At 37.2% G+C, this 57,671-nt stretch carries 52 protein-coding genes and 2 pseudogenes (2 of these 54 cut by a window edge); 45 read left to right on the forward strand and 9 right to left on the reverse strand.

What is annotated here, in order from left to right:
* The 11 genes in view from pflB to EDX97_RS01860 are tightly spaced (at most 59 nt apart) and all read left to right on the forward strand, a layout consistent with a single transcriptional unit that may run on beyond the window.
* On the forward strand, positions 1 to 797 hold the 3' end of the coding sequence (pflB, locus tag EDX97_RS01810) for a formate C-acetyltransferase (protein ID WP_128519481.1). Its footprint begins 1,441 nt before the window's first position; the window shows 797 of its 2,238 coding nt (coding positions 1,442-2,238); the start codon falls outside the window, past its left edge; its stop codon occupies positions 795 to 797.
* Positions 784 to 1,521 carry a pyruvate formate-lyase-activating protein gene (gene pflA / locus EDX97_RS01815; protein ID WP_128520011.1) on the forward strand — a complete coding sequence of 246 codons (738 nt, stop codon included), beginning with the start codon at positions 784 to 786 and terminating at the stop codon, positions 1,519 to 1,521. The genes pflB and pflA overlap by 14 nt, the downstream gene beginning before the upstream one ends.
* A 55-nt stretch (positions 1,522 to 1,576) precedes the next feature.
* Positions 1,577 to 2,431: a patatin-like phospholipase family protein gene (locus EDX97_RS01820; protein WP_128519482.1), complete on the forward strand. Its 855-nt coding sequence runs from the start codon at positions 1,577 to 1,579 to the stop codon at positions 2,429 to 2,431.
* Positions 2,428 to 3,171 (forward strand): HAD family hydrolase, encoded by a 744-nt coding sequence (locus EDX97_RS01825; RefSeq protein WP_128519483.1) that lies wholly within the window; start codon positions 2,428 to 2,430, stop codon positions 3,169 to 3,171. The genes EDX97_RS01820 and EDX97_RS01825 overlap by 4 nt, the downstream gene beginning before the upstream one ends.
* Positions 3,168 to 4,007, forward strand: a complete 840-nt coding sequence (locus EDX97_RS01830) for an aldose epimerase family protein (protein ID WP_128519484.1) — start codon at positions 3,168 to 3,170, stop codon at positions 4,005 to 4,007. Before EDX97_RS01825 ends, EDX97_RS01830 begins: the two co-directional genes overlap by 4 nt.
* A 25-nt stretch (positions 4,008 to 4,032) precedes the next feature.
* A complete protein-coding gene (gene srtB / locus EDX97_RS01835) occupies positions 4,033 to 4,773 on the forward strand; it encodes a class B sortase (RefSeq protein WP_128519485.1) in 741 nt (246 codons plus the stop codon).
* Positions 4,774 to 4,802: 29 nt separating this feature from the next.
* Positions 4,803 to 5,879 (forward strand): undecaprenyldiphospho-muramoylpentapeptide beta-N-acetylglucosaminyltransferase, encoded by a 1,077-nt coding sequence (gene murG, locus EDX97_RS01840; RefSeq protein WP_128519486.1) that lies wholly within the window; start codon positions 4,803 to 4,805, stop codon positions 5,877 to 5,879.
* Positions 5,880 to 5,894: 15 nt separating this feature from the next.
* Positions 5,895 to 6,794 (forward strand): UDP-N-acetylmuramate dehydrogenase, encoded by a 900-nt coding sequence (murB, locus tag EDX97_RS01845; RefSeq protein ID WP_128519487.1) that lies wholly within the window; start codon positions 5,895 to 5,897, stop codon positions 6,792 to 6,794.
* A 26-nt stretch (positions 6,795 to 6,820) separates the two neighbouring features.
* Positions 6,821 to 7,807 carry an OCRE domain-containing protein gene (locus EDX97_RS01850; RefSeq protein ID WP_128519488.1) on the forward strand — a complete coding sequence of 329 codons (987 nt, stop codon included), beginning with the start codon at positions 6,821 to 6,823 and terminating at the stop codon, positions 7,805 to 7,807.
* 59 nt (positions 7,808 to 7,866) lie between these two features.
* On the forward strand, positions 7,867 to 8,226 hold the full coding sequence (locus EDX97_RS01855) for an Asp23/Gls24 family envelope stress response protein (RefSeq protein WP_128519489.1): 360 nt from the start codon (positions 7,867 to 7,869) through the stop codon (positions 8,224 to 8,226).
* 12 nt (positions 8,227 to 8,238) lie between these two features.
* The gene (locus tag EDX97_RS01860; RefSeq protein WP_128519490.1) at positions 8,239 to 9,897 is read left to right on the forward strand and encodes a DAK2 domain-containing protein; all 1,659 of its coding nucleotides are present in this window, start codon (positions 8,239 to 8,241) and stop codon (positions 9,895 to 9,897) included.
* A 237-nt stretch (positions 9,898 to 10,134) separates the two neighbouring features.
* Here EDX97_RS01860 and EDX97_RS01865 read toward each other — a convergent pair whose 3' ends face one another.
* Entirely contained in the window at positions 10,135 to 11,520 is a 1,386-nt protein-coding gene (locus EDX97_RS01865) for an IS3 family transposase (RefSeq protein WP_128519491.1), read from the reverse strand.
* A 169-nt stretch (positions 11,521 to 11,689) separates the two neighbouring features.
* Between EDX97_RS01865 and EDX97_RS01870 the strand changes: the two genes are divergently transcribed.
* Both EDX97_RS01870 and EDX97_RS01875 read left to right on the forward strand, forming a co-directional pair.
* Positions 11,690 to 14,014, forward strand: a complete 2,325-nt coding sequence (locus EDX97_RS01870; protein WP_183164228.1) for a MucBP domain-containing protein — start codon at positions 11,690 to 11,692, stop codon at positions 14,012 to 14,014.
* A 128-nt stretch (positions 14,015 to 14,142) separates the two neighbouring features.
* Positions 14,143 to 15,396 carry a DUF438 domain-containing protein gene (locus EDX97_RS01875; protein WP_128519493.1) on the forward strand — a complete coding sequence of 418 codons (1,254 nt, stop codon included), beginning with the start codon at positions 14,143 to 14,145 and terminating at the stop codon, positions 15,394 to 15,396.
* A gap of 10 nt (positions 15,397 to 15,406) precedes the next feature.
* On the opposite strand, the gene EDX97_RS01880 is transcribed toward EDX97_RS01875, so the two are convergent.
* Complete coding sequence (locus EDX97_RS01880; protein ID WP_128519494.1) at positions 15,407 to 16,231, reverse strand: LysR family transcriptional regulator; 825 nt, start codon at positions 16,229 to 16,231, stop codon at positions 15,407 to 15,409.
* Between the two features lie 92 nt (positions 16,232 to 16,323).
* Here EDX97_RS01880 and EDX97_RS01885 point away from each other — a divergent pair, with 92 nt between their 5' ends.
* The 4 genes from EDX97_RS01885 to EDX97_RS01900 all read left to right on the forward strand — a co-directional run bounded on the left by EDX97_RS01885 (position 16,324) and on the right by EDX97_RS01900 (position 21,602).
* Positions 16,324 to 18,042: an ABC transporter ATP-binding protein gene (locus EDX97_RS01885; RefSeq protein WP_128519495.1), complete on the forward strand. Its 1,719-nt coding sequence runs from the start codon at positions 16,324 to 16,326 to the stop codon at positions 18,040 to 18,042.
* Positions 18,039 to 19,766, forward strand: coding sequence for an ABC transporter ATP-binding protein (locus EDX97_RS01890; RefSeq protein WP_128519496.1), 1,728 nt, complete (start codon positions 18,039 to 18,041; stop codon positions 19,764 to 19,766). The genes EDX97_RS01885 and EDX97_RS01890 overlap by 4 nt, the downstream gene beginning before the upstream one ends.
* A 206-nt stretch (positions 19,767 to 19,972) precedes the next feature.
* Entirely contained in the window at positions 19,973 to 20,191 is a 219-nt protein-coding gene (locus EDX97_RS01895; protein WP_128519420.1) for a hypothetical protein, read from the forward strand.
* A 16-nt stretch (positions 20,192 to 20,207) separates the two neighbouring features.
* A complete protein-coding gene (locus tag EDX97_RS01900; protein WP_183164219.1) occupies positions 20,208 to 21,602 on the forward strand; it encodes an IS4 family transposase in 1,395 nt (464 codons plus the stop codon).
* Positions 21,603 to 21,955: 353 nt separating this feature from the next.
* Here the strand turns inward: EDX97_RS01900 and EDX97_RS01905 are convergent, their stop codons facing one another.
* The 4 genes and pseudogenes from EDX97_RS01905 to EDX97_RS11650 form a co-directional block, all read right to left on the reverse strand.
* Positions 21,956 to 22,972 carry a CapA family protein gene (locus EDX97_RS01905; RefSeq protein ID WP_128519498.1) on the reverse strand — a complete coding sequence of 339 codons (1,017 nt, stop codon included), beginning with the start codon at positions 22,970 to 22,972 and terminating at the stop codon, positions 21,956 to 21,958.
* A gap of 4 nt (positions 22,973 to 22,976) precedes the next feature.
* Positions 22,977 to 23,369, reverse strand: a pseudogene (locus EDX97_RS11990) (M15 family metallopeptidase); the annotation flags it as partial.
* A gap of 15 nt (positions 23,370 to 23,384) precedes the next feature.
* Entirely contained in the window at positions 23,385 to 23,594 is a 210-nt protein-coding gene (locus EDX97_RS01920) for a hypothetical protein (RefSeq protein ID WP_128519500.1), read from the reverse strand.
* 123 nt (positions 23,595 to 23,717) lie between these two features.
* Positions 23,718 to 23,855 (reverse strand): hypothetical protein, encoded by a 138-nt coding sequence (locus tag EDX97_RS11650; protein WP_183164229.1) that lies wholly within the window; start codon positions 23,853 to 23,855, stop codon positions 23,718 to 23,720.
* 125 nt (positions 23,856 to 23,980) lie between these two features.
* Between EDX97_RS11650 and EDX97_RS01925 the strand changes: the two genes are divergently transcribed.
* Genes EDX97_RS01925 through EDX97_RS01935 form a run of 3 tightly spaced genes read left to right on the forward strand, consistent with a single transcriptional unit; the run spans position 23,981 to position 26,639 of the window.
* Positions 23,981 to 24,727 carry a metallophosphoesterase gene (locus EDX97_RS01925; protein WP_128519501.1) on the forward strand — a complete coding sequence of 249 codons (747 nt, stop codon included), beginning with the start codon at positions 23,981 to 23,983 and terminating at the stop codon, positions 24,725 to 24,727.
* A 33-nt stretch (positions 24,728 to 24,760) separates the two neighbouring features.
* Positions 24,761 to 25,453 (forward strand): response regulator transcription factor, encoded by a 693-nt coding sequence (locus tag EDX97_RS01930; protein WP_128519502.1) that lies wholly within the window; start codon positions 24,761 to 24,763, stop codon positions 25,451 to 25,453.
* Positions 25,434 to 26,639 (forward strand): sensor histidine kinase, encoded by a 1,206-nt coding sequence (locus EDX97_RS01935; RefSeq protein WP_128519503.1) that lies wholly within the window; start codon positions 25,434 to 25,436, stop codon positions 26,637 to 26,639. Before EDX97_RS01930 ends, EDX97_RS01935 begins: the two co-directional genes overlap by 20 nt.
* A 40-nt stretch (positions 26,640 to 26,679) precedes the next feature.
* Here the strand turns inward: EDX97_RS01935 and EDX97_RS01940 are convergent, their stop codons facing one another.
* Together EDX97_RS01940 and EDX97_RS01945 are read right to left on the reverse strand one after the other, a co-directional pair.
* Entirely contained in the window at positions 26,680 to 27,657 is a 978-nt protein-coding gene (locus EDX97_RS01940) for an L-lactate dehydrogenase (protein WP_128519504.1), read from the reverse strand.
* A gap of 109 nt (positions 27,658 to 27,766) precedes the next feature.
* Positions 27,767 to 28,912 (reverse strand): S1C family serine protease, encoded by a 1,146-nt coding sequence (locus EDX97_RS01945; protein WP_128519505.1) that lies wholly within the window; start codon positions 28,910 to 28,912, stop codon positions 27,767 to 27,769.
* Between the two features lie 155 nt (positions 28,913 to 29,067).
* Between EDX97_RS01945 and EDX97_RS01950 the strand changes: the two genes are divergently transcribed.
* The 4 genes from EDX97_RS01950 to EDX97_RS01965 all read left to right on the forward strand — a co-directional run bounded on the left by EDX97_RS01950 (position 29,068) and on the right by EDX97_RS01965 (position 33,628).
* A complete protein-coding gene (locus tag EDX97_RS01950) occupies positions 29,068 to 30,435 on the forward strand; it encodes an MBOAT family O-acyltransferase (RefSeq protein WP_221175864.1) in 1,368 nt (455 codons plus the stop codon).
* Positions 30,436 to 30,449: 14 nt separating this feature from the next.
* Positions 30,450 to 31,763, forward strand: coding sequence for a DHHW family protein (locus EDX97_RS01955; RefSeq protein ID WP_128519507.1), 1,314 nt, complete (start codon positions 30,450 to 30,452; stop codon positions 31,761 to 31,763).
* A gap of 47 nt (positions 31,764 to 31,810) precedes the next feature.
* Positions 31,811 to 33,295: a neurofilament protein gene (locus tag EDX97_RS01960; RefSeq protein ID WP_128519508.1), complete on the forward strand. Its 1,485-nt coding sequence runs from the start codon at positions 31,811 to 31,813 to the stop codon at positions 33,293 to 33,295.
* A 69-nt stretch (positions 33,296 to 33,364) separates the two neighbouring features.
* A complete protein-coding gene (locus EDX97_RS01965; protein WP_128519509.1) occupies positions 33,365 to 33,628 on the forward strand; it encodes a hypothetical protein in 264 nt (87 codons plus the stop codon).
* On the opposite strand, the gene EDX97_RS01970 is transcribed toward EDX97_RS01965, so the two are convergent.
* Positions 33,622 to 34,011, reverse strand: coding sequence for a hypothetical protein (locus EDX97_RS01970; RefSeq protein WP_128519510.1), 390 nt, complete (start codon positions 34,009 to 34,011; stop codon positions 33,622 to 33,624). The two genes, EDX97_RS01965 and EDX97_RS01970, sit on opposite strands and share 7 nt — an antisense overlap.
* A 58-nt stretch (positions 34,012 to 34,069) precedes the next feature.
* On the opposite strand from EDX97_RS01970, the gene EDX97_RS01975 reads away from it, so the two are divergent.
* The 21 genes and pseudogenes from EDX97_RS01975 to EDX97_RS02075 all read left to right on the forward strand — a co-directional run.
* Positions 34,070 to 35,986: an aconitate hydratase gene (locus EDX97_RS01975; RefSeq protein ID WP_128519511.1), complete on the forward strand. Its 1,917-nt coding sequence runs from the start codon at positions 34,070 to 34,072 to the stop codon at positions 35,984 to 35,986.
* 81 nt (positions 35,987 to 36,067) lie between these two features.
* On the forward strand, positions 36,068 to 37,339 hold the full coding sequence (locus tag EDX97_RS01980; protein ID WP_183164230.1) for a peptidoglycan bridge formation glycyltransferase FemA/FemB family protein: 1,272 nt from the start codon (positions 36,068 to 36,070) through the stop codon (positions 37,337 to 37,339).
* A 148-nt stretch (positions 37,340 to 37,487) separates the two neighbouring features.
* Entirely contained in the window at positions 37,488 to 37,913 is a 426-nt protein-coding gene (mraZ, locus tag EDX97_RS01985) for a division/cell wall cluster transcriptional repressor MraZ (RefSeq protein WP_423776195.1), read from the forward strand.
* A gap of 2 nt (positions 37,914 to 37,915) precedes the next feature.
* On the forward strand, positions 37,916 to 38,863 hold the full coding sequence (rsmH, locus tag EDX97_RS01990) for a 16S rRNA (cytosine(1402)-N(4))-methyltransferase RsmH (protein WP_128519514.1): 948 nt from the start codon (positions 37,916 to 37,918) through the stop codon (positions 38,861 to 38,863).
* Entirely contained in the window at positions 38,850 to 39,170 is a 321-nt protein-coding gene (locus EDX97_RS01995; RefSeq protein ID WP_128519515.1) for a hypothetical protein, read from the forward strand. The genes rsmH and EDX97_RS01995 overlap by 14 nt, the downstream gene beginning before the upstream one ends.
* A 65-nt stretch (positions 39,171 to 39,235) precedes the next feature.
* Positions 39,236 to 41,371, forward strand: a complete 2,136-nt coding sequence (locus tag EDX97_RS02000; protein WP_245977976.1) for a penicillin-binding protein — start codon at positions 39,236 to 39,238, stop codon at positions 41,369 to 41,371.
* A 77-nt stretch (positions 41,372 to 41,448) separates the two neighbouring features.
* Positions 41,449 to 42,720 carry a cell division protein FtsA gene (locus EDX97_RS02005; protein WP_128519517.1) on the forward strand — a complete coding sequence of 424 codons (1,272 nt, stop codon included), beginning with the start codon at positions 41,449 to 41,451 and terminating at the stop codon, positions 42,718 to 42,720.
* Positions 42,721 to 42,737: 17 nt separating this feature from the next.
* The gene (gene ftsZ / locus EDX97_RS02010) at positions 42,738 to 43,859 is read left to right on the forward strand and encodes a cell division protein FtsZ (protein WP_128519518.1); all 1,122 of its coding nucleotides are present in this window, start codon (positions 42,738 to 42,740) and stop codon (positions 43,857 to 43,859) included.
* Positions 43,860 to 43,903: 44 nt separating this feature from the next.
* Positions 43,904 to 44,692, forward strand: coding sequence for a hypothetical protein (locus tag EDX97_RS02015; RefSeq protein ID WP_128519519.1), 789 nt, complete (start codon positions 43,904 to 43,906; stop codon positions 44,690 to 44,692).
* Positions 44,693 to 44,733: 41 nt separating this feature from the next.
* On the forward strand, positions 44,734 to 45,516 hold the full coding sequence (locus EDX97_RS02020) for a GDSL-type esterase/lipase family protein (protein ID WP_183164231.1): 783 nt from the start codon (positions 44,734 to 44,736) through the stop codon (positions 45,514 to 45,516).
* A 7-nt stretch (positions 45,517 to 45,523) separates the two neighbouring features.
* On the forward strand, positions 45,524 to 46,006 hold the full coding sequence (locus tag EDX97_RS02025; RefSeq protein WP_173445751.1) for a DUF4358 domain-containing protein: 483 nt from the start codon (positions 45,524 to 45,526) through the stop codon (positions 46,004 to 46,006).
* Between the two features lie 2 nt (positions 46,007 to 46,008).
* Complete coding sequence (locus tag EDX97_RS02030) at positions 46,009 to 47,382, forward strand: MBOAT family O-acyltransferase (RefSeq protein ID WP_128519522.1); 1,374 nt, start codon at positions 46,009 to 46,011, stop codon at positions 47,380 to 47,382.
* 14 nt (positions 47,383 to 47,396) lie between these two features.
* The gene (locus EDX97_RS02035; RefSeq protein ID WP_128519523.1) at positions 47,397 to 48,521 is read left to right on the forward strand and encodes a DHHW family protein; all 1,125 of its coding nucleotides are present in this window, start codon (positions 47,397 to 47,399) and stop codon (positions 48,519 to 48,521) included.
* Between the two features lie 69 nt (positions 48,522 to 48,590).
* Complete coding sequence (locus EDX97_RS02040; protein ID WP_128519524.1) at positions 48,591 to 48,971, forward strand: hypothetical protein; 381 nt, start codon at positions 48,591 to 48,593, stop codon at positions 48,969 to 48,971.
* A gap of 25 nt (positions 48,972 to 48,996) precedes the next feature.
* Positions 48,997 to 49,536 carry a serine hydrolase gene (locus EDX97_RS02045; protein WP_128519525.1) on the forward strand — a complete coding sequence of 180 codons (540 nt, stop codon included), beginning with the start codon at positions 48,997 to 48,999 and terminating at the stop codon, positions 49,534 to 49,536.
* Between the two features lie 214 nt (positions 49,537 to 49,750).
* Positions 49,751 to 50,389: pseudogene (locus EDX97_RS02050) on the forward strand (hypothetical protein); the annotation flags it as partial.
* 2 nt (positions 50,390 to 50,391) lie between these two features.
* Positions 50,392 to 51,714, forward strand: a complete 1,323-nt coding sequence (locus EDX97_RS12185) for a C39 family peptidase (RefSeq protein WP_128519527.1) — start codon at positions 50,392 to 50,394, stop codon at positions 51,712 to 51,714.
* Positions 51,715 to 51,905: 191 nt separating this feature from the next.
* Positions 51,906 to 53,771, forward strand: coding sequence for a GH25 family lysozyme (locus EDX97_RS02060; RefSeq protein ID WP_128519528.1), 1,866 nt, complete (start codon positions 51,906 to 51,908; stop codon positions 53,769 to 53,771).
* 73 nt (positions 53,772 to 53,844) lie between these two features.
* The gene (locus tag EDX97_RS02065; RefSeq protein ID WP_128519529.1) at positions 53,845 to 54,978 is read left to right on the forward strand and encodes an ABC transporter ATP-binding protein; all 1,134 of its coding nucleotides are present in this window, start codon (positions 53,845 to 53,847) and stop codon (positions 54,976 to 54,978) included.
* A gap of 7 nt (positions 54,979 to 54,985) precedes the next feature.
* On the forward strand, positions 54,986 to 55,774 hold the full coding sequence (locus EDX97_RS02070) for an ABC transporter permease (protein ID WP_128519530.1): 789 nt from the start codon (positions 54,986 to 54,988) through the stop codon (positions 55,772 to 55,774).
* On the forward strand, positions 55,774 to 57,671 hold the 5' portion of the coding sequence (locus EDX97_RS02075; RefSeq protein ID WP_221175865.1) for a glycosyltransferase family 2 protein. 574 nt of this gene lie beyond the right edge of the window; the window shows 1,898 of its 2,472 coding nt (coding positions 1-1,898); it begins with the start codon at positions 55,774 to 55,776; its stop codon lies off the right edge, out of view. The genes EDX97_RS02070 and EDX97_RS02075 overlap by 1 nt, the downstream gene beginning before the upstream one ends.

The raw sequence follows: 57,671 nt of genomic DNA on the forward strand, positions 1-57,671 counted from the left end.
ATACCTTGAATTTGATTCATTATATGCATGATAAATATTATTATGAAGCCGCACAAATGGCTTTGATCGATACCGATGTACGACGCACGTTTGCGACCGGTATTGCTGGCTTTAGTCATGTCGTTGATAGTTTAAGTGCTATCAAATATGCCAAAGTCAAAGCCATTCGTGATGACAAGGGAATTGCGAAAGACTTTGTGATCGAAGGGGATTTCCCACGTTATGGTAACGATGATGATCGTGCCGATGATATTGCGGTATGGTTGTTGAAGACATTCATGAATAAAATTCGTCAATACCATACGTATCGAGATAGTGAACCAACTACATCGATCTTGACGATCACTTCCAATGTCGTTTATGGAAAAGCAACGGGTACTTTACCAGATGGACGTAAAGCTGGCCAACCATTATCACCAGGTGCCAATCCTTCCTATGGAGCTGAAAAGAATGGCTTGTTGGCTTCATTGAACTCGGTGGCAAAAGTGCCATATGAATATGCATTGGATGGTATTTCCAATACGCAAACCATCAATCCAGGTGCACTGGGTCATAGCGATGAAGAGCGTGCTGATAATTTAGTCCATGTGTTAGATGGTTATTTTGATCAAGGAGCACATCATTTGAATGTGAATGTATTTGGTGTTGAAAAATTAAAAGATGCGATGGAACATCCAGAAAAAGAAGAATATCAAAACTTCACGATTCGCGTTTCGGGTTATGCCGTCAAGTTTATTGATTTGACACGCGAACAACAATTGGATGTCATTTCTAGGACGTGTCATGAATCACTATAAGGGAAGCATTCATTCGATTGAAACTTTTGGTTCGGTCGATGGACCAGGTGTTCGCTATGTGATCTTTATGCAAGGTTGCCATATGCGTTGTCAGTTTTGTCACAATGCGGATACATGGAAAGAAATGCCACCAACTCAATTGGCTTCGGATGTCTTAAAAAAAGCATTACGATATCGTCCTTATTGGAAAGAAGGGGGCGGTATTACCGTAAGTGGTGGTGAACCCCTCCTCCAAATTGATTTTCTGATTGAACTTTTCACTCTTGCTAAACAAGCAGGTGTTCACACAGCACTGGATACTTGTGGACAACCATTCACAAAAGAAGCACCATTCTTTTCAAAGCTTGAACAATTGATGAAAGTGACCGATTTGGTTTTATTGGACATCAAACAAATCGATGAATCAAAACACAAAACGCTGACCGGATGGACCAACACCAACATCTTGGAATTTGCACGATATTTAGATGCCATCCATAAACCCGTTTGGATCCGCCATGTTACGGTTCCTGGTATCAATGATAGCGATGATGAATTGAAACGATTGGATGCGTTCTTGTCCTCCTTACACAATATAGAACGCATAGAAGTATTGCCCTACCATACATTGGGTGCCTATAAATGGAAACAACTAGGTATGGATTATCCTTTGGAAGGCATAGAGCCACCGAGTCAAAAACAAATTCAACATGTGAATGAAATGTTACACACACAAAAGCGATGAATCTTCATCGCTTTTTACTTATTTATGTTAGAATGATAAACAATGAGGTGAGAGTATGTATCAAAAAATGGGACTTGTTGTAGAAGGTGGTGGCACCAAAGCAGCCTATACAGCAGGTGTTTTAAAAGCATTTTTACAAGAAAAAATATATATACCATATACAGTTGGAATTTCTGCCGGTTGTGAGATGCTCGCAAACTATGTATCTAGACAACCCTATCGTTTAGAAGTTTCCGGTGTGGAAGCAACCAGTCAGCCCATGGTCTTTGGTTTAAAAGCCTATCGAAAAGAAGGCTCATTATATGGTTTGGAAACCACCAATGCCTTCATTGAGTCCAAAGAAAAATTAGATCTTGAAAAATTTTGGTCTTCTTCTTCCAAGATGGATTTTGGTCTATATAATTTAGATACTCATCAAGTCGAATACTTTGATAAAAGCCATTTGGATGAGTCACAAACTTTGATGATTGCTAGTTGTGCTTTATTGCTTTTGGCACATCCTTATGAATTTGAAGGCCAACGTTATATGGATGCGGGTCTTCGTGACATGATCAGTATCGAACAAAGTCTGCGCCAAGGCAACGATCGGCATATCGTGATTTCCACCAAAGAAATTGGGTATGTTCGTAAACCAGCACCAAAATGGCAATTACGACTGGCTAAACATGTCTATCATGACGATGTGATCGTGGAAGATCTAAAAAATCGTCATCTTCGTTATAAGGAACAATGGGATAAAGTCGATCAATTGGAAAGAGAAGGAAAAGCCATGGTCTTGCGTCCGCATAAAGATCTCGGTGTGACACGGTATACCACATCTGAAAAAAAATTACGTCCTTGGTTCCAATTGGGATTTGATGAAACGATGGAACGCATGGACAAGATCAAAGCGTTCTGTGAAGTCGAATGAAACCAGCTTGTTTCTTTGATGTAGATGGCACATTGTATGCCCATCCCTTTCATGAAGTTTCACAAGAAACGATTGGTGCTTTGCATGCATTAAAAGATCATGAATATTTTCTGGCTTTGAATACCAGTCGATCAAAAGAGGAATTAGCTCATGTGCCTAGTTCGTTAATGAATATTGGCTTTGATGCGTATATCTTGGATGGTGGCGCATCCATTTATGATCGATCCATGCATCTACGATCAGCTACACCGATTGATGACCAAATTGTTTCATCGATTGCGACATATTGTGAAAAGCAACAAATCTGTTGGCGATACAGCAGTGTTTCTGGTTCGTATTGGGGTAATTCCTATATCACATCGTATATGAAAGAGGCGTATTGGCAATTATATTTTCTGCGCATGGATGTTAAACCATGGAATGGCGAAACCGTCTTCAATATTATGATGGAATCCAATGATCGTTCTTTAGCTTCGGATTGTACAATTACTTTATTTCCTGGCTGTATGGAAATCCGAGCAAAACAAACGGATAAATGGACAGGTATCCAACAACTTTCTTCTTTATCGCCCATTCTATGCTTTGGAGATGGTGATAATGATGTTTGTATGCTGGAAAAAGCCGATATTGGCATTGCGATGGCCAATGCCAGCCTAGCTTGTAAGCAAGTTGCAGATGTGATTTGTGGATCAGTTCATGAATCCGGCATTGCCACATTTGTGAAGGAGTATTTAAAATGAGTTATGTTTTAGAAAATGAATATTTATATTTGGAATGTATCGAAGCTGGTGGTGAAATCCAACATTTGATCAATAAACAAACCCAAGAAGAAATCATGTATCAAGGTGATCAAGGTTGGGGTGGTAAAAATCCAACGTTGTTTCCTATGGTTGGAAATACTTATACAGGATCTTATGTGATTGATGGCAAGACTTATTCAATGAAAAATCATGGATTGATTCGTTATGCGACTTTGCAAGGTAAACAAGAAAAAGATCGATTGATTTTTTCTTTAGATGCGAATGATTCTACGTTGAAACAATATCCATTTTCTTTTCATTATGAAATTCAATATCAATTGATCAAAAACCAAGTAAAGATTCAGTATCGAATTGAAAACACCGGATCGAAGGATATGCCATTTGGTTTTGGTTTACATCCTGGTTTCCAATTACACGATACCTTTTCTTCGTATTTCTTATCTTTTGATGGAAATACCAACTTGGAACAACTACATATGTATGAAACGCCGTCTCATTGGGAAAAAGTAGAAACAAAAGGATGGCAACTGAATCGACAAGATTTAGAAAAATACAAAACTATGATTTATCGTGGTCTACAAAGCCAAACATTAACGTTGATGCATAAGGATGAAAAGGTATTACGTTTGCATGTAAGTGATTATCCTTTTTTAGCTATTTGGTCCAGTCCGACACCATCGGATTTCATTTGTATTGAACCATGGTGGTCTCATGCGGATTATGATCCCAATACCAAGGATTTCTACCATCGCGAAGGAACCAAGATCTTAAAACCAAATGAGGCATTCTGTCCTAGCTATACGATTGAAGTGTAACTAGAAAGTGTTGTACAATTGAAATATGAAAAAATGGATCTATCGAATTATCATGCTTGTTTGTATTTGTGTATTTGGATACAGTGCTTTCCATCTCTACCAAATTTATAGTGACAAGCATCAAGTTGAACAAGAAACTCAAACCTATCAAAAAATGGCGACAAGTAGTAAGGATAGTCAAGTGTTGAATCCAGATTGGGATGCTCTCCAACAATCGGCTCCCGATATCGTAGCTTGGTTATATGTACCGGGTTGTGATATTAATTTCCCAGTTGTCCAAGGAAGTGATAACTCGTATTATTTGGATCACACGACGGGTAAACAATCCAGTCCGTATGGCTCGATTTTCTTGGATTACAAGGCGAATAATCAGTTTATGGATGATAACTCCATTATTTATGGTCATTCGGTCGAAGGTGGCGGTATGTTTACCAATTTAAAGAATTTCACGGATGAAAGTTTCTTTAATAAGCATGATTGCTTCTATTTGTTGACGCCAAATGGCAATTATAAATGTACGATTTATACATTTGCTAAAACAACCGATTCGTCGAGTTTCTATACAACGGCATTTGGTTCATATCGAGATGAAACATTAGCCAAATGGGTAAGTGATGCCATGTATAGTCGTGCGGTTGATACAACATCGACTCATTTTGTATCTTTATCGACTTGTAACTTGGATTATGGTTTCCATTCCAATCAGCGATATGTGCTGACAGGAGCTATGGAAGCTTGGACAGATCCAATTACCGTAAGTGATTGATTTGTGGTATAGTAATGTAGGTTTACGTTATGAAAATTTGTATTGTGACTGGAGGTACAGGCGGACATATTTATCCAGCTGTGGCATTGGCAGATACGTTCCGTCATTTGTATCCTCAATGTGAAATATTATTTATAGGAAATGATGACCGGATGGAAGCCCAAGTGATTCCGTCCTTAGGTTATCAGTTTTTGTCGTTACATACATCCGGATTGGTTGGCAATGCTTTTCAAAAAGGGAGAGCTGTGGGCCAATTGGTAGTGGCACGTCAAAAAGCCAAGGGATATTTGCGCGAATTTGGTCCAGATATCGTGATTGGATTTGGTGGTTATGTGAGTGCACCTGTTATGATGGCAGCTTGCAGTTTACATATTCCAACAATGATTCATGAACAAAACTCCATTGTGGGTCGTTCCAATCAATTGGTGATGAATCGTGTCGATGCGATTGTAACGTGTTATGAAAAGTGTGAAGAAGTATTCCCTAAAAACAAAATTCATTTGTTGGGAAACCCACGAGCAACGATTGCCCAAAAGGCACCGTTAGATCAGGCATACTATGATTCTTTAGGCCTGGATCCTAAGAAAAAGACGATTTTAGTGATGATGGGGTCATTGGGATCGAGCAGTGTCAATGCGCTGATGAAAGACGCATTGGGAAGTGTGGATACAACTTCTTTGCAGTTTTTATATGTGTGTGGAAAAGATAACAGTAAAGATATTCATATGTTTGATGACGTGAAAGATATTCACGTTGTAGATTATGTAGATACATTAAAAATATATAAAAAGATGGATGGATTGATTTGTCGTGCTGGAGCAACAACCATTGCCGAATTAACTGCATTAGGTATACCAGCTATTTTGATTCCATCGCCATATGTGGCAGCCAATCATCAATACTACAATGCACGACAGCTTGTAGATCGACATGCTGCTTATATGATAGAAGAGAAGGATCTGAATGCGGATACCTTATCTCAAACAATCCAAACTTTATTTTTAGATCCGGCGGAAATGGCTGAAGTGTCTAAAAATGCGCGGAAATTGGGTAAACCACAAGCCGCATACGATATGATTTCTTTGTGTGAGTCTTTGATAAAATAGAAAAGAGGCCCCCGAATGTCAATGATCGAACGTTTAGAAACCTATGCGAATATTAAAACAAATGAACCTATGAGTAAACATACAACTTATCATGTAGGTGGTAATGTTGATTATTATATATATCCTGACAATTTTTTATCGTTGATGCGTGTAATCAATATATTGGAAGAAGCCAATATTCCATTTTATACAATTGGTCGTGGATCCAATATCTTATTTAGTGATAAACCATTTCATGGTGCCATTATTAATTTAGATCGCTCATTGAATGACTTCTATTTTGAACCCGACGGAACGTTGGTTTGTCAAGCCGGATGTTCCATTATCAATATTTCTGTGGAAGCTATGAAGAAAAAACTGACTGGCTTAGAATGGTCCAGTGGAATTCCTGGTTCCGTAGGCGGTGCATTATATATGAATGCCGGTGCCTATCGAAGTGATATGAGCCATGTGGTACAGGATGTACTCACCTTGCGAGATGGTCGAATTGAATGGATTGATCAAGATGAATTGGATTTTGGCTATCGCCATTCGGTCTTTCAAAAACATAAGGATTGGGTCATTTTAGGTGCTCGTTTACAGTTGCATCCCGGTGATTCGGAAGAGATTCGTGACTTGATGAATTCACGTCGTCAACGTCGTATGAATACACAGCCTTTGGATAAACCTTGTGCTGGCAGTGTTTTTCGAAATCCAGAATCGATTCCGGCATGGAAGTTGATTGATCAAATGGGGTATCGAGGCTATCAAATTGGTGGTGCGCGTGTATCGGATAAACATAGCAATTTTATTGTGAATGAAAACAATACCGCAACAGCAAGCGATATTCGTGATTTGATTCAGATGATTCGTCAAGAAGCAAAAGAGAAATATGATATTTCCTTAATTACAGAAGTGGAGCAATTAAATTGGTAACTCGTTGGCGCCGATGGCTAAGAGACATGTCGCTCAAAACATGCATTCTTTTAACTGTCTTAGTGATGGCTTTAACTTCTTTTGGTGTATATTATTTTTCCTTTGATGCGTTGGCACATGTTTTAAGTTGTACGGGAAATTATTATTTGACTGATTATCAGATCTATAGTTTAGCAGGGATTAGTTATCAATCTCGTATGTGGCTTGTGCCTTCTATGGTCTATGAAAAACGGATTGAAAAAATGCCGTTAGTTGAAGATGCTTCTGTGCAAAAAGAGCGAAATGGACGATTATTGATGCGTGTGCAAGAGAAAGTTGTGATTGGTTATTATACGAAAAATAATCAATACTATATGTTGACCATTGATAATGAATCCATTCCAATCGAAAAGGCATATATGAAGACAATTGTGCATTTTCCTCTATTGAATGGGTTTAGTGCTGCACAACGAAAAAAGATTTGTGCTGTTTTCAAAAAGAACGAGAAAACGCTGACACGAGCGGTTATTGAAAAGATTGCGGAAATGGTTCCTTATAAAACTTCTTTTGATAAAAATATGATCAAAATGACGATGCAAGATGGAAATGTGGTTTATACATCCATCAGTTCTTTGGTCATGATGGCAAAGTATCAAGCGATGTTAACTCGTCTGGAAGGTAAGAATGTATGTCTATTATTGGATGGAACCAATGATGCGATTGAAAAGATTGATTGTGATGAATTGAATGGCAAGAAAACTTCGAGCTCATCATCTAAATCGTTGAAGAAAACAGATACGAAACAAGAGAGTTCAACGGATACACAAAGCAGTGATCAGACAACTACACAAGATACGACCCAAGATACAACCAGTCAAGATACGACAACCACAACAGATGATTCTGGTCTTGTATTGGATGAATCAACTGGTCTTTACTACGATTCAACAAGTGGCTACTACATGGATCCGTATAGTGGTACCTATTATGTATGGGATGATACAACACAATCTTTACAGCCACTTTCGGAATAATTTGTCTTAGTTTACAGAAATAGGTATAATAAGGATTGATATAAGAGGAGGGTAACTCTATGCCAATTAATAAATCAACCGAATATGGAAATATTTCCATTTCATTAGATGCGATTGCCTCTTTAGCAGGAGGTACAATTACGGAGTGTTATGGCGTTGTCGGTATGGCAAGCCAAAAAGTCGTTCGTGATGGTTGGGCTGAATTATTGAAAAAGGAAAACTATTCTCGTGGTGTCATCGTGCGCCAACAAGAGAATGGATTGGTATTGGATCTATATATTATCGCCCTACAAGGAATCAAGTTGGGTGAAATCGTACAAGAAGCGCAAAAACGAGTGAAGTATGTGATTGAAAAGACCTTGGAAATCAAAGTGGAAGCGGTCAATATCACGGTGCAAGGTGTACGAGTAGCCAAGTAGGGAGTTAGAATGATGGAACAAATTAACGGACAGAGTTTAAAAGAAATGTTACGTTCCGGTATGAACAATTTGAAAAATCATTCCGCACAAATTGATGCGTTGAATGTTTTCCCCGTACCGGATGGTGATACAGGAACAAATATGACATTGACATTTACCAATGGAGTAAAAGCCGCATTGGATGTCAACGAAGATCATGTTGGTCACATTTTAAAAGCTTTATCGCGTGGTTTATTAATGGGTGCCCGTGGTAACTCAGGCGTTATCACTTCACAGATTTTCCGTGGGATTTATCAAGCTTTAGAAGAAAATGAAACAATGGATGCGATGCAGTTGGCACATGCGTTGGTCAATGGATCACGCGTGGCTTATCGTGCTGTCATGCGTCCAGTCGAAGGAACGATTTTGACCGTTGTTCGTGAAGCAGCGGATTATACATATGCTTATACGGTAACAGAAGAAGTCAAAGATTGTACCGCTGTTATGGCAAAGATGATGGAAGAGGCCAATGCATCGTTAGAGCGTACACCGGAATTATTGCCAGTATTGGCAGAAGTTGGTGTTGTTGATAGTGGTGGAAAAGGTCTATGTACTATTTTAGAAGGTTTCCTATTAGCGATGGAAGGCAAGCCAGTTGTTGCTCAGGAAATTCAGGCCAATGAACAAGCTGCCCAAACCAAAGTCGATAATGATGGCGAAGGCGAATACGGTTTCTGTACCGAATTTATCTTGCATTTAAGTGAGACGGGTAAGAAGAATTTCTCCGAAGAAGGTATCCGTGATGAATTGGCTTCCATTGGTAATTCATTGGTATGTGTTCAAGATGATGATTTGGTTAAAGTGCATGTGCATACGCTTGAACCATATACAGCTTTGAAAATGGGTCGTCGACAAGGTAAATTTGTCAAGATCAAAGTAGAGAATATGCAGCAACAACACGATCATATCGTGGAATTGGAAGAAGCCAAAGAATTAGAAAAAGAAATCGAAACACCACAAAAGAAAGCAGAACATAAGACATATGCGATCATTACTGTAGCACCTGGTGCAGGTATTGATGAAATGTTTAAAGAATATCGTGCCGATGTTGTGATTGGTGGCGGTCAAACAATGAATCCAAGTACAGAAGATTTTGTATCAGCTGTCAATCAATTGAATGCGGATCACATCTTTATTTTGCCAAACAATTCCAATATTGTTTTGGCAGCCCAACAAGCCAAAGATGTTTGTGAAGGACAAGACATTCATGTCTTGCCAGCAAAGACGATTCCACAAGGATTATCTGCTTGTATCATGTTCAATCCTGATGCCGATTTGGATACGAACTTAAGTGAAATGCAAGAAGCTATTGACCATGTGAAATCTGGTGAAGTTACCTATGCCATTAAAGATACGACGTATGAAGGTCGGGCCATCAAGAAAGGGGAATACATGGGTATCTATGGTAAAACCATTGCTGCCAGTGTTCCAGATTGCATGGAAGCTAGCAAGAAATTGTTGGATACAATGCTAGATGATGATAGTGAACTGGTTACGTTGATCTATGGTAAGGATACAACGGAAGAACAAGCGAACGAATTAGCAAACTACATTGAAGAAAACAGTGATGCCGAAGTTGAAATTCATGAAGGAAAACAACCGGTATATCCATTTATTATTGGTGTAGAGTAGGGCATGGCAACATGCTCTTTTTTTTGGTTATATGACAAGTCAACTAGGGTATGATCAAGTAAGAAGAAAGAAAGCAATAAAAAGAAGTGAAAAACGGGCAAGTAATAATTTATTACTCGCTCGTTTTTAGTCTAATGGTAAGTCTAAAAAATTTAATATTAAACAAAAGCATATGAATTTTATGTTGATATACTCAACCAATAGGGGGGTGCGGACAAATTCTTGGACCTTGTTATTTCAAATTAGTCCCAGACTTTGCCTGTACTCCATAGGGCTCAAATAGCCCAACGATGCCTTTATTCTTTTGGTATTGTACCATATGATATAATCATTGATAATCTCTACAAACGTTTCAATTGTTACACCAACAAAATTTCGGCCATAAAACATCTCATTCTTCATCCTGCCAAAGAATCCTTCACATGCCGAATTATCCGGTGAGCAACCTTTCTTAGACATGCTTCTGGTATATCCATACTTATTCATTCTATTAATCCATCCAGGCCATCGGTAATGACACCCCCGATCGCTATGAACTATTGGTTTCTCATCTTCTTTTAGCTTAGAATGATAATCATCCAACATGCTATTGACCAAATCTGCATTAGGGTTGCTACTTACTGTCCAACTTGGTATCATTCCATCAAAACAGTCTACTATTGGTGAAAGATATACTTTTCCTGCAGGTATTGAGAATTCTGTGATATCTGTCAGCACCTTTTCATTGGATTTTTCTGAATGAAAATCTCTATTGATAATATTCTCTGCCGCTTCACTTATTTCTCCTTGATAGGAGCTATACTTCTTGTGTTTTCTGACTTTTACTACTAGATTATTATCTTTCATGATTTGTCTTACGATTTTTTCAGATACAATGATATTATCTTTTCTCAGTAGTGAATGGATCCTTCTATAACCGTATCTTTCCTTGTTTTCTTTGAATAATTTAATAATTTTTACCTTTATTGCCTCATATTTATAAGGTGATTGTTGTATCTTGTGCTGATAAAAGTAACTGCTCTTGGATATCTGAAGTTTTGCAAGAAGCAGGGACAATGCATATTTATTCCTTAGGGCATCGATTATCATTGTCTTCTCTGCGTTTTTCAGTCTTAACAGATCGATGCCCTGATCTTTTTTTAATATTTCTATTGTCTGTCTTAATATATCGTTTTCTAGCTCCAGATCTCTTATCTTAGCTGCCAGTTCAATATTATTATCGGAACCCTTATCAGCATCTTCATTAACGATCAAAGCTCCTCTTGGCAAATCTTTCTTTTTATTCATTATCGCCGCTGCACCTCCAGATAAATACAGCTTTCTCCAACTATAAATACTCGTCCTTGAATATCCGTATTCTTCTGATATTGATTTTATGTCTTCTCCTTCTTCAAAGCAACGGTGAAGTATTTCAAGTTTTATTTCTAATGATGGATGACGCCTGTGCCCTGGTGAATCTGTAGCATCATATTTCTTGCGTTTCTTTTCGATATCTCGATTCTTGATCCAAGTATACATATTTTGTCTGCTTGGATATCCGAGTTTATGAATTACCTTAGCTATCGATCCAGTTTCATCATACAATTGAAGTGCTTTCTTTTTCTCTTCCTCCGTAAACGACATTTTTCTTCCTCCCTGTCATCGTCGGTCCAAGAATTTGTCCGCACCTCCTATCCCTCAACCTTTACAAATATATTAAAAGGAGTTAAAATATTGTTAATAAAATCATTAAATATACAAGTAATATAAATATTGTATATTGATGTACATTTATGAGAAAAGGGGTTATTTTATGAAAAAAGTTACTTTATTGAAAGCCTTAGCTTTTCCTGCTACGGCAGCTTTTATGGTTGGCGTAGGAAATGCAGTTGTTTTAGCAGATGAAACCACTCCAGATATAACTCCATCGGATAATAATACAGTAGTCGATGCCAAGTCGGTTGAACAAACGCAAGATGATACGAAACAAGTAGCCATTAATGCAAGCGCAACTGTGGCAGATACAACTGATGAATCAAAGGTTGAAACCCAACCAGTAAGTAATGATTCCAATACAAACGAATCACAAGGAGTAGAAACACAATCAATAGTTGAAGCTACCAATACAAATGAATCAGAAACAAATAATAGTGTACAAACACAAGAAAATCCAGAAGTGGATGTAGTAGCAAAGATTGGTGATACTGCATATGCTTCGTTGGATGATGCGTTAAGTGCTGCACAAGATAACGACACAATCAATCTATATAAAGACGCTACAACCAAAAATGGTTTTGGAATCAATGGCAAAGCCATTACTATTCAAGGTAATGGACATGCGATAACGGCCGATACATTAGGTATTTATTTAAGAAAAGATGGAAATAAGATAGCAGTGCTAAACTTTGTAGATAGTACAGTTAATTTAATTCCAGCTAATGGTACACCAACTCTTGCAGGAGAAGGATATAAATGGGCGAATGCCGTAGTAAACTATGATTGTCAATTGAATTTAAGCAATACTAAATTTTATATTAAAGGCGGTTATGGCCCTGGCACAGGAATCTATTTTCATTCGGGTGGTTCACTAACCTTAGATAACGCCTCAGAAATGAAAATATTTGGACTTTCTGGTAATGCGATTGAGTCCGATGAAAATGATGGAGCAAATCCATATAAAGTGGGTGTTAATGTTCTGAATAAGTCGAATTTAGATATTCAAACATGTAGATCAGGTCTAGTTGGTCAAATTGAAACTGTGGTTTCTAATTCAAATTTGACTGTAGATGGTATGAAAACAAGTGGCTCTAATGGTGCGGATTATACCATCACTAATAATTCAACGGTTAAATTTGATAACAATGTTTATCATGGTATGTCTACAAGACATTTAACTATTAACGATTCTACATTTACTGCAACAAACAATGGTATGGATGGCATCGTTATGTCCGGTAATGGTCATTTTATAAAAGCAAATGTTACAATTACCGGTACACAAGGAAAATCGAATTATAGTGCAGGAATGAGATTATTAGGATCAAAAGCAAACTTATCGATTGATAAAGATTCAATTATTAATATTACAGATAATAAGGTTTCTGGTATTTTCTTAGATAAAAACAGTCATTTAACAGTTGATGAGGGTGCTAATATCTTAGTAACAAGAAATCATGCGGAACAAGAAAATATTCCATCTAAAAATAATATTGCACAATCCGGTGGTGGAATTTTTGTCCGGTCTAATGCAGTTGCAAATTTGTCGAATTCAACACAAGTTTATAATAACCATGCAAATTATGCAGGTGATGATATCTTTGTAGAAGATGGCGGACATATCACATTTGGAAATACTGGCGAAGGCTGGAAATTAGATGGTGATCCAGATTGTACGGATTCTATTAATGGTTGGTACGATGATCAAGCAGATTCTAGATGGGAAGCCCATTCTGAAAACCATGAATCGGATCATACTGAAAAAGTGAATGCTGGTACATATAATGGTGTATTAGCTTTAAAGGCAGCTCACAATAATGGAACCGTAATAGCTCATTATGTGGATGAAGCTGGAAATCAGATTGCGGATAATGAAACATATAAAGATGCTGTTGGAAATGAATATACAACCGAAGCAAAAACGATTAATAAATATACATTAATTAAAGTGCCAGAAAATAATAATGGAACATACACAGAAGATGATATTAATGTATATTATGTTTATACACTAACAAAAGGTAAAGTCGTAGCTCATTATGTAGATGAAAATGGTAATACGATTGCGAAGGATGAAACGTATGAAGATATTTTAGACAATCCTTATCAAACCGTAAAGAAGGATATTGCTGGTTATGTTTTTGTCAGTGTAGATGGACAAGAAACGGGTGTATTTAAAGACGGTACGATTGAAGTTACATATAAATATAAGAAAAAAATAATTGAAGATAATTCTAATAAGAATACACCTTCTAAAAATACGCCTTCAAATACATCAACTACAGAAAATGTAGCTCCAGAAACAGAAACACAAGAAACCAACAGTGTGCAAACCGGTGTTGAAACCAATACAGTTTCTATGATGGGTTCGATGATAACTTCTTTGTTTGGATTGGGATTCTTACGGCGTAAGAAACATTAAGGAATAAAATATTTAAATTTTAGGAACAGGAATCATAATGGTTTCTGTTCTTTTTTATCATTTGTTGTTTTTCCAACAAACTATTATCAATTCAATGTTAGACTGTACTTACAAGGTAGGTAACAGATATGAAACAAATCGATAAAAATAAAAAAGTAGCTGAATTAATTTCTGAAAATCCAGAAATCAAAGATATCATGATCTCTTTGGGATTCAAAGATATTACGAATCCGATGGCTCTACAAACTGTAGGAAAGATCATGACTCTAGAAAAAGGAGCTCAAATCAAAGGGATTCCATGGGAAAAAGTACAAGCTGCTTTTGCGGAACATGGTTTTGAATTGGCTTCTAAAGAAACAAAAACGTTTTCCATCGATCCATCTAATGATCTAGAATCTTATATCCTTCGTCTTCAACAAGGAGAAGATTTAGAAAGTGTGCGAGCTGATTTTGTGAAAGCCTATGAAAATGTATCGGTACAAGAAATTGCGAATGCCGAGCAAGAATTGATCAATAAAGGAATGCCCGTACCAGAAGTGCAACGATTATGTGATGTGCATTCGGCTTTATTTCATGGAAAGACCGAAGCAGAAGTTCTTGCGGATGAACAAATACCTGCTGGCCATCCGGTTTCTATCATGAAGTTAGAGAATCAGATTTTGAAACAATATTTGGATCAAAATAGAGAGATTCCTTATGTAGAATTAAAAAAACATTATAAGAAAAAAGAAGAATTGATTCTGGCACAATTGGATGCACTTGGCTATCCAGGACCTAATCAAGTTATGTGGGGTGTAGATGATGAAATCTTACATGATATTCCCAACAATCGATCACGTATTGAGGAAATGATCTTTAAAGAAAACCAAATTTTATTTCCTTTAGCACTTGAAAAATCCAGTAAAGAAATGTGGTATCAAATCTATCAGGATATGCCAATTTATGGAAATGCGTTTATCAGTGAAGTGGCTTCTTGGCCCGAAGCGGAAACGTATCGGCGTCCTGGCAACGATGGTTTTCTACATTTTGAAAATGGAGATCTTACAGTTGCTCAATTTGAAGCAATTTGTAAAGCATTGCCAGTTGAGTTGACATTTATTGATGCGAATGATATCAATCGTTTCTTTAGTATCACCAATGGTGTATTTGCTCGTCCAAAAACGGCATTAAATCGGAAAGTATATAGTTGTCATCCACCACGTGTTCAACCTATCGTAAAACAAATGCTTTCTGATTTTAAGAGTCATAAACGTAATAAAGTAGAACGATGGTTCAAAAATACGCGCATTCAATATGTAGCCATTTATGATCAAGAAGATCAATATATGGGCTGTTTAGAAATTGTCCAAGATTTTAGTGAAATTTTAAAAAATCACCAGTGAGTCGAATGATTCACTGGTTTTTTATATAATCCAACAAAGCTTTGGCACTGTTTGAAATGTAATTGTTCTTAGAAGTAACAATACAAATATTGGATTGCATCGATAAATCCTGAATGGGATAGGCATTATCTTCTTTTTTCGCAATGGAAGCTGGTGCTAAACCGATACCATACCCTCGTTGTGCCCATTGCATGCAAGTTCGAGCATCATCACTGACACAAAAATAATTGGGTGTCTCCAAGAGTTGATCAAAGAATTCTTTCCATCGACGATAAATGATCAACGGAACATGATTCAGTTCTTCGACGGTTAGTGGTTTTGTGCTGCCAATTGTATAAAAATTTTCCATTGCTGTTTGTATCATTTGTAAGCTGGAGTCTTTGGGAAAAGGACTTCGAACTACAGCTATTTCAATAATATGATGGCGCACCGCATCCAAACAAGTATACGTATTTCCTTCAAAAATTTCATAATGAATCTTTGGGTACATTTTTATAAAAGAATGGAGCCATGTATCTAATACATAATCTTGAAGACTAGATACAATGCCTAAATGAATCGTACCGGTTTTGGCGTGTTGTTGATCAAAAAGTTCTTGTTTCGTATTTTGAACTAAGTCACAAATGGTACATGCACGATGATAAAGGAAATCACCGAGTTCGGTACATTCCACATGGCGAGAGCCACGAATCAACAATGGAGCGCCAATCTCTTCTTCTAACTGTTTGATTTGTAGGGAAAGGGGAGGTTGACTCATATGAAGTGTTTTGGCTGCTTGTGACATCGTTCCCTGTTCGACAACGGTTTTATAAATTTGGAGTTGTTTAAGATTCATACTATATTCTTTCTAAATAACAAATATATAAATTATATAATTTTTATATATCATAACATATGATACGATACTTCTGCAAGAGGGCGAGAAATATGAAAACAGTATTCCATTATTTACGAACGTATCGTAAACAAGCGATATGTGCACCGATATTTAAACTATTAGAAGCACTTATGGACCTTTTCGTTCCATTGATCGTTGCTTGGATCATCAACCAAGGTATTCATCAACATCATACCCATGTGATCGGACAGGGAACGATTTTGTTGATTATCTTAGCAGCTATGGGGTTTGGATTTAGTATTGTTGCTCAATTTTTTGCAGCAAAAGCAGCTGTGGGAACAACGACTGATCTAAGACAAGCGATGTTTGATCATATCCAATCCTTATCGTATAAGGAAATCGATACATTGGGTGTGAATACATTGATCACACGAATGACCAGTGACATGCAACAAGTACAAACGGGAATCAATATGAGTTTACGTCTTTTATTGCGTAGCCCGTTTATCGTATTTGGATCAATGATCATGGCCTTTTTCATCAATGTGAAGTGTGCTTTGATTTTTACAGTTGCGATTCCGGTATTGAGTGTTGTGATTTATGTGATCATGCGTATCAGTATTCCATTGTTTAAAAAAGTACAATCACATCTAGATACATTATTAGGAATGACACGAGATAATTTATCGGGTGTACGTGTAATTCGTGCCTTTTGTAAAGAGAACGACGAGATTTCATCGTTTGATAAACAAAATGATATTTTTACCAATGCCAATGAATTTTTAGGAAAGATCTCAGCATTGATCAATCCGTTTACTTATATCATTATCAACTTTGCGATTATCATTTTATTAAATGTAGGCGCAATTCAAATTCAGGGAGGATACATGGCCCAAGGGGACATGGTTGCTTTATATAACTATATGGCGCAAATCATTATTGAGTTGATTAAATTGGCAAGCTTGATCGTTACGATTGATAAATCGATTGCTTGTAGTCAACGTATTGAAGCCATCATGGATACGAATAACGATATGCACTATGAAACAAAATCGATACAAATCCAAAGTGCACAAGCCGTTATCTTTGACCATGTATCCTTCGCTTATGATACAAAAAATGTAATTCATGATATGAGTTTTACCGTTTCCAAAGGAGCAACGATTGGTGTCATTGGTCCTACAGGATCCGGAAAATCTACCATCATGCAGCTCATGGGACGTTATTATGAAATCAATCAAGGTAAGATCTTTATCGATGGGGCAAACGTACAAACATATCCACGTGAACAATTAACTTCGAAGATTGGATATGTGGCGCAAGGATCTGTGCTTTTTTCCGGTACGATTCGAGAGAATCTGAAATGGGGAAATCCAAATGTAGATGATGCTTCTTTATGGCGTGCATTAGAGATTGCCCAGGCCAAAGAGGTCGTTGCCAATAAACCAGGACAATTGGATTTTGTGTTGGAACAAGGTGGTAAAAATTTATCCGGTGGCCAACGACAACGTTTGACCATTGCTCGGGCTTTGGTCAAACAACCAGATATTCTTGTTTTGGATGATAGTGCCAGTGCATTGGATTTTAAGACCGATGCGAATTTACGAAAAGCCTTGCGAACTCTATCGGGCAAAATGACTATTTTCATCGTGAGTCAACGAATCAGTTCCATTCGTTATGCCAATTCAATCTTAGTATTGGATCAAGGTCATTTGGTTGGTTCAGGTACGCATGCACAATTGATGAAAAACTGCTCTGTATATCAGGAAATCTTTGCATCGCAATATCCAAAGGAGGCAATCGCATGAAAACGTCACAAACTTTTCAAAAGCTCATGCAGTATGTGAAGCCATATCGACTATTTTTTGTTTTGAGTATCTTATTGGCCATTGTTGCGGTTGTGACACAATTATATATTCCCATCCTATTTGGACAATGTATCGACTGTATGATTTATCAAGGACATGTGGATTTGGCTCGTTTAGCAACCTTTGGATCTAAGATTGGCATTTTGATCATGGTCAATGCGATTACGACATGGTTCATGAATGTGGTCAATAACCATATGGCGTTTTCCATCGTAAAAGATATGCGTGCCCAAATCATGCGGCAAATTCAGCATTTGCCATTATCGTTTTTAGATGGCCATGGAATTGGTGATATTCTAGGACGAATGATTGCGGATGTGGATCAAATTTCAGATGGCTTGTTGTTGGGCTTTACTCAATTATTTTCTGGAGTCATCACGATTGTAGTGACTATTGTCTTTATGTTCCGTATTGATTTTTGGATCAGTCTTCTCATTGTATTGATGAGTCCAGCCAGTTTCTTTGTGGCAAAATGGATTTCTAAACATTCATATCGTATGTTCCAAAAGATGACACAGACACGAGAAAAGTTGACAGCTTATATTGAAGAGATGGTTGGAAATGAAAAGATTATTCAGTCTTTCGGTTATGGACAACGAGCTTCACATACTTTTCAAAATACCAATCAAGATTTGCAGGATTATTCACAAAAAGCTATCTTCTATAGTAGTTTGACCAATCCATCTACACGTTTTATGAATAGTTTGATGTATGCCGTCGTTGTTGGAGTAGGATCTATCTTTATTCTACAAAATGCTTTAACCGTTGGTTCTTTAAGTGTATTGTTGAGTTATGCGAATCAATATATGCGACCATTTAATGATATTAGTTCGGTGGTAACGGAATTCCAAAATGCTTTGGCCTGTGCCAATCGAGTTTTTGAGATCATGGATGCACCACAAGAACCACAAGAAAATCCAAACGATTTGATTGTGAACAAAGAAAGTGTTGACTGGCAAGATGTTAATTTTTCTTATGTTCCTTCGCATCCTTTGATCCAGCATGTTTCTTTCCAAGTACAACCAGGGCAAAAAATAGCCATTGTTGGTCCAACAGGATGTGGTAAAACGACCATGATCAACTTATTGATGCGGTTTTATGATATTGATAGTGGTGCGATTTTGATTGATGGAACCGATATTCGAAATGTGAATCGGCATAGTTTGCGTCAACAGTTTGGCATGGTGCTGCAGGATACATGGATCAAAGAGGCTACCGTGCGAGAAAATTTATGCATGGGAAAAATATATTCGGAAGATGAAATCGAAGCGGCTTGCCAATCTTGTCGAAGTTGGGATTTTATTGAAACGATGCCCAATGGTCTGGATACGAAAATCAATGTGCATAGTTTATCGCAAGGACAACAACAACTTTTATGTATCACTCGCGTTATGTTGATCAAACCAAAAATGTTGATTTTGGATGAAGCAACTTCCAATATTGATACGCGAACGGAAGTACTGGTTCAACAAGCTTTTGATACTTTGATGAAAGGAAGAACAAGTTTTGTGATTGCGCATCGTTTATCAACGATCATCAATGCCAATCAGATCTTGGTAATGAAAGATGGACAAATCATTGAAAGAGGAAAACATGATGAGCTATTGGCCCAAAATGGTTTCTATGCGAACTTGTATAATAGTCAATTTGAACAGATTGCTTAGATAAAAAGCCCGTTATGATATCATAACGGGCAATGGTGTCAACCTAAGAATGATTAGGTTGACACCATTTTTTATTTCCTTCTAGTTTTTAAACAATTAAAAGAAATGTCTAAAATATATATTTATAGTTAAGTATATAGACTATAAATATTTATATATAAGCCTTTATACTTTATAATATAGTTAAGTATAAAGGAGGGCTTTCTATGTTTGTACGGGTTATTCCAAACAATAAGGGTAAGAAAATGACCTATTTCTGTGACCTTGTCGAATCTTTCCGTGATGAAAATGGTGTCTCTAAACATCGTGTTGTAGTTAAGCTCGGTCAATTTGATGCAAAACATCTTCCTTATCTTCGTGCGGCTTTTGCCAAGGATCCTGAAGCAACTTTTTTAAAAGAGAAGGTGAAATACACAAAACAATAAAGAATCTATTGCTTCTTTGTTCTCCTGGTTTGGTCGTTTTATCAAATCCGAACAAGTACGTGAGGCAGCTCGTAAATCTCCCCATGATTTTATTCGCAGATACAAGTTTCCGTGGTATGACGTTCTTCTCTTCCTCATCTTTCGTAACCGGGATTGTATTGGTTCAGAATTAAGTCATTATTATTCCTGTATCGGGTTGCCGGCTCGCCGAATCAGCCGTCAAGCTGCTTTCAAAGCTATTCGTAAAGTAGATCCATCTGTCTTTAAACTTCTGATCCATAAATTGGCGGAACGTTTTTATCAATCGAAATTGGTGAAGACTTATAAAGGGTATCTTCTGTTGGCAGAAGATGGGACAACGTTGAATCTCTATAAAACGGATGAATCTCTTCAACGGTATGGATTCGTCAAGAATCAAAATGCACGCAATGCATTCCAAGCAGCAAAATCGACATCCCGTTCAGCTGCTCTTTATGATGTGACGAATGGATTGATCGTCGATTTCCAGATGAAAAGATTTAAAGATTCGGAGATACCTATTGCCATCGAACAATTGAAATATTTATCTCTGATGAATGGATATCCAGGCATTTATCTGGCAGACCGGTATTATGACAGTGTCGAATTATTTTCTATTTTAGAAAGTCATGGCCTGAAATATTGTATACGGGCCAAATCCAATTTCTTTAAGCATTATATCGAGAAGATGAAATCAAATGATGAATGGATCAAAGTAAAGGTTGATAAGGTCTGGCAGAAACGATTGAAATATGAGCAGCCAAGAGAACGGTTTTCGAAAGATCCCTATATAAAGATTCGCGTGGTGAGGTATCACTATATCGTGAACAAAAACAATCAGACGACCACTGTCGATCTAATGTATTTTACCAACCTAAGTAAAGACGAGTTTTCTTCAAGTGACATCGTTTATCTTTACAACAGGCGTTGGGATATTGAGAATAGTTACAAGATTTTGAAAAGCAATCAGGAATGGGAACGCTATTTCAGCAAGGAATGTGACAGCGAGAGATCTTCAATCTACGCAAAAGTACTGTTTCATAATTTAAGTGGTATCGTACAAAAAGAGATGGATAAAGAATTGTATGAAAATCATCCAAAAAAAACCAAATATGGTTATAAGATCAACCGAAAACAGCTCAATAATTTGCTTCGGGACGAAAAAATATTGAGATGGATGCGCAATGAGAATCAGAAAAAGATACAAAAAATCATGGAACTGATAAGTAAGATCATTAATAAGATCAAAGTACCTGTCCGTCCCGGCAGGCACTATAAGAGGTGGGGCAGGGTCATCTCTCAGAGCAAGCCGATGCGTTTTCGATTGGATGGACGAGAATGGCCAAATACCATATCATGGAACGGCAGACTGATGACGATCAAGCCCCGTTAAGAATATGATATCTTATATGTGAAAAAATGCCAATCAGGTATGAGTTTTCATATACGCTTTTTTTCGCTGATCAGCAAGAATCGTGTGGTTAAGTCAGTCACAGAAAAAGATGCCAACCTAATCATTCTTAGGTTGACACCATTGCCCGTTATGATATCATAACGGGTATTTTCTTATTTCAGATATTTTTTATCAATGACTTTTTCTGTACGCTTTATGATTTCTTTGATACTGATGACATTTCCATCATAGCCATTGAATGCATGTTTTTTCGCTAACTTATTACTATATTGCGATAATTTATAGACTTTATAGTTATGGCGGTCTTCTATGATATTATTTTTCTTACCTTCTTAATGAATGACAATCGGGATCCATTTTACATTTTTAATGGATATCTTCTTTTTTTCTTTCACAAAATCAAACTTGATTTCACCACCAATCACATTATCGGTTGAAAGCATACCACCTAGAAAATTACCTAAAGAATAGACACAAAGCATTTTATTGCCCGAACTACCTTTGATCCATTTGACCGGTTGAATGGTGTGGGGATGGGTTCCTATGACCACATCAACACCACAATCCGTAAATAATTTTGCATAGTGTTTTTGCAGACTGTTTGGTTTGAAGGTATTTTCATCACCCCAATGGCCGGATACAATGACGACATCGCTGATCTTTTTGACTTTCTTGACTTCGGTTTTGATTTGATCATCATCTAAATAGGAAACATTATAATCATGATCAGCCGTAATGCCATTGGTGCCAAAAGTATAAGCTAAGAAACTAAAGGTAATGCCTTTTTTCTTAAAAGTAGGAATGGTATCAAACTCTTTTTGGGAAGTATAGACACCATCCGTAACAATATTTGTTTTTTTGAATGCTTTTAGTTCATTAGCGATGCCTTCTTCGCCTTTATCTAGAGAATGATTGGTGGCAAGGTTGACTAAATTAAAGCCAGTATCTTCTAGATTTTGTGCAATTTCAGTGGGAGAGTTAAACGTTGGATAACCGGATAAACCAAGCTTTTCACCACCTAATACAGTTTTTTGATTAATGAAGGAGATATCCGAATTTGTAGCATCTTTCTTAAAATTGGTATACATTTTTTTAAAATTGTAGGTACCATCGTTTTGTTTCGCATCATTGTATACAGTCTCATGAATCAAATTATCACCTACACCCATAAATGAAACAACGGTTTTATTACTATCCGTATTTGTAGATGATGTATCATTCGATGAAAAGAATAATCCAAATAGGGCACGTATCAAAAGAAACAAAAGGAGCAATACAACAATAACACCACCCGCAAAAATTAATCGGTTTCTCGTTCTTTTTGAAATTCTTTTTTTATTTCGAGCCATGATATTACTCTAATGTCCAATTGTTTTTATATATTTGTGTGGCTGCTTTTTTACCTACATAACGAATATGCCACGATTCATACCCATAACGAGTTACTTTCGTTTTATCTTTGGGATAACGTAAGATAAAACCATAGTTGTGCATATTTTTTAAGATCCATTTGTAGCCATCATACTTTTGAATTTCATTAAAGTTATGACCATTGAATGTGATATCCAGAGCTAAGCCGGAATTGTGTTCACTTTATCCTGGTCGAGCATAATATGTATCCGCATAGTCTTTACCTTGCGTGGATGCATAATAATCCCATAATCCTTTTTGGTAGGCATAGGTTCTATACCCAGCAATGGCACGAATATTAATGTCATGTTTTTTGGCTTCTTGACAAAAGGATTTAAAACCTTGATATGCTTATTTGCGAAGGGTTAATTCGGAGACATCTTGACAAGAATAATCTTCACCTTGTACACAAGCATAGTCTTTGATCGTAACAAGATCATCGGGTTCATAGCCTTGGGGCAAGGCATAAAACTTATTGATAAGTAAAGTCATATCACTATCATCATTCACAATGGTCGTTTTTGAATACGGTTTTAGATCCATATCACAATTGACTTCCATGACTACATCTTTGATGGAATCGGCTTTCTATTTCGCATACCGTTTGGCTCGACTACTATGATAATTAGGCAGAGAAGTCATCTCTTTGATATCAGCTTCGGACATACCTGCTTTACGCAGGGTTTAGGCTCCCTTAACAGTAACTTGATTCGAAAAGAAAGTATGCGATATACCTTTGACCAGCATACCAATAATAACAATCGCTAGAATCAATCCAATAATTAGGATCAATCGATGCCGTATTTTCTTATTAAACTTCATTTAAATTCTTCCTCTCTATAGATTCTAGTATGATTCTTGGTATCGTTTAATATCTTTTAATAAACATTTCTATGTAAACGTTATCATTTGCGTAATATATTTGGCTATGTTACCATGAGGTTGCTATGATTTATATAACAGGTGATACGCATCGTGAACAAGATGTATTTAAGATTAATCCCGATGATGGTTTTCCACTTGGAAAAACATTAACACCAAATGATTATGTGATCATTGCGGGTGATTTCGGTTTTATATTAGATGGTGATAAAGGTGATAAATTTTGGTTGGATTGGCTAGAGTCGTTGTCTTGGCAAATTTGTTTTATCGATGGAAATCATGAAAACTTTAATTTATTAGAAGAATTTCCAGTTGAGACGTGGCATGGTGGACAAGTCCATCGGATTCGTCCTAACATTGTTCATTTGATGCGTGGTGAAGTTTTTGAAATAGAGGATCACTCTTTCTTCTGTTTTGGTGGAGCACCCAGTCATGATGCCAAGTATCGAGTTCCCAATGTAAGTTGGTGGCAGCAAGAATTGCCAACTTTAGATGAAATGAAACATGCTCGTCAAGTGTTAGATGCTCATCAATGGCAGGTTGATTATGTCCTCAGTCATGAAGTCTATGAAAATCATTCGTTGGGAAACAAGTATAAAACGGATATGAATTTCTATGATCCGGAACGTTATGATCTAAAACCATTTTTACAAGAAATTGAAGAACGATTGGATTATCGAGTTTGGTTGCATGGCCATTATCATCTGGATCAAATTGAGAGAAGTCCATCGAATAAGCCTTGCATCACGTTGTACAATCGTGTTATAACAATACCAGAGATAGAGGAATTGTATAGGGAAATTTGTGAATAAACAGATTTCCCTTTTTCAATAAGGAGGTCACGCATGCGATTATTATTAGCTGAAGATGAACGATCATTATCTAAGGCTTTGGTTGTAATCTTGCAAAAATCCAATTATGCGGTGGATGCTGTTTATGATGGACAACAAGTCCTGGATTATTTAGAAGATGAAGTCTATGATGGTGTAATCTTAGATATCATGATGCCAAAGGTCGATGGTTTAACGGTTTTGTCCACGATTCGTAAAGCTGGTAATGATGTGCCGGTTTTATTATTGACGGCAAAAAGTGAAGTGGATGATAAAGTAAAAGGTTTGGACTTGGGTGCCAATGATTATTTGACCAAACCATTTGATGCGAAAGAGTTGTTGGCACGAATTCGCGCTATGACCCGGATGCATACCCAATCACCAGACTCTTCCTTATCGTTTGGTAATATCACATTGGATCGTACAACTTTTGAATTAGCAGGACCCAATACGACGATGAAATTACCAAATAAGGAATTTCAAATGTTGGAATTATTATTATCGAATCCAAAACAAGTCATTTCTACGGAGCGAATGTTTGAAAAAATCTGGGGATATGACAGTGATACGGAGTTGAATATTGTATGGGTTTATATCGCCTATTTGCGGAAGAAGTTGAAAAAGATTGGTGCGAATGTGAAGATTCAAGCACATCGTAATGTCGGTTATTCATTGGAGTTAGAAAATAATGATCAAGAATCTGCGTAAGCGATTTTCCATGGCTGCTATCTTATCTATTTTTGTGACCTTTACCATTTTAATGTTGGCTATCAATGTGATCAATTATTATAAGATCATGGAGAATGCGGATGCGATATTAACGACATTGAAAGAAAATGAAGGATATTTTCCAGCTTTTGGTGAAAATCAAAACAATGGGCATTGGTCGAAAGAAACGCCGTTTGAATCGCGTTATTTTATTGCAACAATCAGTGAAGACAATACCATTACAACCATCGATATGGCAAAAGTCCAAGCTATCGATATCACGCAGGCTCGAAGATATGTCAAAGTGGTTTCTAGTTTGAATGACACGCGAGGTTTTTATCATGATTATCGATATATTCGTTATAAAGAAAATGGCAATACGGTCTTGATCTTCTTAGATTGTACGCGTTCGCTCGAGAATTGGCGTACATTCTTGGAAGCAAGCTGCTTGGTGGCCACCATTGGTTTGCTCATTTCTTCCATATTGATCGTATTTATTTCCGGTCGAATCATGAAACCGGTTGCCGAAAGTTATGAAAAACAAAAACGATTTATTACCGATGCAGGTCATGAAATTAAAACACCATTGGCTACGATCGATGCGGATTTGACAGTATTAGAGATGGACGGTATATCGAATGAATGGACCGATGATATTCATGTGCAAACCAAACGATTGGCCGATTTAACAAATAATTTAATTGTATTATCACGAATGCAAGAAACCCTCAAACCAGAAATCTTAGTGGATCTAGATCTTTCGAAAATCGTATCGACGGTTGCGAATTCATTTGATGCACGAGCAAAGATGGAAAATAAAACCTTTGAAAAAGATGTAGATAGCAACATTTATATCAAGGGAAGTCAAAAAGAAATGGAACAGTTGATTTCGATATTAATGGATAATGCCTTTAAATATTCTCCAGAAGAGGGAATCGTTCGGATTGCTTTACATCAAAAGAAAAAGACAGAATTGGTTGTTTACAATACCACAGATCATATTTCCAAAAAGAGTTTGTCTCATTTATTTGATCGTTTTTATCGAACGGATCAAAGTCATAATTCGCAAACGGGTGGATATGGCATCGGTTTGTCCATTGCTCAGGCTATTGTACGTTCTTATAAGGGAAAGATTGAGGCAACAACGGAAGATGAGAAATCATTAAAAATAACAGTTGAAATATAAAAATAGGGCTGTAGCCATTCGAGCTACAGCCTTTCGTTTATTATTCGTATTCAGCTAATAAATCGGATAATTCATCTTTGATTGTTTGACGTAACGTAATGAATGAACGATCAAATAATTCTTGGTCTTGATCAGTCATTGGCAATTTAATGACTTCTTCTACACCATTAGATCCAACAATACTTGGTGTACCAATGTAGTAACCTTCTTGACCATATTCTCCTTGTTGATAACTGGATACTGGTAAGATGGCACGTTCGTTATTCAATACACAAGTAACGATACGTTTCAAAGCCAAACCGATTCCATAATAGGTTGCACGTTTTAATTCAATGATCTTATAGGCTTTGTCACGAACACCAATATACAATTCTTGTAGTTCAGCTAAAGATACATCACCTTTTTCATCCAAGTATTCCAATAAGTTCTTGCAGCCAACATATGTGTTTGCCCAAGATACGAAACTTGAATCACCATGTTCACCCATGATATAAGCATGGATATTGCTTGGTGCTACATTCAAGCGTTCACTGATAGCGAAACGCAAACGTGCAGTATCCAAAACGTCACCAGAACCAAATACGTGATTCTTTTGTAGACCAGAAGTCTTGTAAGCAACATAAGTCATAATATCAACAGGGTTACCAGCACAAATCAAGATTCCATCGAATCCATTGGCTTTCAAGTTTTCACAACAATCCTTTGTGATCTTGGCATTGATTTTAACCAATTCCAAACGAGTTTGACCTGGTTTTTGCGCAATACCAGCCGTTAATACAACGATATTTGTATCTTTGGCATCAGCGTAGCTACCTGCACGAATTTTCATTTTGGTTTCAGCATAAACTAAACCATCACTCAAATCCATTTCTTCACCTTTGGCTTTGTCCGTGTTAACATCGACCAAAACCAATTCATCGATTCCTTTTTCCGATAATAGGGAATACGCAAAACTCATGCCGACAAAACCGGTACCAATCAACATGATTTTTCTTTTAGAAATTTTTTCTGTAGCCATTGAATACTAAGCCTCCTCTAATGTAAGTATTTCTAAATTTATTATACCCCCATTTAGTGTTGATACAAAACAAAAAGTAAGGGATTTCGTAAAAACGAAACCCCTTACATTAAGAGTTGGATGATCCAAGCGTTACAGTCTTTGTCACTTTTTTACCATCACGTTCAACGACGATCTTTACTTTATCACCTGGACTATGCTTCTGGATGGCTGCTTTGGCTTCACTGGATTTCGAAATGGAAGTACCATCGATTGATACAATGCGATCACCTTTTTGAAGTCCTGCTTTATCCGCAGCACCACCACTGACGACTTGGACGATGTAGCAACCGGCTTGTGCTCCTTCATCTACATAATAATTGGAACTACCTTCCGTATAATCATATAGAGAAACATTTAATGCGGCACGATTTGTCACTTTTCCATTCGTAATCAATTCATTGATGACATCGGTAACACTATTGATTGGAATCGCAAAACCAATACCTTCGACACTACCATTGGAGGAAGAAGAACTCGATGAGTATTTCGCATTGACAATACCAATCAAATTTCCATTCGCATCAAACAAGCCACCTCCAGAGTTACCTGGTGAAATGGATGCATCGGTTTGAAGCAAGGTCATTGTTGTATTATCGATCTCTACTTGACGATCCAAAGCGGAAATAATACCTTCCGTTACGGTACCACCTAATTCACCTAACGGATTTCCAATCGCAATCGCAATATCACCGACTTCTAAGCTGCTGGAATCACCCAAAGTGACAGGTGTTAAATTACTGGCATCAATTTTTAATACTGCTAGATCACTGTCTGAATCCGATCCAACTAACGTAGCTGCATATTCTTTCCCATCGGTTGTCGTGACTGTAATGCTTGAAGCACCTTCTATGACGTGGTTATTAGTAACAATGTAACCATCTTTACTATAGACGATTCCACTACCAGCTCCTTCGGAGATGTATTGACCATAAATACTGTTGCCATTGGAAACGGATTCAGTTGTGATTTCCACAACACTTGGACCACATTTGCTGGCAATGTCACTGACATCATTGACTTTGGATGAACCGGATGTTTTGCCTGTGACTTGATTTACAGTTACACTGCCGGAAGAATGTAAGTTGGAAGCAATATAACCGCCGGTAAATCCTAATACACCAGAAAGAATGGCACAAACCAAAACCAGAATGATAATTTGTTTCGGTAACTTTGGTTTTGCTTTAAATTCTGGTGGTTGTTCTTGTTTATTCATGTATTGTCCTCCTTGACACGCACTAGTATACTACAAATATTTCCTTAAAATTAGTTTAATGGAAATGAAAAGTTTGCTATCATGAAACAAGGGAAGGGAAAGGGAATATGGTTTTTTCGAGTTTACTTTTTATTTTTGCGTTTCTTGTTCCATGTATGATCATTTATACATGGGTGGATGATGCGAAAAAGAATAAAGTTCTATTAATTTTTTCTTTGATTTTCTATTCTTGGGGCGGACCTCAATATTTGATTCTCTTGTTAGCAGATACTTTTGCGAGTTGGTGGTTTGCATTACAGATTACGCGACATCGAAAAAATGCCAAACAATATTTAATAGGTGAATGTATCGTTTTATTAGGTCTATTAGGTATTTTCAAGTATACGGTCTTTTTTTGTTCAAATCTTCAAGCTCTAATAGGTATTCCAAAAGTAATACCACAAATCGTTTTACCGATTGGTATTTCATTTTATACATTTCAATTATTATCTTATGTGATTGATGTATATCGAAAAGAGGTAAAGGCACAACCGAAATTCTGGAAGCTATTATTATATTCTAGTTTGTTTCATCAATGCATTGCGGGCCCTATTGTACGTTATGAAACGGTTGCCAATGAAATTGATCATCGTACGATTTCGCAAAAAGATATCTATGAAGGTATTCGACGATTTTGTGTGGGTTTAGCCAAAAAAGCTATTTTAGCGAATGGATGTGCATCGGTAGCGGATACTTTGCTCCCATTTCAACAATCGGCTCTGCAAAGTCAAGCTATTACAGGTTTATGGTTAGGCATGCTTTTTTATATGCTCCAAATCTATTTGGATTTTTCAGCCTATTCCGATATGGCCATTGGTATGGGACGTATGGTGGGATTCCATTATTTGGAAAATTTTAACTATCCATATATGGCCCATTCGGTACAAGACTTTTGGCGAAAGTGGCATATTTCACTGAGTACTTTTTTTCGTGATTATGTGTATATTCCTTTGGGCGGAAGTCGTTGTTCAAAAGGTAAGTATATTCGTAACATGGCTATCGTATGGTTTTTAACAGGTATGTGGCATGGTGCGAGTTGGAACTATATTTTTTGGGGCTTATATTACTTGCTCTTTTTATTGCTGGAACGATTTGTTTATGGAAATCGATTGAAACCAGTTTGGAGTCATATCTATACCTTGCTTGTAATCTATGTAGGTTGGATCATTTTCCGATTTGAGAATAGCTCTCAACTGTTAACTGTATTAGCTGGAATGATAGGAATTGGCAATCATGCTTTTACCAGTATGCAAGTACATACTTTGTTCTTAGAAAATATTTTCTTTTTACTGTTTTGTATCATTGCTTGTACTTATATTGGAAAAGGCATTCGAAATGGTTTGTATATGATTGGTAAGACCAATGGAATCATTTATCGTCTATACACTTGGGGAGAATTATTGTTGCCACCTGTTCTTTTGATTTTATCGGTTTTAGCATTGATAGGGAATAGCTATAATCCCTTCTTATATTTTCAGTTTTAGGAAGGAGACAGAGGATGAAATATACGAAAAAGCAACAAAAACAAATTCGTTTGTTTCGTAATTGGAGCGTAGTGATCACCAGTTTTCTATTGGTTATTGGCATGATCATGGGTGCTTTGTTTTTTATTCGACCAACTGAATCCATCGTAGAAAAACGGAAGTTGACAGCTTTTCCTGCCTTCCATCTTTCCACCTTCTTAGACGGCTCCTACTTTTCGGATGTATCAAAATGGTATTCCGATACGTTTCCTGGTAGGGATAGATGGATTGCGATGAGCCAGGACTTAAAAAAGTCATATGGTATCGAATCCAATACACGTATGGTAGGTGGTAATGCCCAAAAAGATACAATTCCATCGAATGGAACAACTTCCAATTCCACATCGAAAACAGCTAAGGCACCAAAGACCAAGGATATGCAGGCAGAAGTCCAAAATCAAATCATGGAAGGGTTATATGTGAAGGATGGAGCTGCTTATAGTGTGTATTATTTTGATCAGAGTGCAGCAAACACATACACTAAAGCCATGAATCGAGCAGCCAAGGAATTGAAAGGTACAACGAGTGTATATTCCGTATTGGTACCGAACAATTCTGGTGCGATGTTAGATGATAAGACATTGAATTCTTTAGGTGGATCCGACCAACAAGAGGGAATTGATTATTATGCCGATCAATATAGTAAAAATGTGCATATGGTTAATATTTTGCCAACGTTAAGAAAACATAATGATCAGTATTTATATTTCCGCACGGATCATCATTGGACAAGTTTGGGAGCTTATTATGCATATAAAGATTTTTGTAAGGAAAAAGGAATTACGGCACATAAATTGTCTTATTTTAAGAAGAGTTATAAATTCAGTCCTTTCTTAGGTACATTCTATGATAAATTGAAAGATTCAGCGATGGAAAAGAATCCGGATTATGTGAAGGCGTATGTACCGAATGGTACCAATGATCTGACATATTGGGATGAATCAGGGCAAGCTCATGATTGGCGTGTGATCGAAGATGTGAGTTCGTGGAACGAAGGATCGGGATACTATTGTTTTATAGGCGGAGATAAGCCATTGACCAAAATCGAAAATCCAAAAATCAAAGATGGATCGAGTTGTGTGGTGGTTAAGGAATCCTATGGAAATTGTTTCGTACCCTATCTCGTAGATCATTATCAGACAGTCTATATTATGGATTTCCGTTACACCAAAGAAAAGATCGTATCCTTCTGTAAGAAAAATAAGATTCAAGATTTGATCATGATCAATAATATTACGATTATTGCTTCCAAAGATGTGGCAAGCAAAATCGATAGTGAATTGCATTGAAATTGAGAAGTGATATAATAGGAAAGAATTAACTAGGAGGAAGTATCATGCCTGCAAAAACAAGATCGAAAAAAGCAACGACTGCAACGAAGAGTGCTACTCAGAAAAAAACAGTGAGCGCTAGCGCAAAGCCAACGGAAGTATCGAAAACGGCTAAGAAAGTAGAACCGGCACAGAAAGATACTACGACAAAGACGGCTGCGAAAAAAACAACCGCTAAAAAAGTCACTCCAGCAAAGAAGACAACAGCTAAGAAAACAGCTGCAACAAAAAAAGTAGAAAAACCAGCTGAAACAAAAACAACAGCTGCCAAAGTAGAAACAAAACCAGCTGCAACAAAGACAACAGCTGCGAAAGCAGAAGCAAAGCCTGCTGTAACAACAACGACAAAGGCAGAAACAAAAACTACAACTGCTAAAGTAGAAGCAAAACCAGCTGCAACAAAGACAACAGCTGCGAAAGCAGAAGCAAAGCCTGCTGTAACAACAACGGCAAAGGCAGAAACAAAAACTACAACTGCTAAAGTAGAAGCAAAACCAGCAGCAAAGACAACTGCGAAAAAATCAACGACAAAGAAAACAGTAGCGAAGAAGGCAACAACGGCTAAAAAGTCACCTGCAAAAAGAGCAACAGCAGCAAAGGCTGCCAATAAGAAAGTAGCTGCGAAAAAAGCAACTACGAAGAAAACTGCAAAGAAACCAGCAATTAATACCGAAAAGATCGAGCAATATAAGAGTTTTGCGATGGATACATGTTTTGAAATGGCTCGTGCCATGGGTGTAAACATGGATTATGATAACTATGCTTCATTATTGTTAGACAATGCGGATATTGATGCTTTAACGAAAAAAGTATTGGATGATTTCCATGTAGATACAAAAGCATTCACTTTTGAGAAAGATGGGTATGATGCTGATTTGATCCATGTCATCTTTGAACGTGTGGCCGATACAGTCGATATCAAAGCTTCTGATTTTGAACAAATTGGTAAAGATGTAAAAGCACATGCTGCCTATACAATTAAAGATGATGCCACAGCCAACAATGAAGAATATCAAAAAGAATTTGATATTGTTCGTAAAGTGTTGATGATTGCACAACGTAAGGATATTCATCAAAGTGCGGACTTGGTTGATTTAATCAAAGCCGATGTAACAGATATGATTGAAACATTCATGGATCTTGCCTATCATGTATTGCCATTATTTGAGTATGATGATGTGAAATACTATGAGAATTTCATTTTTGCGGTGTTATCGCAATTGGATGATCTTCATCAAAAATGGGGCAATCGTGCATTGATGGATATTGCCGATTTGTATATCAAACATGGTGATTATGGTCAAGGCGATGCCGATTATAACTATGTATTACGTGAAAACCAAATCAAAGATATGATTTATTATCGTTTTGCGAATGTATATGTAGATATTGATTTGGATAAAGCAAAAGCCATTGCGAATAGTGCGTTCCAATATGTCGATGATCGATATGATTATTATCCAAAAATTATCGAAATCTTAGAAAAGTAAAAATGTGGGAGGCTTGCCTCCCATTTTCTTTTCGAGTATAATACAGATTATTCTAGGAGGGGATACATCATGGCAAAAAAGACGATTCCAGACTGGGTATATCAGTGTTTGGATCAATATGGCAATTGTGCATGTGGTCGCAACTTAACAAAAAAATTAGGAAAAGACGGGTTAATTCAAGAATTGGAAGCCAATGGCTATCCATGTGAATTAGAAATTTTATCGGATGCAACCGATGAAGAATATCCAAAAGATGGTACATATATTGTAGTATCAAAAAATCGTGAAATCTTATTGGATAGTGATGATACAGAAAACGAAGAAGACTATTGATCTTCTTCGTTTTCTTTTTCTAGATCTGTTTGTAGTAGAAAATGTTTTCTAGCCATCAATAATAAGAATATGCATAAAATTTCAAAAAGAAGTGATATAGCTTCTGGATGGCCGACAATGATGCTTCGTGCAATCGCAAAAATCAAAACCTCAGTGACACTTTCCATCGAATGAATCAACAACATGCGGACAAATTCGATAGCGATAATAAAGTTAAAAACATAGGATAATACATCGGACAGTGGCACTTCATTTGAAAAGAAAGATGGCAGTTGCGCAATGACATGAAAACATTCGATGCCAACCGCCAAAATCAAAATAATGGCCATGATTGCTTCAATCCAATGTAGGAGTTTGATGCAAAATTCATTAATTTTTTTCATATCAATATTTTACCATATAATATAGATTATGATACACTTTTAAAAAGGATGTGAAAAAATGGAAAATTTAACACAGAAGATTTTAAAAGAACATTTAATCAAAGGTGAGCTAAAAGCCGGATCTCCTATTGAGATTCGCATGGATCAAACATTAACACAGGATGCGACCGGTACCATGGCGTATATGCAACTGGAAGCCATGGGTGTGGATCAAGTAAAAACGGATCTGTCCGTTAGTTACGTCGATCACAATACCTTACAAAATGGTTTTATGAATGCAGATGATCATGCCTATCTACAATCTGTTGCTGCTAAGCATGGTATCTACTTTTCTAAACCAGGAAACGGAATTTGTCACCAAGTCCATTTGGAACGATTTGCGACACCAGGAAAAACATTGATTGGTTCCGATAGTCACACGCCAACTTCATCCGCTATGGGTATGATTGCGATTGGTGCTGGTGGTTTGGATGTTGCCAAAGCCATGGCTGGTATCCCTTATCGATTGACCATGCCTGAAGTCCTTGAAGTTCGTTTGACAGGTCAACTTCAACATGGTGTTTCTGCCAAAGATATTATTTTGGAATTATTACGTCGATTAACGGTAAAAGGCGGTGTTGGCAAAGTCTTTGAATATACCGGTGAAGGCGTAAAGACATTAAGTGTGTATCAACGAGCAACCATCACAAATATGGGAGCTGAATTAGGTGCGACCACTTCCATCTTCCCAAGTGATGAGATCACCAAAGAATTCTTAACCCGTCAAAATCGTGTCAAAGATTGGCAACCATTGGCTGCTGATCCAGGGGCTAGCTATGATGGCTTGGTTGAAATTGATTTAAGTCAATTATCACCGTTGGCTGCTTGTCCAAATTCACCAGATGCGGTAAAACCAATTTCAGCATTGAGCCAGATTAAAGTGGATCAAGTAGCGATTGGATCTTGTACCAATTCTGGTTATGAAGACATGATGAAAGTTGCCAATGTCTTAAAAGGAAAAACAATCAATCCAAATGTTTCTTTGGTTATTTCCCCAGGCTCTCGTCAAGTCTTGGAAAAATTGATTGAAACAGGTGCATTAAGTGTATTTATTAAAGCAGGTGCTCGTATTCTTGAATGTGCATGCGGGCCATGTATCGGTATGGGACAATCACCAAAGAGCGATGGTATTTCTTTGCGTACATTCAATCGTAATTTCTATGGTCGTTCTGGAACTTTAAGTGCTGGTATTTATTTGGTTTCCCCAGAAACGGCAGCCGTTTCTGCATTAACAGGTTATATCAGTGATCCAACCCAATTGGATTATGAAGATACCTTTACAGCCGAACCAATCTTCATTGATGATTCCATGATTCTTCCGCCAAGTGATCATCCAGAAGATGTCGAAATTATTCGTGGACCAAATATCAAACCGTTACCACAAAATACGAAGATGACGGAAAATATTGATAAGAAAGTTGTGATCAAATTGCCAGATAACATCACAACGGATCATATTGCCCCTGCAGGAGCGAAAGTATTGCCATATCGTTCCAATATTGAAAAATTATCGACATTTGTCTTTATGAACAACAAAGAACATTTTGATCAAATTTGTAAAGCAAACAATGGCGGTATCATCGTGGCTGGTGAAAACTATGGTCAAGGATCCAGTCGTGAACATGCAGCTTTAGCACCTATGTATTTGGGAATCAAAGCTGTTCTCGCAAAAAGTTTTGCACGTATTCATCATGCCAATTTAATCAACTTCGGTATCTTGCCATTGGAATTTGTGGATAAGGCCGATTATGATGCCATCGATGAAATGGATGAATTGGAAGTTGTCAATGTGCCTGGTTTGTATGAACAACCAATCATTGAAGTCAAAGATCTGACAAAGAATAAATCTTTTAAGGCTACAACACAATTGACCAAAGAAGATTTGGATATATTGATGGATGGTGGTGCCTTGAATTATATTCGTAATCATCAATAGATAGAGGAGGATCACTCCTCTTTCTTTTTTTTCTTGTAGTTTTTGATGGGAAATGATACTATCCATGCGGGAGTGAACAAGATGAAATTCAAAGAATTAACAATCCAAGAATATGAAAATTTTGCGACACAATGTGTGGGTCGTTTTTATTTAAATAGTTCCAAAATGATTGAATTGAAAAAGAATAATGGGTGGGAAACTTACTATGTCGGTGTTGTCGATGATGAGGATCATGTTTTGGCAGCGGCTGGATTTAGTAAAGTACCAGTTATGCGATTCTATCATTATGCGTATGCCCAACGAGGTATCTTATGTGATTTTAATGATCATGCATTGACTACCTTTTTTACAGAGGAACTAAAAAAATATATAGCTTCTCATGATATGGCGTATATGCGGATGGATCCCTATGTTGAATATCAACAATTGGATGAAGATGGACAAGTCGTAAAAGACGGCTGGAACAATCAAGCGATGATTGATTTTTTGGCAAGTATTGGCTATGAACATCAAGGTTTCTTTAAAGGTTGGCCAGAAGATCGACAAGTTCGTTATATGGTCGTTATGGATCTGGATGATCTTAGTGAAGAAGATATTGTTGCCAATTATGAACCAAATACGCGAAGAACGATTGTTCGTGCAAAAAAAATGGGAGTCAAAACCAAAGAATTGGATCTGAATCATTTAGAACCATTCATGGAATTGATGGACTATACCGCAAAAAAACGAAACTTTACGGATATGGGATTGGAAGCCTATCAGAATCAAATGCGTGCTCTGGGAAGTGATCATGCGAAAGTCATTGTTTCGTATTTGGATACGGCCGAAGTGCATGAAAAGAATACGAAAGATCTTGCGGATATTCAAAAGGAACAAGAAAAAACGAATGCGATCTTGGCAAAGAATCCAAATAGCAAGAAGATGAATCGACGGAAAAAAGAAGAGTTAGAACGAATTGCACAAATTGAGCGATGGGAAAAGACAACGAATGAATTGGAAGCAAAATATGGAAAAGAAATCATTCTTTCTGGTGCTTATTTTGTGATTTATGATGGCGAGATGGATTATATTTCTTCTGGTTCTTATGATGAATTACGAAAATATTCGGGTCCTTATGTGATTCAAGATCAAGCGATTTTAACGGCAAAACGATTGGGATTGCATCGTTATAATTTTACCGGTACCAGTGGTATCTTCAATGAAGATGGGCCGGATTATGGTGTGTTCTTATTCAAAAAACATTTGGGAGGACGTCCCATTGAACTGATGGGTGATTTCGATTTAGTTTGTGATCCAAAAATGATGAAAAAAATTCATCGAATGCAGAGTGTCACGCATATATTAAGGAAATAAATAGATAGTCAGTTATCGATATGGTAACTGGCTTTTTTTGTGCTGGGACAAAAATCAAAAAAATAGTAGCGAAATTGAGGGGGATGGGTTATTATTGTGGTACAAAGTAGCAGTTTGTGTCAGAAAGTGGGGGTGATGACACGTGTTCATGGGTGAATATGCTCACAACATCGACCGTAAGGGGCGGTTGATCATGCCAGCTAAATTTCGTGATGAGCTCGGTGGACACGTTGTCGTAACACGTGGTTTGGATGGCTGTTTGTATGTTTATACGATGCAGCAATGGGAAAAAGTCTACGAGGGACTTTCAAAATTACCAACCACAAACAAAAATGCACGTTGGTATCAACGCATGGTTTTGTCGAAAGCAGCAGAATGCGAAATGGATAGTCAGGGGCGAATTCTTATTCCATCGTCATTGATTGCACTGGCTAAATTAGAAAAAGAATGTTTGATCATTGGGATGGCCAATCATCTGGAAATCTGGTCAAAGGATGTTTGGGAGAATGAAGAAGCAGAACAGAGTGATGCTTTTGAAGACATGGCCGAACAATTATCAGAAATTATGGGGTAGTTATGGAACATAAAAGTGTTTTACTGAAAGAATCCATTGAAATGCTTCAAATCAAAGACGATGGAATCTATGTCGATTGCACGTTGGGACGTGGAGGACATAGTAGCGAGATATTAAAACGTTGCACCAAAGGCCATTTATATGCGTTAGATTGTGATCAAAGTGCCATTGATGAAAGCACCAAGCGATTATCAGGCATTGGTTCGAATTTTACGTGTATTCATACACCTTTTGAACGACTATCTCAAGTATTGGATGAACAAGGTGTATCCGAGGTCGATGGAATCATTATGGATCTAGGGGTCTCCAGTCCACAGTTTGATGATGGTTCGCGTGGTTTTAGTTATCGTTATGATGCACGTTTAGATATGCGCATGGATCAAAGCCAAGAGTTGGATGCATGGACGGTTGTCAACACCTATTCGCAAGAAGAGTTGACAGGTCTTTTGAAATCGTTTGGTCAAGAACCATTTGCTCATAAGATTGCCCAACAAATTGTCCAAACGAGGCGAAAGCATCCGATTGATACAACGTTTCAATTGGTGGATGTGATCAAAGAATCTTTACCGCAAAAAGTCTTGAATAAAAAGGGGCATCCAGCGAAACGGACGTTTCAAGCGATTCGTATGGAAGTAAATGGGGAACTCCCACAATTGGAATCGGCTTTACATCAAGGTTTACATCGATTAGCGGTCGGTGGTCGATTGTGTGTGATCACATTTCATTCATTGGAAGATCGTATGGTCAAGCAGACGTTCAAGCAGGTGGCTACACCACCAAAAGTCAATCGACGATTACCGGTTATAGGGGAAGAAAGATTGGAATATCGGCTAATCAATCGCAAGCCGATTTTGGCTAGCGAAGCTGAATTGGCAGAAAACAATCGGGCGCATAGTGCAAAACTAAGAGGGATAGAAAGGCTGAGAAATTTTGAAAATGAAGCAAAATAAAAAATATAATAATAAATCAAGAAAAAAACGTATCAAGAAGAGAAGTCGTTTTTCACGTGATTTCAAGGTGATTGCTTTTTTTGTTCTCGCAATGGTCTTCTATATCCTATCCAAGACGGTGATTTGTTCACAAAATGTGACATTGTCAATGCGTGATCAAGAATTATCTAAAAAACTGAGTCAAACGCAGCAACAAGTCGATCAATTAACAAGTCAAGTGAATAGTTTGGAAGAAAAGTCGCGTGTATTAGGTCTATTAAATGACAAGGTTGCAGAGAATCAAAAAAATGTATATATTATTGATTGATAGATAGGATTGATTGTATGAAGATCAAAGCGACCAATAAGCGACTATTCAGAATTATACAAGTGATGATAATTATTGGAACATTAGTGAGTGCTAATGTTCTTTTTACCATGGTCACAAAAACGCATATATGGACAGGGCATAATGTATTAGATTCTCGCATTAGTAATAGTATTGTCCATACAACAGTATCTGCTAAACGTGGCGAAATACTCGATCGTAATGGAACGGTCATTGCGCAAGACACAACAGCCTATACGGTCATTGCGTATGTGGATTCAAGCAATGTAGATGCCAATGGCAAGGCCAACTATGTGAAACATCCAAAACAAGTGGCTAAAAAATTAAAAACTGTTTTAACCGATATTGATGTAGATCAAGTGGCAGATACCATCCAAAATGCGAAAGATAAGGGATTGTCACAAACCGAATTGGGTGCAGGAACCAAACGTATTTCCAAATCAAAAATGAAAAAAATCAAAAAGTTAAAATTAGCTGGTATTGATTTTGAAGAAACGGTTACGCGAAAGTATCCAAGTACACCGTTTGCGTCCAATTTAGTAGGATTTGCCACCTATGATGAAGATAAACAAAAAATTGTTGGTAAATTGGGTTTGGAACAATCTTTGAATAAATATTTGTCCGGTACGCAAGGAGAAATGACGTATCATCAAACGGTCAGTGGTGATGTGTTACCAGGAACAACCAATGTGATCAAACAAGCCGAGGATGGAGCCAATGTGAAACTAACATTGGATGCGAATCTACAAAAGACCGTAGAAACACAATTGAAGAAAACCATGAAAGATAATAATGCGGAAAGTGCTTGGTGTGTGGTCATGGAACCAAGTACAGGAAAAGTATTGGCTTGGACTTCCTATCCAACATTCAATCAAAATACGCATAAAACGATTCCTACGTTTACGAATTTGATCAGTGAATCAGCCTATGAGCCTGGTTCGGTCATGAAACCATTTACGTTTGCGACCGCGATCGATACCGGTGTATATCCAAAAGATGAAACGTATCGAGCTGGTTCTTTCTTGTATACATATGATGCATCCACAAAGAAAATCACACGTATTCAATCGGGATCGACTCCATATCCTGCCATTAATGATGCCTTAGGTGAAGACTTTGGAACCATTACCTTTGATCAAGCCTTGGCCTATTCAAGTAATGTTGGTATTTGTGAGTTGTTGGCCAACTATGTCAACTATAAAGATTATGGCAAATATATGAAGAAGTTTGGTCTTTACCAAAAAGTGGGTACGCCATGGATCAATGAAGTAGCCGGTCAAAAGAATTTCTCCATGCCAATGGGATATTTGAATTCCGGTTTTGGTCAGGGATCTTCCATTACGATCTTACAGTTAATGCAAGCGTATACAGCTATTTTCAATGATGGACAAATGATGATGCCTTATGTGGTGGATTCCATTACGGATGCCGATACAGGAAAAACAATCAAAAAATATAGTCCAACCAAAGTCAGTAAGCCGATTTCCAGTGATACAGCCAAACAAGTACGAGAATTAATGAGTCATGTACTGGATGATGGTGCTGGTGGTGAGAAGTTTAAGATGGATGGTGTGGATATGGTTGCCAAGACAGGTACAGGTCAGATTTACGATAGTAAAACCGGTACGTATAAGGAAGATACATATACATCCAGTGTGATGGCAGCAGCGCCTTCGGATAATCCAAAAGTCATGGTGTATTGGGGCATGGTTTCTGATAATTACTTAAATTATTCAGCTGAACCATTTAAACAAATCATGCAGGCGGCTTTGGTGTATGAAGGTGTTGGTGGTCAAGATGAAAAAAATGCCAAGAAATATACTTCGTGGGCTAGTTATGATATGCCATCTTTACTGAATCATAGTGTGGATTATGCGAAAGAACAGATGAATGGAAAAAAGGTCCATGTTGTTTATATCGGTAATGGTGACAATGTCATGAATCAATATCCGAATGCTGGCCAGACCATTAATTCCAATGATCGTATTTTCGTATTGACGGATGGCAATTCGATTTCAATGCCAGATATGACTGGATGGACGCAAAAAGATATTACGGCATTTAGTCAGTTGACCGGCATTACGATCAAGACTTCGGGTAGTGGTAAAGTGAGCTCACAAAGCATCGAAGCAAAGCAACCAATCACATCCGATTCGGTGATCACGGTGAAGATGAAATAAATTGGGAAAGGCAATAACTTTATCTCAATTTTTATAGAAATTATGGTATTATTGAACAGTAGTAAAGGAGAAGTCGAATGAGTATAAATAAAGTTTATGCATCTTTTGAACTTGCCGATCGTGAAGTTCGACTGATTGTTCTTGAAATTTTTGAAGGCCAATTCAATGTCTTACGTGTAGAGCGTGTGGCTTGTGATGGAATTCAAAATCAAAAGATCGTCAATGAAACGAGTGTTGTACAAGCGATTCGCAAAGCAAGCAATAATGCGAATGCAGCATTGGGATATCGCATTGAAAGAGCTTTATTAGCAATTCCAAGTGTGAATGTACAGCATGTAGAACAACGAGTGCATGTTCAAGTAGAAGATGGAACCAAATACATTCGTTTATTCCATATACAACAGGGGTTAAACAAAGCTGTACAAAAGAAAATTTCCGATGATGTTGAACTTGTCAATATTGGTCGAATCACGTACGAAGTGGATGGGCAAATATCAACAAAGATGCCAATCAGTGCACCAGTTGATGAATTCTATATGAATGTAGAATTGTTGTTTGCCGATAAGGATACGATTTATTCCTTTGCGCGTTGTATTGAACAAGCCAACATGGAAATATTAGATATTTATTTGGATGCCTATGCGATTGCGCAAGAGAGTGCAGTGGCTGTCAAATCACAAGATCGTTTGATGATTCAATTGGATCTCGAAGCCGATCATTGTGTGTTGACTTTATTTAGCCATGGCTTATTATATAGCAGTACCGTTTTGGAACATGGGTACCGTTGGTTTATTGAAGAAATCAAAGAGCAATATGGATTGAGTGATGCGATATGTTTCCGCTTGTTGCAGAATGTCTTTAATACCGAAGTAGATCCTGCTTTAGATAAGATCATTTATATTGAACAACGCAGTGAACAGCGTATTGAGATTACGGCTCATCAATTAACAGAAGTCGTCGTTGGTCGAATCAAAGAATGGATCCATGATGTGAATGATGCGTGTGAACCAATCTTGCAACAAGGTCCAAGTGAGTTTGTATTGACAGGAAAAGGTGCAAACATTGGCATCTTCAATCAGTTGACAAGTGAATTCCGTTCAAATGCAACGATTTATGCGCCACAAAATGTGGGAGCTCGTGATGCATCCTTTACATGTTGCATTGGTGTATTCTATGCCTATAATGACATCAATAAGATTCGTCATTCAAACAAGATTTGTGCCAATGTCAATGAATTAGGAGCAAGTATCGATGCCATTAATCACAAAGCAAGAAATGGCGAAGAGGGCGGTTTCACAAAGAAACTAAAAAGTGTAATTTTATCCGAAAACAAAGTAGAAGATGAATAGAAGGGAAGGTATATACAATGCCAGAAATGAATCAAGTTGCGAATATTAAAGTCTTTGGAGTTGGTGGTGGTGGATCCAACGCCGTCAATCGAATGGTTGTAGATGGAGTACAAGGTGTTGAATTTTATGTAGTCAATACCGATGTGCAAGTATTGGAAACTTCACCATGTGAAAATCGAATCGTCATTGGAAAAGATACGACAAAAGGATTAGGTGCTGGAGGAAATCCGGAATTTGGTCGTAAAGCAGCGGAAGAAGCTGAGTCCGATATTCGTGCTGCTGTGAAAGGTGCTGATATGGCATTTATCACTGCTGGTATGGGTGGTGGAACCGGTACAGGTGCCGCTCCATTCATTGCCAAGATTTGTAAAGAAGAAGGTGCTTTGACCGTAGCTGTTGTAACGCGTCCATTCAGTTTTGAAGGTCGTCGTCGTGCCAACAACGCCAAACAAGGTATTGAAGAATTAAAGAACTATGTCGATAGTTATATCGTCGTTTCGAATGATAACTTATTGGAAGTCATCGGTCGTAAACCAATTGAAGAAGCTTTCCAAGCTGCTGATAATGTATTGCGTCAAGGTGTACAAACTATTTCCGATTTGATTGCCGTTCCTGCATTGGTTAACTTGGACTTTGCGGATGTTCGCTCTGTCATGATGAATCAAGGTCGTGCATTGATTGGAATTGGTATGGCTGAAGGTGAAGATAAAGCGGTATCTGCTGCTGAAAAAGCCATTCAATCGCCTTTATTGGAAGCTCAAATTGCTGGTGCAAGATCCGCTATCATCAATATCACTGGTGGTGACAAAGTCAGTCTATATGATGCACAAAATGCAGTGGCTGTTATTCAAGATGCAGCTGGTGGTGATGTGGATGCCATCTTTGGTATTGCCATCAATGAACAATTAGGTGATAGTATCATCGTCACTGTTATTGCAACCGGATTTGATGAAAAAGCAGGAAAGCACACCAATACCAAGGGCAATAGTTCCGTTGAAATTCCAACGGCCAATGGTCAAAACTTATTTACAGAACCAGGAATCAAGACACCAGGAAATCCCGGTGTAGTAACGAGTGTAGAAGATGGGAATGACGATGACGATTCCATTCCAAACTTCTTCTTCAATAATCGTCAATAAGTGATAGAACCAGGAAAACCTGGTTCTTTTTTAAAGGGGAAGCAATGAAACTAAAAAAAATTATTGTAATTGTATTGTGTTCTTTGCTCATGGTTGGTTGTAACAACCAAACGACAAAGAAAACCACAACGTATACGCCGACATTAAAACATTTTTTAAAAACGTCGATAAAACCAGTGGGACAAACCATGTATGTATGGGGTGGCGGTTGGAATAAAGCCGATACGGCTGCTGGAAAAGAAGCCCGTCAGATAGGTTTGAGTCCCCGTTGGAAGAAGTTTTATGAGAAGCAAGATGCAAGTTATGATGTGAGTCAAACCGCTTATCAAATTCATGATGGCCTAGATTGTTCGGGATTTGTTGGTTGGGTAACTTATAACACCATGGAAACCAAAGATGGCCAACCTGGCTATGTGAAAGAATCGGGAAAACAGATCCAATGGTTTGAAAAAAAGGGATTTGGGAAAGTAATCCAGGCGGATGCAATCACCACGTATCATCCGGGTGACTTGATGGCTAACCAGGACCATATCTTTATTGTATTGGGACAATATAAAGATGGTTCTCTATTGATCGTGCATGCCAGCATACCGGGGGTCCAGATCAGTGGAACACCGGATATCAATGGCAATATCAATAGTTTAGCCATCCAGAAAGCAACGGCATTGATGGAAAAACACTATCCAGAATGGTGTGCAAAATATCCTAATCATATGGTGGATTATTCCTATTTGACGGATTATGATCAGTTTGTTTGGAATACGAAAACTTTTAAAGATGCCAAGAAAATCCAAAAAATGAAACCTTCACAAATTCTATCGTTTATTTATTAAAAAAAAGTGTTATAGTTAATGCATTGAGTGAGGGGATGCAAGTGGCAAAAAAACGAGGACAACACAAAAGAAGAAATCATCGTCGACCTATTATCATAGGAATTCTTTGTATCGTCATGATTTGTACTTTTGTGTTTTTTTTACATCATACCAATACGGAAGTACAGGCAGGACAAGCTTATGTCGTTGCCCAGGAAAAGAAATCAACCAGTGCTTTAAAACCAACATTGGAAAAAAAGCGCCAGGCAGAAATGAGCCAAGCCATGGCGGAAGGGAAGTTAAATGTTTTTTCGATGTTTGATGATTATGTCTTTTTTGGCGATAGCCGTGTCATGGGATTTGAAACATATGGCTATTTGGATGCCAATCGGGTATTGGGTGATAGTGGTGGAACCATCAAACGAGTGGATGATCATTTAAACGAAATCAAATCACTAAAACCGACACGTGTCTATCTTTCCTATGGTATGAATGATATGGGATTGAAGATTAATGATGAACAGGGCGGCTATGCCGGGGTTTATGAAACCGAAGTGAAAAAGATCTTGGCCATCGTACCCAATGCGAAGATCTATGTTTGTTCCATCATTCCGTGTTCACCAGAAGCTTTACAAAAATCACCTTCTTGGGGACAGGTAGGTACCTACAATCAACAATTGAAGGCCATGTGTAAGAAAAATAAGTGGACGTATATTAATTGTACCAAGTTGGCTGATAATGGAAATGCCGATATTTATCAATCAGATGGCATCCATTTTTTGACGAGTTTTTATCCGGTTTGGGCACAAACCATTATCGATGCAACACAGAAGGCAGAAAGTTAGGGATAGCATGAAGAAAGTACAAGTTTTAAGATGGATCGTATTGGTGTGCTTAGTGATATTTGTGGGGCAATATTTGATTGTTCCCAAAGATAGCACCACACCTTTTAAAACGGTCGTTAAGGATAGTGTAAAAGATGTCACGGTATCGGACTATACCGTACAGGAAAATCGTAATATTCGTCGATTTTTAAGCTTAGATCCATCGACATATCAGCATATTCGCTACTACAAAAATAAAGATACGATGCAGTCGAGCGAAATTGTGATCGTTCAATTTAAGTCGGATGATCAAGCGGATGACTTTAAACAAGCCATGCAGAAGCATGTAGATGATCAAATCAAGATATTTGATGGGTATTTACCGAAAGAAGCGGATTTATTAAAACAATGTAAGATCGTAACGCAGGCCAATTATGGTATATATGTCACGAATAAAAAAGCAGATACCGTTGTCAATAATTGGCAACAAAGTTTAAAGAAGGGGGACTGATCATGAGCTTTACGACCCTTGTCTTTTTATTCCTCTTTTTGCCAGTTGCTTTGATACTCTATCGTTATATGCCCAAAGGAAAGAATCTTGTTTTAGTTCTACTGAGTTTTCTTTTCTATGCGTGGGATAATCCAGCTTATTTACTTTTATTGATTTTAAGTGTTTGTTGGAATGATCTGAGTGCCAAATGGATGAATCAACAAGAAGGCAAAAAAAGAAGAAACACATTGATTGGATCCATTGTTGTCGATTTGATGATTCTTGGTTTCTTTAAATATACCAATTTCTTGATCGATATCCTGAATGTATTTCCATTTCATCTTCAACATTTACCGATTCATCTGCCCATTGGCCTTTCTTTCTTTACCTTTAGTGCGATTTCCTATTTGGTGGATGTATACAAAAAGAAAACACCGGTTCAGAACAACTGGCTTTCATTGGCTTTGTATATTGGTTTCTTCGGTAAGGTCAACATGGGACCCATCGTGCAATATGCCGATATGGCTGATCAATTGGAGAACCATCCGCAAACAAAAGAACTTTTTTATCAAGGCATCATGCTCTTTTTAAAGGGTATGTTCAAAAAGGTATTGATTGCTGATCGATTAGCGATTTTATTTGGTGCGATGGCAAGTGATACGACCTTACTAGGAACTTGGTTATATGCCATTAGCTATACCTTACAATTGTATTTTGATTTTAGTGGCTATAGTGACATGGCCATTGGCTTAGGTCGAATGTTTGGGTTTACATTTTCACCCAACTTTGATCATCCCTATATTGCGACCAGTGCTCAGGATTTTTGGCGAAGATGGCATATTTCTTTATCCCGTTGGTTTCGTGATTATTTATATATTCCATTGGGTGGAAATCGAGCCCATTACATTCGTAATATCTTTATTGTTTGGTTTGCGACAGGCTTATGGCATGGTGCTAATTGGACCTTTATTTTCTGGGGATTGTATTATGGCTGTTTCTTATTATTGGAAAAATATTGGTTAAAAGAACGATTACAGAAATTACCCAATTGGGTATCGCATGTCTATGCATTGGTTGTGATCATTGTGGGTTGGGTCTTCTTCTTTAGTCCAGATATCTTAACTGCTTTCCATACCGTAGGACGTATGTTTGGACTAGGCATTGGTGGTATTTGCAGTACCCAGACTCTGTTCTATGTGAAGACGTATCTTGTGGTTTTAGTAGCTGCTATATTGTTTAGTATGCCGATTAGTCAATATGGTTGGCGCTTTGTATATGTGCTCTTTAAACAACGCGCAAGATTGGTGAGCGTGATCGTGTATATTTTCTTCTTTTTTGTCACGATTAGTTTCATTGTTTCAAGTACGTATCAATCATTCTTGTACTTTGCATTTTAGAAAGGAGACATTCGATGAAGAAATTCGAAAAGCTTTGGATCCAAACACAAAAGACCATTACGCGATTCTTTGTGGCTTGTCTGCTTGTCGTGTTGGTTTTGAATGTTCTCACACCGGTGAACAAAACATCGGAAATGGAAAATCGTGGATTGGCTCAACGTCCCAATTTCAATTGGACAACCTTACGTGATGGTTCGTTTTTTAAGAATTATCAAACGTTTGAATCCGATCAGTTTGTGGGCAGAAATAGCTGGATCCATTTGAACTATTTGATTCAGAAAGTTTCGGGAGTTCGCAAGATTCAGGATGTGTATTTGTGTCATGACCAATTGATGGAAGAAATGCCAGAACCTAACCAAACACAATTGAAACGGAATATTCAAGCAATCAATGATTTTGCGAATGCCCATAAAGATATCAATATGCAGATGGTGTTGGCGCCGAATGCCATCAGTGTACAATCCGATCGCTTGCCGGCGTTTGCTGATGTGAAAGATCAAGAATCCGAAATGAATCAAATCACAAAAGATTTATCGATTCAATCGGTTGATGTCAACAGTGCTTTAAAGAAACATAAAGATGAATATATTTATTATAAATCCGATCATCATTGGACAAGCTTAGGGGCTTATTATGCAGCCCATGCGATCAATTCGAATATCCAATTAAATCAATACGATAAACGTGAAGTTTCTAATTCGTTTCAAGGAACTCTAGCTTCTAAGGTGGGTTCGATCAACATCAAAGATGAAGTGGATATCTATACCCCAAAGAAGACATGTAATTACTTGGTCACGTATAATTCGTCCAATAAACAAACACGTTCTATTTACAATTCTAAAGCGTTCCATCAAAGGGATGTTTACCAAGTGTTCTTTGGTGGAAACGAAGGTATGATCAATATTTCAATCAATAATAATTCGGATAAGCATTTATTGTTGATCAAGGATAGTTATGCCAATTCGTTGGTGCAATTCTTATTGCCATATTATCGAACGATTACTATCATTGATCCACGCTATTATTATGACGATCTGGACCAGCAAATGAATAAAGACATCATTACCAATGTATTGTTTGTATATAACACCAATACGTTTGTACAAGATACCAGCCTGGCTGATTGTTTAGGCTATTAAAAATGTTGCTTGAAAAGGCAACATTTTTTCTTACAAAAAGAAATATGGTTCGTGTAAGATAGGAATTGTATGAAAAAGCTATGTATTTCTATTGTTCTTTGTTTCAGTTTTTGTTTATCCACACCCATTCAGGCGTATGCAAACAAAATTCAAACGATTGGTCAGAAATCAAAGAAAGCGGAACAAGTCGTTTTAAAGAATGGAACAGGCAAGAGAATCAAGTCTTTGCGTATTCAAAAAGCATCGAATGCGAAAATATCGGAAAATTATTTGAAACAATCGTGGAAAGCCAAAGAAAAAGTCAAACTTTCTTATGTCGTGGATGAAAGGGATCAATACAATTTGAAAGTAGGTATTGCCAAAAAAATCTATGAAATCAAAAATTTTACCTTTACGGATACAAAATTATGTTTAAACGATCATACCTTGTATACCGTATACCAACAATGACGAAGACTGGTCAGTTTATGTGCAAATGGTTGGTGATAAAAAGAGCTATGTGAACATTCATTCACATGCACAACAGGCAACCAGTGTCATCAAATTGTTTGTGATGGGAGCTGTCTATGAGAACTATGAGAAGGTAAGTGCAACATATGGAAAGGATGTTGTGAATCAAAACCTGCGTGAAATGATCACCATTAGCAGTAATGATAACTATGAACAAGGTGATCAAATCATAACGAATTGGGCAAAAATACATGGATATATTGATACCAGTACATGTGATGATTTGGGTGAAAACTATACTTCTGTAAAAGATGCAGCCCATGTCATTTATGATATATACCATCAAAAATTACCTTATTCCAATGCAATGTTGGCATTGTTGAAGCAACAAACCAGAACCACAAAAATTCCTGTAGGTATTCTGGATGAAATTGTTACGGGAAATAAGACCGGAGAACTGAATGATACCGAAAATGATGTCGCCATCATTTATGGTCCAAATTATACCTATGTATTGAGTGTCATGTCTACCAATCTACATTCCACCGAAATGCCCAACAAATGATTCGGGATATTTCGACCATAGTATATGGTTATTTGAATCCATAATTGGCGCAGAGAAAATCTGCGTTTTTTTGTGCTATTACTTTTGGTAAAAAGCTCAAAAGAATTTAATAATTCTCATTTCATAATGTTTAATATCTTATGATGTTAAATATTGTAATTAAATTTAATTAAGTATAGAATATTAACGAGTACATTTAAGGAGGGAGAGAAAAATGAAACGATGGAAGTATTACCTGTTTTTATGTGTAGCTTCCGGTTTCTTGTATGTTGGTGCTGATCAAATCCATGCACAAGAAGTAACACCACTTGAGTCACAGGAAGAACAAGCAAGTGACACAGACAGTGTTGTTCAATCTGAAACTTCAAATGAAACAGCGTCCACTACAACATTAAGTACGACTGAAAATGGTGCAGCACTACAAGACATTGATTATCAATCACATGTTCAAGGTATTGGATGGGAAACAGAAGAACATGCCAATGGCGAAGTGTCAGGCACACAAGGTGAAGGCAGACGATTAGAAGCTATAAAAATCATATTGCCCGATCATAATGATTCGCTACAGTATCAAGTGCATGTACAAAACATCGGGTGGATGGATTATGTATCGGGTGGAGAAATTGCTGGAACCACTGGACAAGCCAAACGAATTGAAGCTATGCGCATCCGTTTGTTAGGAGATCTAGCTAATACTTATAATGTCATCTATCGTACCCATGTGCAGAATTATGGTTGGTTAAAATGGGTGATGAACGATACAATTTCAGGAACCACAGGTCAAAGTTTGCGTATTGAAGCCATTGAGATCTTGTTGGCTAAAAAAGATGCAGAAGTTGCAACTGGCAATGATNTATGCGCATCCGTTTGTTAGGAGATCTAGCTAATACTTATAATGTCATCTATCGTACCCATGTGCAGAATTATGGTTGGTTAAAATGGGTGATGAACGATACAATTTCAGGAACCACAGGTCAAAGTTTGCGTATTGAAGCCATTGAGATCTTGTTGGCTAAAAAAGATGCAGAAGTTGCAACTGGCAATGATGTTGTCTATGATGCACATGTACAAAATATTGGTTGGCAATCTAAGGTACAGGATGGGCAGATAGCGGGTACAACTGGACAATCTAAGCGAGTAGAAGCTTTACATGTATATTTACAAAATCAGACTGTAGCTGGTCAAATTATATATCAAGCACATGTAGCGGGTCTTGGATGGCAAAATTGGATATCTGATGCGAATATGGCTGGAACTACTGGACAGTCACGACAAATTGAGGCAATTAGGTTGAAATTAGATGGTGCTATTTCTATCATGTATGATATTTATTATCGTGTTCACGTACAAGACTATGGTTGGTTGGCTTGGACAACTTCTGGTCAAGCTAGCGGTACGACAGGATTGTCTAAACGAATTGAAGCATTTGAAATATTGATGGTTGCTAGAGAACAAGAAAAGCCATTCAATAATAGTACTATTTCATTTATTGACCATAAGAAGACAATTGATTATATAAATACTAAAACAGGAATAAATTTTGTTAATGATGGAAATAGTCAAATTGTTAGTCGAGGTAATGGCATTATGGTCTGTCATGTCTATCGATATGGTGATAAAGTTTACGCAATCAATTCTTCAGGAATTGTAACATCGAATTGGAAATATGAGCCAACATCAGTTCGCTACATGAGCCAATTGGATGGTAGATGGGCTTATCGATATTATGGTGGATTGAATATTGCTCAATCCGGTTGTGTAGGTACTGTAAGTGCCATGATTCTTGATACACTATTGAATGTAAATTTCACACCAGTTGACACATGTAATTATTATTGGAATCGAGGATACTATAATCATAGGGAACCAGGAACTAGTGCCGATGGAATACCTGCCTTAATGAACGAATATGGATTAAGTATCCAAAATCACATGACATATAATAGCTTGGTTGCAGCATTGAAGTCAGGTGCATTGATAGCGGCTGATATTCATAGTATGCAATATGGAGTAGGTGCTCAACATGAAATCTTGCTGAAAGGATACAGTAATGGAAATACATATGTTTATGATCCATACTATGGAAGCTTAAACGGATGGGCAAATCTTCAAAATATATGGAATCATCGTTCGTATTGGGAGACAAGAGGTGGCGGTCCATTCTTTGCCATTTCTTGATATAATTTTTCAAAAAGCTGAAAAAATGAGTGTGTAGCCTCGTATTTAGGTAAACACTCATTTTTTTGTTTAAGTGTGTTAGGATATGAACTTATTTTTTCGTAAAGATACAAGAAGTACTAGTCCATTCTTTGTGTTTGCTTGATATAAGGATTTATATCTTGATATAATGTTCTCAAGAGGGAAAATGTATGAAATATTGGAAATACTATGTGTTTGTCAGTGTAGTTTTTGGTTTCTTATATATTGGTTCTATTCAAATCCATGCGGAAGAAGTAACACAACCAGAAGCAGTAGAACAAACAGAGACTGAGGCTCCCGTATCCACAACGGATGTTTCGACTAGCGATACAGCAGATACTCAGTCAATATCTGATGATCAACAAGATATTCAATATACATCACATATTCAAGGTGATGGTTGGGAAACACAGGAACATACAAATGGCGAATTATCTGGTACACAGGGTGAAAGTAAACGTTTAGAAGCGATAAAGATCAATTTACCAGATCATAATGACCTTATTCAGTATCAAGTGCATGTACAAGATATTGGGTGGATGGATTATGTATCAGGTGGAGAAATTGCTGGAACCACTGGACAAGCCAAACGAATTGAAGCCTTGCGCATCCGTTTGTTAGGAGATCTAGCTAATACTTATAATGTCATCTATCGTACCCATGTGCAGAATTATGGTTGGTTAAAATGGGTGATGAACGATACAATTTCAGGAACCACAGGTCAAAGTTTGCGTATTGAAGCCATTGAGATCTTGTTGGCTAAGAAAGATGTAGAAGCTGCAAGTGGCAATAATGTTGTTTATGATTCGCATGTGCAAAACATTGGTTGGCAATCTAGGGTACAGAATGGGCAGATAGCGGGTTCTGTTGGCAAAAGTTATCGTTTGGAAGCTGTGCATATCTTTTTATCGAATCAAACCATCGATGGGGATATACAATATCAAACGCATATTCAGAATTTAGGTTGGCAAGATTGGAAAACCGATGGACAATTATCGGGTACAACGGGCCAATCTTTACGCTTGGAGGCCATTCGCATTCGTTTAACAGGGAGTATTTCGCAGTATTATGATATTTATTATCGTGTTTACGTACAAGACTATGGTTGGTTAGCTTGGACATGTGATGGAAAAATTGCGGGAACTACTGGCTTATCAAAGCGTTTGGAAGCCATTGAAATCATATTGGTTCAAAATATAAGTAATAAACCTTCAAGTAGTAGTACGATTTCGTATTTTGATCATCAAACTGCAAAGAATTATGTGCAAACGATGGTTGGATTTCAATTTGTCAATGACGGTAATTCTCAAGTATTTTGTGATTTGAATGGAGACTTGGTTATGCCATCCTATCAATTAGGTAATACGAAATATATCATGAATTCATCCGGAATCATCATTCAAAAGAAAACAAGCACATCGGAAATCAGTTCTGTCGTTAAGCATTGGGGTGTCGATATTAGTCAGTTTAATGGATCCGATTTTGATGTCACTCCATATGATTTTGTGTTGATTCGATCCAATTACGGGACAACGACTGATCCGCTATTGGAAACCTATGTCAATGCATGTATACAGGCAGGTATTCCTTATGGTTTTTATTGTTATAGCTATGCATTGAGTGTGGATGATGCGCATACGGAAGCAGCCTATACATTGGCACTTGCGAATCAATATAAGCCAACATTAGGTATTTGGTACGATATGGAAGATGCCGATAACTATAAGACCAATCGTGGTGTTTGGACCAAAGATGCAACCTTATCTTTCTGTCAAACCTTCTGTAAGGATGTCAAAAGCATGGGATGGTATACAGGTATTTATTCGAGTTCTTGGTTTATTCAGAATTGGTATAATACTGGTTTAGAAGACTATGATAAATGGGTTGCCCAATGGGATGCGAATGATGGTCAATATCATTCGGATACGCATACTTTGGGATCGATTCATCAATATACATCGGTGGATGATAAGTATCCAAATGGCCTGGATAAAAATGCGATGTATGTAGATTTTGACTACTATACACTTGTTTAATAGGGGGATAACCGTTTGGTTATCCTTCTTTTTTATGCTACTATGTTTCTGTTATAAAGAATGGAGTTAATTTATGAATCAGGAAAATGCGATTGAAGTACGAAATATGTCAAAACGATTCAAGATTGAATATGATAAATCGCGGACTTTAAAAGAAAGACTCATTCGTAGAAAAGGGAAAGTAGAATACAATGAAGTATTAAAAAATATCAATCTAGATATCAAAAAGGGAGAATGTGTGGCTCTGATTGGTACCAATGGATCAGGGAAATCAACTTTGTTGAAGTTGATGACCAAGATCATTTTTCCTAATGAAGGTACGATTGCAACGAATGGAAAATTAACGTCGTTATTGGAATTAGGAGCTGGCTTTCATGAAGACTTTACTGGACGTGAAAATATTTATTTTAATGCGGCTATTTTCGGCTTAAGCAAAGAAGAAATTGATCATCGAATCGATGATATCATTGCGTTTTCTGAGTTGGGATCGTTTATTGATAATCCGATTCGTACCTATTCTTCGGGTATGTATATGCGGTTGGCATTTTCCGTGGCCATCAATGTGGATGCTGAAATCTTATTGATCGATGAAATCTTAGCTGTTGGTGATCAACACTTTCAAGATAAATGTTATGCGAAACTCCAAGAATTACGCGATTCCGGAAAAACCATTGTTATTGTTACCCATTCATTGAATGTGGTGAAGGAATTGTGTTCTCGTGTAGTTTGGATCTATAAAGGCGAAGTTCGATTGGATGGAGATCCTGTATTTGTGATCCAGGAATATTTGGAACAAATTGCGAAAGATCATAAGGAATCAGTTAAAAAGGCCATCGAAACTGGACAAACCCAAAAGAAAGGGGTCGTCTTCATTGATATGCCTCGTGATTTTGCTCAAATCGATCGGAAAGCCGATGTGATCAAGTGTGGTGGTTGGATGGTTGCCAATGATGAAAAGGCAACACTAGCTTTTGAAGTGGATGAACAACCATTTGATCCAATTGTATCTTATGTGAATCGACAGGATGTTTACGACATTTATTTTGAAGAATTTGGGGGTTTCCTAGATGCTGATCATATTGGTTGGGATTGCGAAATTGATCCAACAAAATTATCAAGTGGCAAACATACTTTTACAGTAAAGTGTATAGATTCGGATGGAAAAGAATTAGCGAATAAAACAATTGCGTTTTCAATAGGTGAGTGAGGTAGTTATGAAAGAAATTTTTAAAGAAATATATAATTATCGTGAACTATTAAAAACCAGTATACAAAAAGACATTCGTGGTAAATATAAGGCTTCTTTTTTAGGTGTATTATGGTCCTTTTTAAATCCATTACTGCAAGTCATTGTTTATTGGATCGTGTTTCCTTATTTATTTCGTGCAGCTTCTATTCCCAACTACCTATGTTATCTAGTAACAGGTATCATTCCTTGGACCTTTTTTACAACGGTTGTTAATACATCGACAACTTGTATCAATAGTAATGCTGGAATCATTAAAAAGGTGTATTTTCCACGAGAAATATTGGTTCTTTCTTGTACATTAAGTGCCATGGTTAATTTCTTTATTTCATGTATCATCATTTTGATTTTTTGTTTAGGTACTGGTGCTGGTATTTCCTATCATTTAATTTATTTGCCTTTGATTGCCATTATCCAAGCTATCTTATGTTTTGGCATTGGCTTAATTTTATCGGCTGTGAATGTATATATTCGAGACATTGAAAATATTGTTTCTTTCGTAATTCAAATGGGATTTTATGGCACACCTATTATTTATAGTTTAGATATGTTTCAGAATGCCTCAGGTATATTATTGGGATTGATTCAATGGAATCCAATGACTAAATTAGTATATGCATATCGTGATATTTTCTTATATCATCAAACGCCAGATTTTGGGGCTTTAGGCAGTGTTTTACTTTTAGGTGTTATTGTATTGGTGATTGGATATTGGATCTTTAAAAAATTGGAGAAAGGATTTGCGGAGGAATTGTAATGAAAAACGGTGATTTTGAATATAGTTTAGATGTAATTCGTTATAAAAATACAGCCCCATCCAAATATATCCAGTTAAGTGGTTGGTGTTTTCATCATAAAAAAGAAGCAATTGATTATGTAGTCAAGATTAATGGAAATGAAGTACCTATTACCCAAAAACGCATTTTTGACCGTAAGGATTTGATCAAATTCTATAAAGATGTCGATTTAGTGAAAGATTCTGGTTATGACTTAAAAATTGATGTGTTTGAACCGGTACATGAAGTGGTTCTTATCGCTAAAACATCATCCGAATCGATTGTGATTGAAACAATTGGTGAATCGAAATTAAGAAAAATTCGTGATACTAGTTTGATTGAGTATTCCGTGGATTGTTACGAACGGAATGTCGATTCGGGATTATCCCAAATGTGGGGTTGGGCATTTGCGGTAGATAAGAGTCCATTGCAGTTTGAAGTGCATGATGCGCATGGTCATTTAGTCGCTCATACTTTCCGTAAACAAGAGCGTACGGATTTTATGGAAGATTGGCAAATCCAGAGTGGCTTTTATATCGTGTTTAAAAGTGATCCAGATGCGAAATATACATTGGTCATCAAAAATGAAAAGGAATCGAAAACGGTCGATTTAAATAAAATCAAAAGTACCAACCAAAAATCTTTGATGGGATATATTAAGAGCATCAATGGGCAGAATGTCAAAAAAGCTGGTATGTATTTGAAACGTAAAGGTTTCAAAGCTTTTGTTCGTCGTATTCGTCGTGGTCCACAAGATGAGAAAGTTTCTTATAATACGTATTTTCATCTTCATGAACCAACCAAAGAAGAATTGGATCGACAAAGAAAACATGTTTTTTCTTATCAACCTAAAATTTCTTTGATTGTAGCGACTTTTAATACACCACTTAACTATTTAAAAGAAATGATCGAAACAGTGACTAATCAGACATATGCCAATTGGGAATTGTGTATTGCTGATGGTAGTACAAATGATGAAGTCGAAAAATATGTGAAAGATCACTATGCACAAGACGACAAAATTCGTTTTGTTCGTTTACAGGAAAACTATGGTATTTCCGGTAATATGAATGCGGCCATGGACATAGCCACTGGTGATTTTATTGCATTGTATGATCATGATGATACCTTGACGTTGGATGCTTTATATGAAAATGTTCGAGTTTTAAATGAAAATTCAAATATTGAATTCATTTATTCGGATGAAGACAAAATGGATTCGGAAGGGGAACGTTTTTTTGAACCGCATTTTAAACCGGATTTCAACTATGACTTATTATGTTCAACTAACTACATCTGTCACTTTTTAGTTGTAAAGAAAAGTTTAATTGATCAAGTTGGAAAGCTTCGTAAAGAATTTGATGGGGCACAAGACTTTGATTTTGTGCTTCGTTTATCCGATGCTTGTGGTCCTGAAAAAATTCATCATATACCTAAGGTTTTATATCATTGGCGATTTCATCAAAATTCAACCGCAGCTAATCCAGAAAGTAAGATGTATGCGTTTGAAGCAGGAAAGAAAGCCGTACAAGCTTTCTATGATGCCAAGGGCATTCATGCGACCGTGGAACATGGAGCAAGCCTAGGTATCTATCGAACTAAATATATCTTGGATAGTCATCCAAAAGTATCGATCATCATTCCAAATAAGGATCATGTAGATGATTTATCACGTTGTATCAATTCCATTGAAGCCAAGTCAACCTATGATAATTATGAATATATCATTGTAGAAAACAATAGTACCGAACAAAGTACGTTTGATTACTATAAGGAATTGGAAAGCAAGAATTCCAAAGTGAAAGTGGTCACTTGGAAGAATGAATTTAATTATTCGGCTATCAATAATTTTGGAACCAAATATGCTTCTGGTGATTA

Origin of the sequence: Absicoccus porci (assembly GCF_003725415.1) — a bacterium.
Classification (GTDB): Bacteria; Bacillota_I; Bacilli_A; order Erysipelotrichales; family Erysipelotrichaceae; genus Absicoccus; species Absicoccus porci.

What these genes read in the sequence shown, in the direction of transcription:
- pflA (WP_128520011.1), top strand. Translation starts at nt 784, where the DNA reads ATGAATCACTATAAGGGAAGCATTCATTCGATTGAAACTTTTGGTTCG.
- EDX97_RS01820 (WP_128519482.1), top strand. Translation starts at nt 1,577, where the DNA reads ATGTATCAAAAAATGGGACTTGTTGTAGAAGGTGGTGGCACCAAAGCA.
- EDX97_RS01825 (WP_128519483.1), top strand. Translation starts at nt 2,428, where the DNA reads ATGAAACCAGCTTGTTTCTTTGATGTAGATGGCACATTGTATGCCCAT.
- EDX97_RS01830 (WP_128519484.1), top strand. Translation starts at nt 3,168, where the DNA reads ATGAGTTATGTTTTAGAAAATGAATATTTATATTTGGAATGTATCGAA.
- srtB (WP_128519485.1), top strand. Translation starts at nt 4,033, where the DNA reads ATGAAAAAATGGATCTATCGAATTATCATGCTTGTTTGTATTTGTGTA.
- murG (WP_128519486.1), top strand. Translation starts at nt 4,803, where the DNA reads ATGAAAATTTGTATTGTGACTGGAGGTACAGGCGGACATATTTATCCA.
- murB (WP_128519487.1), top strand. Translation starts at nt 5,895, where the DNA reads ATGTCAATGATCGAACGTTTAGAAACCTATGCGAATATTAAAACAAAT.
- EDX97_RS01850 (WP_128519488.1), top strand. Translation starts at nt 6,821, where the DNA reads ATGTCGCTCAAAACATGCATTCTTTTAACTGTCTTAGTGATGGCTTTA.
- EDX97_RS01855 (WP_128519489.1), top strand. Translation starts at nt 7,867, where the DNA reads ATGCCAATTAATAAATCAACCGAATATGGAAATATTTCCATTTCATTA.
- EDX97_RS01860 (WP_128519490.1), top strand. Translation starts at nt 8,239, where the DNA reads ATGGAACAAATTAACGGACAGAGTTTAAAAGAAATGTTACGTTCCGGT.
- EDX97_RS01865 (WP_128519491.1), bottom strand. Translation starts at nt 11,520, where the DNA reads ATGTCGTTTACGGAGGAAGAGAAAAAGAAAGCACTTCAATTGTATGAT.
- EDX97_RS01870 (WP_183164228.1), top strand. Translation starts at nt 11,690, where the DNA reads ATGAAAAAAGTTACTTTATTGAAAGCCTTAGCTTTTCCTGCTACGGCA.
- EDX97_RS01875 (WP_128519493.1), top strand. Translation starts at nt 14,143, where the DNA reads ATGAAACAAATCGATAAAAATAAAAAAGTAGCTGAATTAATTTCTGAA.
- EDX97_RS01880 (WP_128519494.1), bottom strand. Translation starts at nt 16,231, where the DNA reads ATGAATCTTAAACAACTCCAAATTTATAAAACCGTTGTCGAACAGGGA.
- EDX97_RS01885 (WP_128519495.1), top strand. Translation starts at nt 16,324, where the DNA reads ATGAAAACAGTATTCCATTATTTACGAACGTATCGTAAACAAGCGATA.
- EDX97_RS01890 (WP_128519496.1), top strand. Translation starts at nt 18,039, where the DNA reads ATGAAAACGTCACAAACTTTTCAAAAGCTCATGCAGTATGTGAAGCCA.
- EDX97_RS01895 (WP_128519420.1), top strand. Translation starts at nt 19,973, where the DNA reads ATGTTTGTACGGGTTATTCCAAACAATAAGGGTAAGAAAATGACCTAT.
- EDX97_RS01905 (WP_128519498.1), bottom strand. Translation starts at nt 22,972, where the DNA reads ATGGCTCGAAATAAAAAAAGAATTTCAAAAAGAACGAGAAACCGATTA.
- EDX97_RS01920 (WP_128519500.1), bottom strand. Translation starts at nt 23,594, where the DNA reads ATGGAAGTCAATTGTGATATGGATCTAAAACCGTATTCAAAAACGACC.
- EDX97_RS11650 (WP_183164229.1), bottom strand. Translation starts at nt 23,855, where the DNA reads ATGAAGTTTAATAAGAAAATACGGCATCGATTGATCCTAATTATTGGA.
- EDX97_RS01925 (WP_128519501.1), top strand. Translation starts at nt 23,981, where the DNA reads ATGATTTATATAACAGGTGATACGCATCGTGAACAAGATGTATTTAAG.
- EDX97_RS01930 (WP_128519502.1), top strand. Translation starts at nt 24,761, where the DNA reads ATGCGATTATTATTAGCTGAAGATGAACGATCATTATCTAAGGCTTTG.
- EDX97_RS01935 (WP_128519503.1), top strand. Translation starts at nt 25,434, where the DNA reads ATGATCAAGAATCTGCGTAAGCGATTTTCCATGGCTGCTATCTTATCT.
- EDX97_RS01940 (WP_128519504.1), bottom strand. Translation starts at nt 27,657, where the DNA reads ATGGCTACAGAAAAAATTTCTAAAAGAAAAATCATGTTGATTGGTACC.
- EDX97_RS01945 (WP_128519505.1), bottom strand. Translation starts at nt 28,912, where the DNA reads ATGAATAAACAAGAACAACCACCAGAATTTAAAGCAAAACCAAAGTTA.
- EDX97_RS01950 (WP_221175864.1), top strand. Translation starts at nt 29,068, where the DNA reads ATGATCATTTATACATGGGTGGATGATGCGAAAAAGAATAAAGTTCTA.
- EDX97_RS01955 (WP_128519507.1), top strand. Translation starts at nt 30,450, where the DNA reads ATGAAATATACGAAAAAGCAACAAAAACAAATTCGTTTGTTTCGTAAT.
- EDX97_RS01960 (WP_128519508.1), top strand. Translation starts at nt 31,811, where the DNA reads ATGCCTGCAAAAACAAGATCGAAAAAAGCAACGACTGCAACGAAGAGT.
- EDX97_RS01965 (WP_128519509.1), top strand. Translation starts at nt 33,365, where the DNA reads ATGGCAAAAAAGACGATTCCAGACTGGGTATATCAGTGTTTGGATCAA.
- EDX97_RS01970 (WP_128519510.1), bottom strand. Translation starts at nt 34,011, where the DNA reads ATGAAAAAAATTAATGAATTTTGCATCAAACTCCTACATTGGATTGAA.
- EDX97_RS01975 (WP_128519511.1), top strand. Translation starts at nt 34,070, where the DNA reads ATGGAAAATTTAACACAGAAGATTTTAAAAGAACATTTAATCAAAGGT.
- EDX97_RS01980 (WP_183164230.1), top strand. Translation starts at nt 36,068, where the DNA reads ATGAAATTCAAAGAATTAACAATCCAAGAATATGAAAATTTTGCGACA.
- mraZ (WP_423776195.1), top strand. Translation starts at nt 37,488, where the DNA reads ATGGGTGAATATGCTCACAACATCGACCGTAAGGGGCGGTTGATCATG.
- rsmH (WP_128519514.1), top strand. Translation starts at nt 37,916, where the DNA reads ATGGAACATAAAAGTGTTTTACTGAAAGAATCCATTGAAATGCTTCAA.
- EDX97_RS01995 (WP_128519515.1), top strand. Translation starts at nt 38,850, where the DNA reads ATGAAGCAAAATAAAAAATATAATAATAAATCAAGAAAAAAACGTATC.
- EDX97_RS02000 (WP_245977976.1), top strand. Translation starts at nt 39,236, where the DNA reads ATGATAATTATTGGAACATTAGTGAGTGCTAATGTTCTTTTTACCATG.
- EDX97_RS02005 (WP_128519517.1), top strand. Translation starts at nt 41,449, where the DNA reads ATGAGTATAAATAAAGTTTATGCATCTTTTGAACTTGCCGATCGTGAA.
- ftsZ (WP_128519518.1), top strand. Translation starts at nt 42,738, where the DNA reads ATGCCAGAAATGAATCAAGTTGCGAATATTAAAGTCTTTGGAGTTGGT.
- EDX97_RS02015 (WP_128519519.1), top strand. Translation starts at nt 43,904, where the DNA reads ATGAAACTAAAAAAAATTATTGTAATTGTATTGTGTTCTTTGCTCATG.
- EDX97_RS02025 (WP_173445751.1), top strand. Translation starts at nt 45,524, where the DNA reads ATGAAGAAAGTACAAGTTTTAAGATGGATCGTATTGGTGTGCTTAGTG.
- EDX97_RS02030 (WP_128519522.1), top strand. Translation starts at nt 46,009, where the DNA reads ATGAGCTTTACGACCCTTGTCTTTTTATTCCTCTTTTTGCCAGTTGCT.
- EDX97_RS02035 (WP_128519523.1), top strand. Translation starts at nt 47,397, where the DNA reads ATGAAGAAATTCGAAAAGCTTTGGATCCAAACACAAAAGACCATTACG.
- EDX97_RS02040 (WP_128519524.1), top strand. Translation starts at nt 48,591, where the DNA reads ATGAAAAAGCTATGTATTTCTATTGTTCTTTGTTTCAGTTTTTGTTTA.
- EDX97_RS02045 (WP_128519525.1), top strand. Translation starts at nt 48,997, where the DNA reads ATGGTTGGTGATAAAAAGAGCTATGTGAACATTCATTCACATGCACAA.
- EDX97_RS12185 (WP_128519527.1), top strand. Translation starts at nt 50,392, where the DNA reads ATGCGCATCCGTTTGTTAGGAGATCTAGCTAATACTTATAATGTCATC.
- EDX97_RS02060 (WP_128519528.1), top strand. Translation starts at nt 51,906, where the DNA reads ATGAAATATTGGAAATACTATGTGTTTGTCAGTGTAGTTTTTGGTTTC.
- EDX97_RS02065 (WP_128519529.1), top strand. Translation starts at nt 53,845, where the DNA reads ATGAATCAGGAAAATGCGATTGAAGTACGAAATATGTCAAAACGATTC.
- EDX97_RS02070 (WP_128519530.1), top strand. Translation starts at nt 54,986, where the DNA reads ATGAAAGAAATTTTTAAAGAAATATATAATTATCGTGAACTATTAAAA.